The sequence below is a fragment of the Hymenobacter negativus genome (assembly GCF_017571495.1).
Classification (GTDB): domain Bacteria; phylum Bacteroidota; class Bacteroidia; order Cytophagales; family Hymenobacteraceae; genus Hymenobacter; species Hymenobacter negativus.
In genome coordinates this window covers 57,047-113,883 of the sequence record NZ_JAGETZ010000019.1, presented here as the reverse complement: position 1 = coordinate 113,883, position 56,837 = coordinate 57,047, and the positions used below count along the sequence as shown (strand labels likewise).

The following is a 56,837-nucleotide window of genomic DNA, read 5'->3' as shown; positions in this document are numbered from 1 at the left end:
GTAGGCGAAGGTGACCGGCTTGCGGATGTGCCAACGGCGGCAGCGGCCGTCGATGGAATCCAGCTCGGCGCCGAACTCAGCGGCTGAAAGCTTGTTGACGTGCCGGTGCGTGAGCGTGTGGCTGGCCACTTCAAACCCCAGCCGGTGCAGCTTCCGGATTTGCGCCCAGCTCATGTACCTGGTTTTATCCGAGAAAGGCGGCTCGCGGAATTCGCACACGAAAAACGAGCCCCCGAATCCATATTTTTTCAGCAAGGGCGCCACGTAAGTGGCGTGGCTCAGCACTGCGTCGTCGAAGGTGAGGACGACCAGCTTGTCGGGCACCGGGCGGCGCAGTACTCCCTGGGCACAGGCTGGCTGCGGGCCGCGCAAGGCTAGTAGCACCAAGAGGAAAAGCCCGCGAAGGGCCGGCAGCAGCTTCATGCGCAAAAATTCGGAACAGCAGCGGTGAAAGAGACCGGCAAGAAGCCAGCGCAGCCGCCACCAACCGTCCTGTACTGTGCGGCTGCTAGCGGTGCAGCTGCATGCTGGCGGCCTCGCCCATATGCAAGGGCGCGCGCGAGGGAATCCGAACTTCGAGGCTGATGCCGCCGGTGGTGTCGCGGGCGGGCGCGGCCACGCCGGTCACCACGCGGGTGGGCCGGGCCGTGGCCCACACCTGCACCGAATCTCCGGCCTGCACATGGGCCATTTTGGTAGCCCGGGCCCCGATGGGCACTAGCAAGTAGCCACACTTCGAAATGGTGCTGACGATGGTGGTAGGTGCCACGTACTGGCCTACTTCTACCTGCCGCTCGCCCAGAAAGCCGTCGTGCGGAGCTACTACAAAGTTGTAGTCGGCCAGCTTGGCCACGATGGCTCCCCGCCGCACATACTCGCCGGGGCCGAAATAAATGTTCCGGATGCGCCCGCGCTTTTTAGCTAGCACTGGTTCGCTGCCTCCGGCGCTAACGGTGCTGGTGACGACCACAGTGCTCGAATCGGGCCGGACGGCGGCGGGCGCAGGGCCAGCGGCCAGAACGGCCACTTCGTCCGTCGATTTTATCCACCACCGACGGCCCAATACGGCTCCGGCAATCAATAAAAGGGCAAAGCCAATGAGGAGAGGTTTTTTCATAATGTTAAGAACCAGGCAGGTAATGCAAACGGCAGCCCGGCGGCCCGCCAAAGCTACCAGTTCCCCAAGCGCTGACGTTAGCCGGCGCAGAATATTTGACCGGCTAGCCAATGCTGTACTCTTTTAACGGGAGCCTAGCGCCGACTAACGAGGCTGGCAATATTAGCTCCCGCAGCCGCCACAGCCGCCGCACCCTCCCCCACCGCAGCCGCTGCTCCCGCAGCCAGAGCCGCCAGAGTCCCCGCCACTGCCGCCGTCGCTCTGGGGCGGAGGTTGCATATAGGTGACCAAGGTGCGCATGCCAAAAGCCGCCAGCTCGGTAATACCGAACACCGCAACGCAGAGGGCCACCAGCTGGCCCGAGTAGGCGCGGTCCACTTGCGCCTGGCGTAGCGCCGGCACCAGCTTCAGCAACAACTGGCGGCCGCGCCCGGTAGCCCAGGTGCCGTAGTTCCGGTAAACGCTCCAAGTGCCAAATCCCAGTCCCAGCAATAGCAACAGCAGCAAGCCCACGGGCCGGTGCCGGTAGAGTCCCACCAGCACCTTCACCAAGCCAAACAGCGCCAGCCCCAGCGCTGTGAACCCTAGAATTCCATCGAGGCGGGCCCGCTCACGCGCCGGAAACAAAACGCCTTTGGCTTTCAGGCCGTCGTCCAGGTCTTGTAGGACCTTGCTGTTGGGGTCGAGGCCTTTTTTGCGCAGGAGGTCAAGGTTGGTAGCGCCAGCTTCGGGAATGAGGTTCCAGACGGCCCGCTCGTAGGGGTCGGTGGGCGGTGGCATGGCGGTGCGGCGGATGCGGCGCTCCGGCACCAGCTCGGCCTGCCCTGTGTGCACAAGGGCGGCAATGGCGCAGTCGGCCACGCGGCGGCCGTGGTCGGCCAAGCGGGCCAGTTCGTAGGTACCGAGGGGCGGGCCCGCGTAGTCGGCCAACGGACCGGCGGCCCAGTGCCGGAGCCACAGCGCCGCCGGCAGCAGCGTGGCGCACAGCACGCCAAACAGCATCAGGAAGTCGGAACCGTACCAGTTGAACGGGTTCAACGGCAGGCGGCTGGTGCAGCCCACCAGCGCCAGGGCCACCAGCAACCCCAGGCCCTCGCGGCGGCCCAACCGGAACGGCCAGCGCAGGCGGGGCAGCAGCCAGTGCCGCCGCAGGTTAACGCGCCGATAATAGGGCGCCTCGCCGAAGCGCACGGTCGCTTCGGGCCAGATATCGGCCGGGGGCAGGGTGCCGAAAGCCGCCGTGTACGACTGCAGGGTGCGGGCGTACCAGTCCTGAAACTTGTGGCCCTCGGCTGCGCCGCCCTTTGTGGGGCCGTGGTGCAACGGGAACCCCAGCACCTGCCCGCACAGCTCGTCCCAATACGAACGGGTGTACACGAGGTGCAGGTGCCAGGCCTGGTCCACTTCATCGGAGGGCGTGACGGGGTGGCCACAGGTAGCAGCCAGGTACACAAACCGCTTGTATTCAAGCACCACGCGTTGGGCAAAAGCGGCGGTCCAGCCGTTGTCGCGCGCCAGGCGCTTCGAAAACGAGAGCGCCGCCCCGCCGTCCAGGTCCAGGGCTTCGAGCTTGGCCCACAATACGGGCGGGGCCGTTTGGGGTGGGGCGAAAGGCATGCTAGCGGAGGCTATTAGTGCATTGACGCCGGCAAGGTAGCGAAAAGGCGACATTGCGCCACTGCTGCCACTTTTTTATTCCACTTGCAGCCGGCTGGCCCACCGACGGCCATCGGGCGCGGTGGCCAGCACGTGGTAGAGACCGGGGGCCAGGACCAGCAGCGAAAGCACGGGGGCAGCAGTAACGTTAGGGCGCACCACTCGTCCCAGCGCATCGGTCAGGGTGAGTTGGGTACCTATTGGCAACAAGGGCAACAGCGTTTCGCCGTGCGCCGGATTAGGGCTAAGCCCGAGCGGCTGGGCGGCTTGCGGTACGCGAGCCGCCAGTGGCAAAGCAGCCAACTGGGCTACCAGTACGTTCACGTTGGTGGTGCTTTGGCCGGTGAGCGCCGTCGAGCCAAGTTGTGCCGTGCCGATGAACGAGCCCACTACGCGCAGGCGCTGGGCATTGTCGAGGCGAATGGAAAATGCCATTTCGTCGGCGGAGCCAGTCGACTGCTGCTGCCACCGGAACGCACCCTGCGGCGAGTAGCTCACCACCACGGCGTCGGTGCCACCGGCACTGGTAAGCGCCCCCGCGCCGGCCGCACCGGTACCATCGAAGGTGCCCACCAAGTAGAAGTTGCCGGCGGCATCGGTCACGGCGTCGCCGTAGAAGGCGGTCGTGGTGCCCGTGAGCGCCCGGCCCCACAGTTCGGCCCCGCTCAAGGCATCAAACACGAGCAGAGCCCCCGAGCGCGTGCCGGTGCCCGTCAGGACTTGCCCGCCAAAGCTTGCCGCACCGCTAAAGGAACTGGCTACAGCCAAACGGCCGCTACCGTCGAGGGTGGCATAGCGGGCCTGGTCGGCACCCGCACCGCCGCTCCGGCGCACCCACTGCTCGGTGCCCTGGGCGTTATATTTTACCACGCCCACGTCGAAGCTACCCTGTTCGGTAGGCAGAGGCAGCGCTCCGAAAGCGCCCGTTCCGGTCGGGAAAGTGGCTATCAGATAGGCCTCACCGGCCGGCGACACAACCAGGGCGGGTGTGTAGAAGGTTTGCCCCGCAACGCTGGGCACCCGGCCGCCCTGCCGGGCCCACAGCGCCGTAGCCGTGCCAGCGTTGTATTTCACCACAAAATATTCGAGTCGGGTGGCCGCGGCGGTGCTGCCCGTGAGGCTGGTACCGCCTATAGCCACTGGGCCGCCCGATAAGTAGCCGGTCACGTATTCGTTGCCGGCGGCATCGAGGGCAATGCCTGAAGCACTGGCATCGGTGCCAGTATTGGTAGCCACAATGGGTTGGCCGTCTTGCCGCAGCGTGCTCACCTGCCCCTGGGGCGTAATGGTGGCCACGTAGAAATGCGGCGAGGTGCCCGCGAAGGAAACCGTTTGGGTGCCCACCTGCACGCTATTGGCGAAGTTGCCCACCAAGTGCAGCGTACCCGTCGCGTCAATGGCCAGCCCGGCCGGGCGGTCGTAGCTGGGGCCGCCGGCCTGGACGACCCACACCAAGGTCCCGGCCGCCGAGTATTTGGCCACGAAGCCATCGGAGGTACCACGGCTGGTGAGCACTGTGCCAGCCGCCAAGGTTACCGTGGTTTGAAATGCGCCTGCGATATACATATTGCCCTGCGCATCAATTACCTGCCCCACCACCCCGAGGTTATCGACACTGGTGATGGCCTGAGCGGGGCCCCAAGTGGGCGGAGCAAGCTGGGCAACCGCCGGATGGAACGCAACCAGCAACAAGAAAAAGAGAGCACGGAGGAAGAGTGTCATCATATGAAAATTGAAAAGAATAGCGAAAGGTAAAACCGGTTGGCCGGGCGCACCCACTATGCTTTTCGTTATGATGTCCCTGAGCAACAGACAAACTTATGCGTCGGCAATAAAGTGGTCGTCAGCATCCGGCGCGAAGGGCAGGTAGAGCCGCTCCCACACGTCGCCCTCAATCAGGTCCCAGGTGTGGCCGGGGCCGCGCACGTCCTTTGCAATAAGGATGACGCCCGGCTCAACGATGAACGTATCGCCGCTGCTCACGGTGAAGCGCAGCTTGCCCCGCAACGTGACGACATATTGCGTGCGCGGCGCAGCGTGCGGCCGATGCTCATTGCCAATGGTGGTTTCGGCGAAGCAGTAGCCCACGGCCAAGTGCGTTTTCGTGGGCAGGCGGCCGGTTTCGAACGTGCAGCCGTCATCGGGCGTGTTGAGCAGGCGAATAGCCGGCAGGTAGGCCGGGGCGGCGGGCGGAGTGGCGGGTTGGGTCATAAGCTGGATTGAGGGAGCTGGATTGAGCAGCGAGAGTATTTGTAATGCCGGGCACCATGAGGCTGCAAATTAGCCGGGCCGCCTCACGCTACTGCAGAAGCGCCTCCAAAGCCGCCGCTTCTTCTTCCAGCAGGCGCAGGCGTAGCGTCAGCAGCGCCTGCTGCGTGGGCGTGAGCGGAACGGGAGCCGCCGCCGCATCGGCCTGTAGCGTGGCGAGCCAGCGGCCCACGGCTTCGGCATCAAATACGGGACTGCTCACCACTGGCGCTGGCGTGGGTGCCTTGCCGACGGCCGGTGCCAGCAGGGCGCGCAGCACTGCCACGCCCCACTGGCGCCGGGCATGGGCACGAACCAGCTTATGGCGCTTTCCCAGCTCGTAGCGGGCTTTTATTGCCTGAAAGTGCACTTCCCGCAAACGCTGCTGCAAGACCATGGCATCGAGACCACCAGGCAGTTCAGGCAACGCAACCGGGACAGCCGTCGCCCACGCGGGTGGCTCCGGGCCGAGGCCCCCATCAGCCGGCGGCATCAGCCACTCCAGGAGCCGCAACCTACGCAACGCGACGACTGACCACGCATTACGCCCAGCTTCGACGTGGCCTACCTGCGCCGCCGTCACGCCCAGAAAGCGCCCCAGTTCGGCCTGCGTCAGACCAAAATGGGCCCGCAAATCCACATCGGGAGCATTGGAATAAAGAGACCGACGAGGCATGGCTACAAGCAGTAAGGCCTGTTGACTAGGATTCGAGTCGACCGGTGCAACGAATCCTAGCCATCAACTAGGATTCGTTCTTTTTATTTTATCGAATCCTAGTGGTCGGCTAGGATATGTCTTTTTGATTTCATCAAATCCTAGTGGCTGGCTAGGATAGCCAACTTGCGGTCTGTTGAATCCTAGCACCAGTAGAGCGGCATAGTAGTAAAAGCGTCCCGACTGGCGCGGATTTAGCACAGCGTAACTTGTGCCGGCCATACGGGGGAGGCTGCGCTTACCACAGAACGAATCCGTTCGGCGCAGAATCAAACGGCCGCTGGCGTAGCGGTGGAAGGACAGCCTCCACGTCATAGCTGGCCCCGAGTTATGCTCCACTAAACACGCGCCAGTCGAGCATCGGAGGACTCTCTCGCTGCTGCAGAAACGGGATTTCCTACCGGCGCGCGTTTGGTTCAGCATAATGCGCACCTTCAGCTGCGCACATGTACAAGTCGTTTAACTGTCGTTCAACTAATTGCTGATTTTTTGGTCCAAAGCTCTTGATGTTTTTAAGTAGAAACTTAAATAATTCCGCAGAGCGCTTCGGCTGATAGGAATTGTCGCTAACCTGCTTGCAGGCATCAAATACCTTAACTCTGAATGTGCCATAGTCCATATCCTCTAATTTAGGAAAATCACTTTGCATAGAAGAATCAAAGGTGTTGAGCAGGTACGCTACTCTCGTAAACTCGTCTTGACTCACCACTGCTGGCACAAATGCCATGTTCTCAGTATCTACCAGCCGAAGCGTACTACTGGTTGTTACTATCAAGCCCGTGATAGACTTGTCCTGTATTCCTATGTGGGTAATAGAAATTTGCTTTACACAGGCCGTTTGCTCCGCAGGTTCGGCTTTTTGCTCAACAGGCGTGCAAGAAGCGGCGCACAAGGCGACCAGAAGCAGATATTTCAGCATAGCGCGGGTAGTTTTTAAAAAGGGGAACAGCAGCAACGGCCTATTTTGAGCGAATACTACTCGATGAGCACCACACGGGCAGCGTGCAACGCTGCAGCAGGCCGCCTTTCGGAGTATAACTCCGAAAGAGCATTCTCCTACTCTACCCGCTTCACGCGCACATAGTCCAGCATGGCTTGGTTGACCTCGCCGTTCATGTTCTGGTTGGCGGGCTCGTAGGCGAGCGTGAGGGGGTGAGTTCCTTTTTCGAGGCGCACGAGGATGGGGTTCGAGAAGCCCCAGTTGCTCCATTCTTCCACGCCGCGCTGGGGCAGCACCACAGTGCCCAGCCGCTCGGAACCCCGTCGCAGGGTGCGGATGGCGCACTTGTTATTGGTGTTGATGGGGCCATTTCCGTTGGCATAGCGGAAATCGACGGCGTAGAGGCCAGCTTCGGGCACCGTGACGGGGATGGTGAGGGATTTATTGGTGGTGGGCGTGATTTCGATGAAGCCCTTGCCGGAGTAGCCTTTGTAGGGCAGTGCGGCTTTGGGAGCTACGGTTTCGAGCTGCACCTGGTGCGTGGCATCCACGGCGGTACCGGTTTCGATGGGCTCGCTGGCGAAAGACTCGCGGCCGGCATCGTCCACAGCCACCACCTGGTAGGTGGCAAAGGAACCGGCCGGCACGGCGTATTCCGTGGTTTTGATGGTGGTGACGAGGGCCCCGTTTTTCAGTACCAGAAACTCGTCGGCGTTTTCGTCCTTGCCCCAGGTCAGTTGGCCTTTGGCAAACGCGACGGTGGGCGTTTCGGGGGCCACGCGGTCGGCCACGCGGTTCACCGGCTGGGTGGCCGGAGCCTCGCTGCTGAGCTTGATTTTTACGGCGTGGCGGCCGGTGAGGCCCGCCGAAATGGTGGCATCGGGCAGCGGCTCGCCGTCGAGGGTGATGGTTTCGATGGTATTGCCAAAGCCTTCCATCGTCACATCGAGCACCGCCTTGCGGTACCGGAAGCCATCGAGGCGGCGCTGCCCTGCAAACGCCTGCGGCACGAAGGGCCGGAACACCAGCTTATCGCCCTGGTATTGCAGGCCAAACAGCACCTTGTACACTAAACTCAGGCTGCCCGACAGGCTCCAGAGCATGTTCGAGGAGTTGATTTGGGTGCCGGCAAAGTCGCCGTTGCGGGCCACAAAGTTCTCCTTATTGGTCAGAAACAGCGCCGCCGGCCGGTAGATGGCGGCCATGCTCTCCGTGAGCGAGGCCTCGTTGCCGGCCCGGGCGGCGGCCAGGGCCCAGAAGCTCTGCACGAAGGGCCACACGGCATCGTTGTGGTAAGCCGGGATGCCCGGAATCTGCGGGTAGATGCAGCTAATGCCGAAGGGCACGGTGGGCGTCTTGCTTACCACCTGCTGGGCCCGGTCGCCCTCCGCAATGCCGAAGAGCACGCACAGGGCCTCGCCCAACGCCTCGGCTTTGGGCGAGAGCACCAGCGCGGTGCGGCCGTAGAGGTACTGGCCATAATAGCCCTTGTCGGCCTGCCACAGGTGCTGGTTGATGGCGAATTTAATGGCTTCGGCCTGGCGCTTGTACTGGGAAACCAGACCGGGCTGGCCGAGCTTGGCGGCCATCTGGGCCAGCACAATGTTGGCTTGGTAATGCACGGCGTTGGTGCCCAGGTTTTCGGACTGGTAGATGTCCACCGGCTGCATCCAGCGCGGGTAGGTCTGCTCGCGCCAGTCCAGGAAGGAAGACTCGCCGCGCACCAGGCCCGTGGCCGGGTCGTAGGCATTCTGCACGTCGTCGACAATGCTGAGCTTGATGATGGGAAACACCTTGCGCAGCCAGGCTTCGTCGCCGGTGGCCTGGTAGATTTCCCACGCCGCCGTGGCCCAGATAATGCGGTCCGTCGAGCACGGGTAGGCCCCGCCCGTGCCCGTGTCCTGAACGATGCGGCCCTCGGGGCTCACCTTGCGCAGCAGGCTCTTCATGGCCACTTTGGGCTGCAGGCTGGCCTGGGCCAGGATGATGCTGTAGCTCACGTCGCGCGTCCACACGCCGGCCCACTCCTTACCCGTGCGGAAGGTGCTGTCCGGCTCCACGGCCCGGCGCGCTTCCTCCAGGGCCAGGTTATACAGCGCGTCAGCCAGCGGGTAGTCGGAATTATACTGCGGAAAATCGGTGGTTCGGATGCTCTTTTTCCAGCTCTGGGCGGTGGTTTTGGCAGCGGCGGGCTGGTTCAGCGTCAGGGTCACTTCGTAGATGCCATCGCCGTTGGCATCCTTCAGCTCCAGTTCGGGCTTGTTGGTCAGGTTGTCGAAATCCCAGCTCAGCGGGGCCGTGCCGCCGGCCACGTATACGTGCTTGAAATCCTGCTGATACAGCTTATCGCCCTTGAAAGTGGTGTAGAAACCATCCTTCTTAAACGCCGCCAGCACCGGCCGCAAATCCAGCCGGATTTTTACGGGCGTGTTCGGGGCCAGGTAGGTGGTGGCGGTGGCTGGCGTGCTGTCTTCGTAGCGCTTGCCAAACACAATGGGCGGCGTTTCGATGGCCCCGCCGCCGGAACGGGGCACGGCCAGCAGCAGGTGGTTGAGGCCCGGGGCCATCTCGTTGTCCTTGCCGTTGATGCTGAACTTGAACTCCACGCGGGGGCTCTGCTGGTCGTTGGCAGGACTGACGTAGTTGGAAACCAGTTCGGTGCTGGAGAGGGCGCGGGCCTCGTATTTGCCCTGCACCACTTTGTCATGGTAAAGCGTATAGGCGTCGGATTGCCAGATGGGGGTTTGCACGATGGGAGCAACAGTGGTGTCGGTGGCCAAAGCAGGCTTCTGCGTTTGGCAGGCACTGAAAAGGCCGAGGGAAAGCAGAAAGCCAGTGGCGAGAACAGAAGATTTCATCAAAGGGAGAGGAGTACCGAAAATGGCACGGATATGCAAATTACGGGGTTTTTAGCCCTCCACGTTAGCGGTAGAGCTGCATCGTTGCGTCTCTTTTTGAACGACAGCGCCGGAATAATGCCGACAGCACATTTTTCCCTTGCTAAACACCAAGCCACTATGCTGCGTCTCTACCCCGAACGCCATCCCTTGCCATGAAATTTCTCCTCGCCCCGCTCCTGCTGAGCATCCTCTGCCTCACCGCCCAAGTCCCCAAACCCATGCCGCTGGAAAAAACCCTGCGCGAAAGCCGCTGGAAGAAGCGTGTGCTGCTCATCGCCGCACCCAACGCCGAACAGGCCGATTTCAAAACGCAAAAAGCGCTGTTAGCAGCAACCAAGGAGGAATTAGCCGAACGGGATTTCCTGGTACTGGAACTGCTGTACGACCATCTTTCCGCCGATGACCGAGAATTTCTAACGCGGAAAATGGAGATACAGTCGCCCGCATTTTCCGTAGTGCTGATTGGCAAAGACGGCGGCGTGAAAGAAAAAAGCAGCCGCCCGATTTCACCCGCTGCCCTGTTCGAAACCGTGGACAAAATGCCCATGCGGCGCGAGGAAATGCGGAAGAAGTAGCACGGGTACCGCGAAATTTCATTTCGCCTCACGTATGCTTCGTTGCTCGTTCAACAAATTCAATGCGAGGCGAAATGAAATTTCGCGGTACCCGTGCTGCTACCCCAACGACTTCGTGAAGCCCACTTTAATCTTGAGCTGGAAGTCTGAAATCACTTTAAAAATCTCCTTTAGGGTCACCTGCTCCACTTTGGTCAGCGTTTTGGGGTCGAGGAAATTGTCTGGCACCACGTTGTCGCTGATGATTTGAACGGCTTGCTTTTTCAGGCGCACGCCCATCAGGTAGTAGTAGGCTTGTAGCAGCTCCTGGGTTTCGCGTTCCGTGAAGATGCCCAAGGCTTTGAGGGCGTCGAGGCGCTCGCCGGTGTTGGTGGCAAAAATGCGGTGCTTGAGGGCGTACATGCGCACCAAATCGACGATGGGCGACATGGTGCGCTTGAGGTTGAACACCTGCTGCGAGCCGTGGGCAAAGGTGCGAATGTTGTTGAAAAACGTGAGCGGCGGCTCGTATTGCAACGCGTTCACGGCCATGTAGTGGAAAAAGCGGTCGACCGGCTTTTGCAGCTCCACGGCCAGGAACTCGTGTAGCTCGTCCATGATGGTGGCGTCGCCGTAGAGGTAGCGGCAGTCGAACGAGGCGGCGAACTGCATGCCCGTTTCGGGGTTCGAGTCGGTCATCCACTTCACGTAGTTGCGCTTCCAGTGCGAGAGCGAATGCGTCCACTGCGGGTTTTTGGCCATGAAGCCGCCCTCGCAGTAGCTGAACCCAATGGCGTTGAGTTGGTCGCTCACCATTTCGGCGAATTTCAGGAAGTAGTCGCGCACCAGCTCGCGCTGCTCGTTGGCCTTGTCTTCGTAAATAATGGCGTTGTCCTGGTCGGTAAGCAGGGTTTGCTCCTTGCGGCCCTCGCTGCCCAGCACCATGTACACGAACTTGGCCGGCGGCGGCCCCAGCTCGGCGATGGCGCCCTCAATCACTTTCAGCGCGATGGTGTCGGACACCGTGGTGATGACCTGGTTCACGATTTCGGGCTTCACGCCGCGGTTCAGCAGCTGGTACACCATTTCCGGCACCTGCTCCCAGCGGCGCTTCAGCTCGGGCACGGCCTGGGCCTGCTTCACCGATTGAATGAAGATGAACGGCGACTCGGCCTGGTCATCGGTCAGCAGCTTGTTGCGGCTGATGAAGCCCACGTATTCGCCGTCGGTTTCGACCAGCAGGTAGCGCGTTTTGGTCCGGAACATCAGCAGGATGGCCTCATACACAAATGCCCGCGAGCTGATGCTGACCACCGGCGCATCCATAATGGTTTCGACCGGCTGGCTGGCATCGGCCTGCGTGGCCACCACTTTATCGCGCAGGGTAATGTCGGTAACGTAGCCAACGATGTGGCCGTCCACATCGGCATTGGTGATGAAGTAGCAGCTGGTGCGGGCCTCAGCCATGCGCCGCGCCACCTCGCTGATGGGCGTGTAAGCCGCACACAGCACCGCCGGACGCAATTCCAGCGTCTCGATGCGGCGCGAAAACAGCTGGTCCGACGCCAGGTAGCTTTGGTTGGAGCTGGTGGCGGGGCGCACAAAATGGGCGTAGTCCTCGTTGAGCATTCGCTGACCGTAGCGCGCCGTGAAGAAGTGGAAAAACGCCTCGTAGCCCTGGCACAGCGCCAGAAACTCGCGCCGGTGCAGGAAGTACACGCGGGTGTTTTTACGGGCCAGCACCGTGCGGAGCGACTTTTTCCGGTTTAGCAGCAGCGACACGCCGCCGTAGCACTCGCCCCGGCGGCTGTGCTCCACCACGCGCCGGTTCTGCTGGCTATCGTAGAAAAACGTCTCGTACTCGCCCTCCACAATGATGTCGAGCCCGCGCAGTTTCGTGGCGTCCTGGTAGTAGATGATGGCCTCACGGGGGTGGCGCACTTCTTCCAGGCCCTCGGCCACTTCAGCCAGCACGTCTTCCGGCAAGCGGTTGAAGGGCGTGACGGTGCGGAGAAAATCGAGCTTATCGGACATGGAATAAAGGCAGGTGGTGGGCCGGTAAAGTTAGGCTGCTGAGCAGAACGTTAGTGAAAGAACGTTTTGCCCTACCACTTTGCCCTCCCCATCACGCAATCAGCAGAAATGCCAGCAGCACTAGCACCGCCGTGCCCACCAGCAGCCACGGGGCCACGCCGATTTGCAGCTTGCGGGCGGCGTCCATCGGTTGCTGCAGCCCCACGGGCGGCCCCTGGCTGCTCATGGTTTCGTCGGTGATGATGCCCTGGCGGCGCATTTCGAAGAAGCAACGGGCAGCAGCGCGGGAATCGACCAAGGCATCGTGGGCGTTTTCCAGCGTTTCGTGAAACAGGCGCTGGTACAAGTCGCCCAGCCGCAGGAAGCCCTGCGTGGAATGCCGCAGCAGTGGGCCCGTGGCGCGCATGGTGCAGAACATGGGCAGCCCCAGCATGGGATTGGTGAGGCCGGCGCGGTGAAAGCCCACCCCCACCATGTGGAAATCGAGCTGCATGAAGTGGGCCACCACCAGCGGCTTGTAGTGCAGCAGGTCGCGTTGCAGGAGCTGCATCACGGCGTGGCGCGACTCGCCTTTCTCGCGCAAAAAATCCAGCGTGAGGCCATGTACGCTGCCCGCCATGGGGTCCATGTCGTAGTCGCTGGGCTGGATGTAGTGGTTTTCGGCCTTCACCTCCTGCCCGTCGGGGGTGTACACCACCCAGGCCAGCTGCGCAATGTGCGGCCAGTTGTTGCGGCTGGAATACGGCTTGTTCCAGTCGCGCGGTATACCCGAAGTCTCGGTATCAACAAACAGCAGATAGTCTTTCACAGCGCAGGCAGCAGGGCGGAATTCAGACAACAAAATTCGGCAGGAATTGGCTGCATTCTGGTGCTTCGGCGAGGAAAAATTGTACGTCTGCTATCCGGAGCGTAGCTTAGGCTGACAGGCGGGGGCCAAACGAAGATTCCCGCGTCATTAACTTGGGCTGAATGACGATTTTGCGCGGGGCGGTATCATGGCCGCGCTCCTGCACCATTTCCAGCAGCAGCTGCATAGCCGCTTTGCCGATGGCTTCGCAGCACTGGTCCACGGAAGTGAGCCGGGGCTCGGTAAGGGAGCAGAAGCTCTCGTTGCTGAAGCCGGCCAAGGCGACGTCCTCCGGAATGCGCAGGCCGCGCTCCTTCAGCACCAGCATAGCCCCTACAATGGTGAAGTCGCTGGCCGAGAACACGGCATCGGGCGGGTTGGGCAGGGCCAGCAGCTGTTTCATGCCGGCGTCGCCGTCCTCCTGCCACATATCACTGAAAATCACCAGCTCGTCTTCCACCGGCAGGCCGTATTCTTCCAAAGCCTTGCGGTAGCCGCCGAAGCGGTTGATGTAAATCTGGAGGTGCTGGGGGCCACCGAAGTGGGCAATGCGGCGGCGGCCCTGCTCCAGCAGGTGCTTCGTGGACTGGTAGCCGCCCTGAAAGTCATCCAGCTCCACAGCATTGAATTCGGTGCTATTCAGAATTCGGTCGAAAAACACCAGCGGAATATCACGCTTCTTAATCTTGTCGAAGTGCCTGAAATCGTGCGTGGGCCGCGCTATCGACACCATGATGCCATCGACCTGCGCGTTTATCATCGTGTCTACGTTCTTCTGCTCCTGCTCGTAGTCCTCATTCGACTGGCAGAGCAGCACGTTGAAGCCGGCCTTATTGGCCACGGCTTCGGCGCCTTTCATCACCTGCGAAAAGAAGTGCCCATCAATGTGCGGCACAATCACACCCAGCGTGTTGCTGCGACCCTTGCGCAGGGCGGCGGCCAGGTGGTTGGGCTGGTAATTGAGCTCTTCGGCCAGCTTCCACACCCGCTCACGCGTGGCGGCGCTGATGCGAACGTGGCCGCTCAACGCCCGAGAAACCGTAGAAACAGCCAGATTCAGTTCCTTGGCAATGTCCGAAATAGATGCACGCTTGTGAGTCAAGGTAATAAACAGTTTGGTGGGATAGGTCAAATGTAAATCAGAAGCTCGTTATGCCGAACAGTTGTTCATAGCACGATGACAAAAGCTGAAGCACAGCGCCAAACATTACGTAGATAAGCATAGTGTTATGCTTCCTACTGCTCTCGCTACTCCTGCCATACGGCCACGCCGCCGGGGGCCACCTCGCGGGTGCCTACCAGCAGCTTGGCACCGGCCGGGGCGGGCACTGTCTGCTTTTCCGAAGAGAAGTTGGTGGCCACCCAGAAGCCGTCGCGCCAGTTCACCACAAACTGGTCGGCCAGAGCTTCCACCGGTACATTAGCAGTGGTGTACACGCTGCGCAAAACATCGCGCTCCAGGTCGCCCGCCAGGGATTCTACGCCCACATAGGTGACGGTGCCTTTGCCCAGCTTGCGGGTGGTAGCGGCCGGGGCACCGGCGTAGAACTGGTCGGCGTAGTTGGCCAGCGCGGTGGTGCCGGCGTTGGGCATCAGCAGCTCGCCCCAGGAGCCCCAATCGTAGCTTCTGCCGCCAAAAGTTACCTGCCCTTTCACTTGGCCGGGCAGCATATCAAAAGCCCGGTCGTTGAATTTCGCGCCGATGAGGTCGAGGATGGGCGTGGCCCAGGGACCTTCCCAGAGCATGCCGCGCCGGTCTTTCTGGCCAGTGCGGGCCGTGAGAATGAGGTGACCGCCAGCCTGCACGTAGCTGGTCCAGCGGTTTACCAGGGCTTTGTCGAGTAGCTGGTAGGCCGGGGCTACGAGGAAGGGATATTTACTAAAATCCTGGTCTTCGGTAACGACGTCGACCGGGCAGTTCATGGTTTTGAGGGCTCCGTAGTAGCGGAAGAGGTGCCCCATCGTATTCCAACGGGTGGTAGAGGGGTGGTTGTCGAGGTCGAAGCGGTTGTCGTAGTTGTAGAGCAGGGCCGTGCGGCGGGCAGCGTAGCGGGCCGGCATAGCAGCGTTGGGCTTGCGCAGCTTTCGCAGCTCGTTGATTTCCTGCATAGTCTGGGCGTATTCGAGGCCGCCGGGTAAGGGCGTCACGCCATCGGGCCCTACGAAGCCGTAGTGGTATAGCTCGCTGCCGGCGCGCGGCTGGCGGTAGCGGTACGAGCAAATCAACTTCGCCCCCGAGCCAAAGGAGTGCATCAGCCACATGTGCACGGCGCCGGGCAGCGGCTGCGGGTTGATGTCGCCCCAGTTCACCTGCCCCGGCTGCAGCTCCATAATGCCCTCGTTGCCGTTGAGCGGGCGCATAAAATCGTGCATGAAGCCCAGCATCGAGCCATTACCCAGCCGGTAGGCCAGCGGCCCGTTCTGGGGAAATACCTCGCCATGCACCGGGTACACGGTCCAGGTCATGAGGTCCAGGTCCTGGCGCGAGAGGGCGGGGTTGAGGTCGCGGTGGGTGGCCATGTGGTTGGTCGTCACCCACTGGTTTTTGGCGTACTGGCGCAGCGTAGTGGCCTGGGCGCGGATGTAGTCGGCCGCCTCATCGGCGAAGAAGCGCTCGAAATCCAGCAGGGCGTGCGGGTTCGGGTCGGCCACCAGTTCGGCCTGGTTGGGGATGCGGACCTGCTCGAAATTCTGGTAGAGCTGCGACCAGAAGGTATTGCCCCAGTCGCGGTTCAGGTTGTCGATGGTGCCGTATTTCTGCTTCAGCCAAACCTGAAACTTGGCTTTGCTGAAGTCATCGTAGGAAAACTGGCGGCCGTAGTGGCTCAGCTCGTTATCAATCTGCCAGCCCACCACGGCCGGGTTCTGGCCGAAGCGCTGGGCCAGTTGGGCGTTGATTTTGGCCACGTACTGCCGGAACACCGGTGAGCTCCAGTTGCCCTGCTGGCGGGTGCCGTGCTGCTGACGGCGGCCCTGCGCGTCTACCATCAGAACTTCGGGGTGGTTTTCGGCCAGCCACACCGGCGGAGTGGCGCTGGGCGTACACAGCACTACTTTCAGACCGGCTTTGTTGGCCAGACTCACGGCCCGCTCCAGCCAGTCGAGGGTGTATTTGCCTTCCTCCGGCTCGTAGAGGCCCCAGGCAAACTCGCCCATGTGCACGAACTCCAGGCCCAGCTTGCGCATGTTGGCAAAGTCGCGCGCCCACTGGCTTTCCGGCCACGCCTCCGGGTAATAATAGACCCCAATGGTCATCATATCCGCTGCCGGAAAGTAGTCGGGTACGGCTTTGGTAGCGGTGGCTGCTTTCGCGTCTTTAGGCGCTTTTTGGGCTGTGGCAGCGGGGGCGTTCAGCAGAAAAAGGCCCGCCAGCAGACTACCAATTGTGCGGTAGGAATGGGGCATTGGGATTCTGGTTGTGGGGTAATTTCAAAAACAGAACGTCATGCTGAGCGCAGCCGAGGCCTCTCGCTCGGGGCAGTAATCCAATCGTGAAAAAGAATTATTTGTGGCACGCGAGATGCCTCGACTGCGCTCGGCATGACGTTCTTTTGTTCAGCCAGTTTCTTGTGCTACTCAGCCGGCACGCCCTTATAATGCACTTCCGACTGTTCGCGCAGGCGGCCGGCACTGAATTCCGGGGTTACGTCGCGTTGCGGGTCGCCCAGCATTTCGTAGCCCACCATGAACTTGCGCACCGTGGCCGAGCGCAGCAGCGGCGGGTAGAAGTGCATGTGCAGGTGCCACTCGGGGTGCTCCTGGCCATCGGTAGGGCGCTGGTGCAGGCCGGCCGAGTACGGGAAGCTGATGTGGAACAGGTTGTCGTAACGAATGGTGAGGCGGCGGATGATGTCGGCCAGCGCGTCGCGCTCATCATCGGTAAGCTGAGTCACGTCCTGAACCGGGCGGCGAGCGATGATGATGGTTTCGAACGGCCACACGGCCCAGAACGGCACCAGAACCACGAAGTGCTCGTTTTCGATGACCACCCGCTCTTTTTTCTCCAGTTCCAGTTGCAGGTAGTCGGCTAGCAGGGTGCGGCCATGCTCTTGGAAGTAGGCCAGTTGCTGCACCGTTTCCTTGGCGGGCTCGCCGGGCACGGTGCGCTGGGCCCAAATCTGGCCGTGCGGGTGCGGGTTCGAGCAGCCCATCATCGGGCCCTTGTTCTCGAAAATCTGCACGTAGTTGATATCGGGCCGGGCGCCGAGGGTCTGGAACTCCGACACCCACAAATCCACCACCTTTCGGATGGCCGGCGTAGTCATTTGTGGCAGCGTCAGGTCGTGGCGTGGCGAGAAGCAGATGACGCGGCAGATGCCCGACTCGGCCTCGGCCCGCAGCAGGCCGCCTTCGTTGATGCCACCGGTGGGTACATCGGCGGTCAGAGCCCCAAAGTCGTTGTTGAACACGAAAGTGTCGGTGTACTTGGGGTTAACCTCGCCGCCCACGCGGGTGTTGCCGGGGCAGAGGTAGCAGGTGGGGTCGTAGGCCGGGCGGTTTTCTTCCTCGGTTTCCTCCTGTTGGCCCTGCCAGGGGCGCTTGGAGCGGTGCGGCGAAACAAGGACCCATTCCCCGGCCAGTGCGTTGAAACGGCGGTGCGGATGTTCGGTGGAATCGAAAGAAGCCATGGCTTTTGGTTGTTTTTAAGTAGCTAAAAAGTTTGCCATCCAGCGCGTAGCGGAGGATGACAAACGGCGCAGGATGAGAAACAGTAAACAGCTACTCGGCCATCACCCCTACCCCATCCACAATCGTGGTCTGGTAGGTTTCCAGCTTCAGGCCGAATTTCTCCTCGTAGACCTTGCTCACGCTGGCGATAAAGTCGTCCACCTTATCCGGCGCTACCAGGTTGATGGTGCAGCCGCCAAAGCCGCCGCCCATCATGCGCGAGCCGAATACACCGGGCGCGGCTTTAGCAGCTTCCACCAGCACGTCGAGTTCGGCGCAGCTCACTTCGTAGTCGTCGCGCAGGCCGGCGTGCGAGCCGTACATCTCTTTACCGAAGCCGGCCAGGTCGCCGGCAATCAGGCAGTTGCAGGCCGTTATCACGCGGGCGTTTTCCTGCACCACGTAGGCGCAGCGGCGGTACACGGTGCCGCCCAGTTCCGAGCGTACGGCTTCGAGCTGCTCCATGGTGGCATCGCGCAGGCTGCCAATGCCCTCGTAGTGCTGCTGGAGCACCGATACGCCGCGCTCGCACTCTTGGCGGCGGGTGTTGTACTCGGAGCTGGCCAGGCTGTGCTTCACGCCCGAGTTGCAGAGCACGATGCGGGCAGCCTGGGTGTCGAAGGGGAAATACTCGTAGTCGAGCGAGCGGCAGTCGAGGCGCACCACTTGGCCGTCGCGGCCGAAAAGGCTGGCAAACTGGTCCATGATGCCGCACTGCACGCCGGCGTAGGTGTGCTCGGCAAATTGGGCAATGCGCGCCAGCTCCATTTTCTCCAGGCTGGTTTTCAGGAAATGGTTCAGGGCAAAGGCCAGGCCGCACTCCACGGCGGCCGACGACGACATGCCCGCGCCCATGGGCACGGTGCCGGCAAACACGCAGTCGAAGCCCGGCACGGCGTGGCCGCGCAGCTGGAACTGGGCGGCTACGCCCAGCAGGTAGTTAGCCCAGTGCGTGTCGCTGGGGCTGATTTCGGCGGCATTGGCCAGCTCAAAATATTCGCCCAGGTCGTGAGCCGCCAGACGGATTTTCTCGGTGCCGTTCAGCCCCACGGCAAAGGTCATCTCCTTGTCCACCGCCGCTGGCAGCACAAAGCCGCCGTTGTAGTCGGTGTGCTCGCCAATAAGATTGACGCGGCCAGGAGCCCGCACCAGCAGCGGCTCATAGCCGAAACGTTGTTGAAAATCAGCCTGAATGGCTTGAGCCAGGGACGAGGACATAGGGCGGAGGGATGAGGAGGACGAAAATCTGGGATGAGCAAGTGTTGTAAACTGCTTACGCATGGCCAAAACGAAAAGACAAGCCAGAGCGGTTGCGGGCCGAAAATTAGCACATTTTTTTCAATTCATGCAAACGTTTGCGTGAATCATTGCATATCGTACCTTCGCAGGCTCAATCTGCTTTATAAATGATGCTTATTAATTTCTCCAAGCCCTTGCGCCCATTGCTGCTGACGTTTTTCAGCACTGCTCTTTGCCTAGGCGACCCGGCGGGAGCGCTGGCTCAAAAAGCCAGTAAGGAACATACCGGCGACGTTTTTGTGGATGGCAAAGGCGTGCTGCGATGGCAGCAGGGCAAGCAGGAAGTTGCCCTGTTTGGGGTGAATTATACCACGCCTTTCGCCTACTCTTACCGGGCGCACCAGAAGCTAGGCGTGAATCATGAGCAGGCCATCCGGCAGGACGTGTACCACCTGGCCCGGCTGGGTGTTGATGCGTTTCGGGTGCACGTCTGGGACGTAGAAATCACCGACACGGCGGGCAATTTGCAGGAAAACGAGCACCTGCGCCTACTCGATTTTCTGGTGCAGGAACTGAAGCAGCGCGGCATCAAAATCATTCTCACGCCCATTGCCTACTGGAACAACGGCTACCCCGAGCAGGACTCGGGCACCGGCTTTTCGAGCATCTATTCCAAGGGCGAGGCCTATACCAACCCACAGGCTATTGCAGCCCAGGAGCGCTACCTCACGCAGTTTCTCAACCACCGCAACCCTTATACCAAGCTGCTCAACCGCGAAGACCCCGGTATTCTGGCCTTTGAAGTGTGTAACGAACCCAAGTATCACCAGCCCGAGGCCCAAATCACCAGCTTTGCCGACCGCATGGCCGCCGCTATCCGGGCCACGGGCTGTCGCAAGCCGGTGTTCTACAACGTGTCGGAAAACCCTGATGTGTATGCCGCCGTGCTCAATGCCAAGGTGGATGGGCTCACGTTTCAGTGGTACCCACAGGGCCTGGTGAGCAACCACACGCTGCGCGGCAACTTTCTGCCTTACGTGGACCAATACCCCATCCCATTCCGCCAGGACCCGCGCTTTGCGAGCAAAGCCAAGATGATTTACGAGTTCGAATCGGCTGATATTATTCAACCGGTGATGTACCCGTTTATGGCCCGCAGCTTCCGGGAGGCCGGTTTTCAGTGGGCCACGCAGTTTGCCTACGACCCGCTGGCGCTGGCTCATGCCAACACCGAATACCAAACCCACTACCTGAACCTGGCCTACACGCCGGCCAAGGCCATCAGTATGCTCATTGCGGGCAAAGTATTCCGCAGCGTGGGGTGCGGGCAGCAATTCCCACGCTACCCGCAGGACTCCGTATTCGGGGCCTTCCACATCAGCTACCGGCAGCAACTGAGCGAAATGAACACGCCGGAGGAATTCTACTACACCGCCAACACCGGCACCGTGCCCAGGCAGCCGGCCAAGCTGCAGCACTTGGCGGGCGTGGGCTCGTCGCCGGTGGTGAGCTACGGCGGCACCGGCGCGTATTTTCTGGATAAGCTGGCGCCCGGCGTGTGGCGCCTGGAGGTGATGCCCGATGCCGTGCCCATCCGCGACCCGTTTGAGAAAGCCTCGCTGAGCAAGCCCGTCACGCAGATTTTATGGAACGAGCAGCCGCTGCAACTTTCGCTGAATGACCTGGGGCCGGGCTTCGCCGTCAAAGGACTGAACGAAGGCAACAGCGAGCAAAGCCACGCCGCCCAGGGTCGCCTCACGCTCAAGCCCGGGGCCTATTTGCTCACCGCCCCTGGCAAGGCCACCACGGCCTACACCGAGCGCACGACATTCAACGGCCACTTGCAGCTGGGTGAGTTTGTGATGCCCAAAAACCTGGAGCTGGGCCGCCAGCTGCGCCACACGCCGCCCACCCAGGCCGCGGCCGGCCAGCCCCTGCGCCTCAGCGCCACCCTCACCGAGTTGGCCGCTACCGACAGCGTCTTTCTGGTGGCGCAGCACTACTACGGCCAGACGCGCACCCTGCCCATGACCACCACGGCCTACGCTACGGTCGCCGCCACCGTGCCAGCCGAGCTGCTGTACCCCGGGCAGCTGCGCTACTGGATTGTGGTGAAAAAAGGCGCCCAGCGGGGCGGAACGCAAACTTTCACCTACCCCGGCAACTTCACCGGCCAGCCGCGCGACTGGGATTACGCCCACGCCGAGCATTTCCAAGTGCCCATTGTGGCCGCTGGCACCCTGCTCCCCCTCTTCCGGGCCAGCCACGACCAGGAATCGGTGGAAGCCCGCGGCCTCGCCCCCACCGCCTGGACCGACTACGTAACCCTGCCCGATGGCAATCTGGCCCTGCGCCTGGTACAAAGCCCACCTCAGTCCGGCCAACCCGCCACTACGGGACCGGCTGCCAGCCTACGGGCCTTTTTCAGTGACAAGCTGGCGGGCCGCAGCAGCGACTTGGCCGGCTTCACTGAGGTGGTGGTACGGGCGCGCAGCAGTCAGCCCGGCGCCAGCGCACGAGTCACACTCATAACTAAGGATGCCGTGGCCTACTCGGCCGCGCTGCCGCTAGGCGCGGAGGTGCAGGAATTGCGCCTGCCGCTCAGTGCATTCCGGCCAGCGGCGGCGCTGTTGGTGCCTCGCCCCTACCCCGGCTTTGGTCCCCTGGAGTACCAGCCGGCCAACCCGCCCGCCTTGAAACTGACCGATGCCGAAGTGCTGCAAGTGACCTGGGAGACAGCCAATGCCACCAGCAGCCCACTCAGCCTGGATATCGAGTCCGTATCGTTGCACTGATACCAAGCAGGTTCAATAAAAAAGCGGCCATTCCGAAAGGAGTGGCCGCTTTTTTATTGAACCAATGTAGCTTATGAAGCCAGTGCCTGAATCTCGAAGCCGGCGGCTTCTACTGCTTTTACCACTTGAGCCGGAGTAGCCTGGGTGGAGTTTACAGTCAGGATTTTGTCGGGGTTGGCGGTGTCGACTTGCCAATTGTTGGCGCCTACTTCCTGGTTGAGAGCAGGCGTTACGGCTTTGATGCAGCCGCCGCAGTTGATGGTGGTTTTGAAGCGAAGGGTGGACATGGCAATGGAGTAGTTAGCGAAAAACACCAGCCTTTAGGGGATTAAAAACGATATTCGAGCCCTGGCTGGCAGTCACGTAAAAGTACGTTTTCACTCGCTGGAAGCTCACACAGAATTCCCGTTTAAACCTGCATAATTATGCCGCTGGCAAGGGGCGTCGGCGTTTTCAGCTACGACTTTTTCTCCAGCTCCATCTCGCAGGTGGGGCACTTGCCGGGCTTGTTGCTTTGGCTACCGGCGCAGCCCATGGGGCACTCGTAGCGGGCCTCCACCACAGGAGCCTTCGTAGCGGCCGGGGCAACAGTGGCGGCCGGCTTCTGGCTTTCGCCGCAGCTGTTCAGGCACAAAATGGCGGCACCAAAGGCCGAAAACAGAAACGGGCGAAACGCTGAAAGCATGGCGAAAAACAAAGTAAAAGAAGCCGGGCGTGGCAGTTCCGGGCCCGTCGAACCACAAATTTAGCAGATATGGTTCCGGCTGCACAGCCGATGCCTAATCGGGCCGCTCCGGCCAGGTGGCCCAGCCAAGCCAGGGGAGTCCTCCGCCGGGGCTATGCTCTACTTTCGACCAGTGATGCCGGTATACTCCGCGCAAAACGCGATGGCAACCACTGTTTCTATTCCTCTAGCTTCCCCCACTCATCTAACTCACACAGAATCAGCTTTATCGACTGACCCAGTGCCGTCAGTTCGTATTCAACATGCGGGGGCACGACGGGGTAAACCGTTCGGGTCAGTAGGTGGTCCTGCTCTAGCTCCCGCACGGTCTGGGTGAACATCTTATTGGATATACCGGGCATCGTCTGTTGCAATACGCCCGAGCGCTGCGGTCCTTCGAGAAGATGAAACAGAACCTGCGGCTTCCATTTCGTACCAATCAGGTCCATCGTTCGCTGGAGCGGGCAGGCATATTTCTTCATTTGAGGCATATTTTTAGCAGCTGCACCTAAGCATTTTACCCCTGCTGGTCACTTAGTTACCGTTTGGTAAGTACTTGCGCTTCCAGGTAGGCCAAGGTAAATTTACTATTGCTTTCTATTGGCAATGACCCTTTTACCCCACACTACACATGCAAGTACCGCCTGTTTACCCCAAAGCTTTCTCTCATATTGGCCTCACGGTACCCGACATCAACGCCGCCGTTACCTTCTACACCGAAGTCATGGGCTGGTATCTGATTATGGCCCCCAGCGTTGTCACCGAAGAAACCGAAACAGCCATCGGCCAGATGTGCCTGGATGTGTTCGGAACCGGCTGGCAACAGTTTGAAATTGCCCACTTGTCTACCGGAGATGGCATCGGCATCGAGCTATTTTCCTTTTTACATGGCCGAAAAGAAGCACCTGCCTTCGAGCCCTTCAATACAGGCCTTTTTCACTTCAGCATCCAAGACCCGGATATTGAAGGCCTGGTGCAGAAAATAGTAGCCCACGGCGGCAAGCAGCGTATGCCCATCCGCGCATATTATCCCAACGAAAAGCCTTATCGGATGTGCTACGTGGAAGACCCTTTCGGCATCGTATTCGAGATTTACACCCATAGCTACGAGCTAACCTACTCCTCCGGAGCATATAATAAATAATCCTCCAGCCTACCGGCTTCGGGAACTGCGCTACAACCCGGATTTAGCGCGGTTCCTAGTTGGAGCGTTCCCGCCCCGGTTGGGCGGTTACTTTCGCATGACCATTCTAGAGCGGTTTCGGCATCGGTGCCGAAACTGCCCTAAGCTTAAAGCTGAGGCGGTTTGGAAAAGCGCGGGTCCCGAATAAAGGTGCTATCCGTCAGGGTTTGCAGGAAGGCCACAATCTTGGCCTTTTCGGTGGGTGTCAGTTCCAGCGTCGGGTGGCCGGGGGTATTGGTACCATTTAGAATCAATGGGTCGATGTTGGGGCTGTTCAACACTACGTGCTCGTTGTAATGGTCCAGCACGGCGGCCAGAGTAGGAAAACGGCCGTCGTGCATGTAGGGCGCGGTGAGAGCGATGTTGCGCAGCGAGGGCACCCGGAACTTGCCATTGTCGGTGGGCAGGCCCGTGACCAGGCCCTGGCCCAAGTCGCTGAAGGTGGCGTCGAGTCCATTATTGGTAAAGCGCCGGTTGGTTTGCAGGGAGCCGGCGTGGCAGTCGCTGCAGTTGCCGCCGCGCCCGGCCGCGGTGCCATCCGGATGCGTGACGAAGAGCAGCAAGCCCTGCTGCTCGTAGCTGCTGAGGGCCGTGCGGTTGCCGCGCTGGAACTGGTCGTAGCGCGAGTTGCCCGAAATCAGGGTCCGCTCAAACTGGGCCAGGGCCTTGAGCACCTTGTCTTCGGTGATGACGCTGCTGCCGAAAGCACTGCGAAAGAGTTTCGGGTAGGCGCTCGTGGCTTGCAGCCGGGCCACGCCAGCGCTCAGGGTCTGGTGCATTTCCACCGGGTTTTCGATGGGAATGCGCGCCTGCGCTTCGAGGTTTGCAGCCGCCCCGTCCCAATTCAGAAAGAACTCCCAGCCCACATTGGCCAGCGACATAGCACTGCGCGTTCCCATGCTGCCATTCACGCCCTGGGCGCGGGCCTGGCCATCGGTGAAGGCCAGTTCCTGCTTGTGGCACGAAGCGCAGGCAATGGTGTTGTTCACCGATAAGGCCGTTTCATAAAACAGGTGGCGGCCCAGGGCCACGCCCTCCACCGTTAGGGGGTTGTCGGGCGGAGTGGACCGGGCCGGCGGGAAGTTGCTGGGGATGCTGAGCACATACGGCGTAGGCGGTGCTACTGGTCCCTCGGGGTCCGTAGGGTCAGGCGTTTCGCCCTCGCTTCGGCAACTCACCACGGCCAGCAGCGCGGCCCCGATTAGTAGAAGTTTTGCTCTCATGCACTCTTGAGTAGATTCACTTATTAAAAAGTAAATATATCAAGAATAAATATACCACCTGCAAGCTTTCGTGAATTAGACAGGTGCAGTAGGGCTGCTGGCACCGGCCTGGTGCATGCGCCAGTTGCTAAAATCAGCTTGAAAATGATTCCGCGAGGTTAGAAATCTGTTCTGCTTACCTGTCATCCGGAGCAAAGCGAAGGACCTTATCACGACTCGAAGACTAACAGCAATGTTAATCATTTAGCCGTGATAAGGTCCTTCGCTTTGCTCCGGATGACGGATGACTGCCGCTAAGGCAGAGGCGGCTTGGAGAAGCGCGGGTCGTTGGTGAAGGAAGTATCGGTCAGGGTTTGCAGAAAGGCCACTATTTTGGCTTTCTCGTCAACGGTCAGGTCGAGGGTGAAGCTGCGCTGGTTGGGGTCGTTGGTGGTATTGAGCAGCAGTGGGTCGATATTGGGGCTGTTCAAGATGACATGCTCGTTGTAGTGGTCCACCACGGCGGCCAGAGTGGGAAAGCGGCCGTCGTGCATGTAAGGCGCGGTGAGGGCAATGTTGCGCAGCGAAGGCACCCGGAACTTGCCGTTGTCGGTGGGGCGGCCGGTTTGCAGGCCCAAGCCCAGGTCCGTGAAGGTGGCGTCGAGGCCGTTGTTGCTGAAAGTGCGGTTGGTTTGCAGGTCGCCGGAATGGCAGTCGCCGCAATTGCCGCCGCGCAGCGAGCCATTGGGGTGGGTGGTGAACAGCACCAGCCCCTGCTGCTCGTAGCTGCTGAGGGCCGTGCGGTTGCCGCGCCGGAACTGGTCGTAGCGCGAGTTGCCCGAAATCAGGGTCCGCTCAAATTGGGCCAGGGCCTTGAGCACCTTGTCTTCGGTGATGACGCTGCTGCCGAAAGCACTGCGAAAGAGCTTTGGGTACGTGCTCGTGGCTTGCAGCCGGGCCATGCCGGCGCTCAGGGTCTGGTGCATTTCCACCGGGTTTTCGATGGGAATGCGCGCTTGCGCTTCGAGGTTTGCAGCCGCCCCGTCCCAGGTCAGCTTGGGCTCCCAGGCCAGGTTGGCCAGCGACATGGCGCTACGTGGCGAAACGGTCCCATTCACGCCCTGCGCCCGGGCCAAGCCGTCGCTAAAGGCCAGCTCCTGCTTGTGGCACGAGGCGCAGGCAATGGTGTTGTTCACCGACAGCCCCTTCTCGTAGAATAGGTGGCGGCCCAGGGCCACGCCCTCCACTGTCAGGGGGTTGTCGGTGGGGCTGGCGATGGGGGCCGGGAAGTTGCTGGGCACCACCAGCGCGTAGGGCGTGGGGGCCACTACGGGACCTTCCGGGTCGGTAGGGTCCACGGTGTCGGAGTCGTGCTGGCAGCCGGCCAGAGCCAGCAGGCCCGCAAACATCAGGATGAAAGGTGATTTCATACGGCCTTAGTTGGAATGAATATGCTCGACTTCAAACATGCCGGCTGCGTAGTTGTCAGCCACCACGGGCGCCCAGGGGCTGCCACTTTCCACCGAATAGGTGGTCACGAAGTTAACGCTCTGCGCGGCGGTAGCTCCATCAAATAAGCCCAGAACATCCACAGACATGTGGATTTCGGGCGTGTGGCCAGCTTTCACGGGCAGCACGTTGCTGCCGAAGGTAGGTGCCACGGTGCGGGCCACGTTGGTACCGCCAATGTCGAAGGTGAGGGCACGGCCGGTTCCGCCGCCGGCCTGGGGCGACGTGCCGGCCATTTTCAGGAACACGTACTCGTTGCTCCACTCCCAGTACAGGTCATTGCTGTGGTTGAGGCCACCGCTGGTGAAGGTAGCGTTGTTGTGGGCCGCATCCACGCCCACCACGAAGCGGAGGCCGGTGTAGTCGCCCAGCGGCACCTTGTCGATGACGAGGTGCAGCGATGTTGGGGTGGCCGCGTCGATAAGGTAATAGCCGTCGGGCACGGCGTAGGCAGTGCCGTCGGCCCGGGTCAGCGTCAGGTTTGAAATCAGAAACTTAAACTTCGACACCGTGAAGGCCTGGCCATCGGCTTTGTTATAGGTCTGGGTGTTCAGCTGCAGGTCAGTGGTGCCCACCACGGGCTCCATCTCAATGGCGAAGCTGCCGGTGCTGGGCGCCGGCTCTTCGGTTTTCTTGCCGCAGCCGGCCAGCAGTACGGCCAGGGCCGCCGGCTTCAGCTGGTGAAGTAAAGGGTGGTGCATAGGTGATTGGCGGGGGTGATGACACAAGCGCAAACGCGCGGCGCAAGTTCACTGCCGCAGCAGCAAATTGGGAGCCGCGCTGGTGCCTCAACCGCGCAACAATCAGGCCGAAACCGGCCTACACGTCCAGCTCGAAGCTCACAATGGTGCCCTGGCCCAGGCGCGAGTTCACCGAGAGCTGCCCGCCGAGCAGGGCCACGCGGTTGCGCACCCCCGCCAGCCCAATGCCAGTGAGCGGCTGCGTAGCCAGCGTAGCGGCGTCGAAACCGTGCCCGTTGTCTTCCACGCTCACGTAGAGGTGCCCATCCTCGCGGGCTACGTGCACCTCTACCTCAGTGGCTTCGGCGTGCTTCATCACGTTGTTGAGCAGCTCCTGCACCGTGCGGTATACCGTGATTTCGACGGCCGTTGAGAGCCGCTCCCCATCCAGGCCGGCCAGGTGCAGGCGTACGGGCAGATTGGCTGGGGCCAGGCGCTCGGCCAGGGTTTCGAGGGCCGTGCGCAGGCCAAAGTCCTCCAGCACGCCGGGTGTGAGTTCGAAGGAGAGGGTGCGGGTAGTCCGGATGGCTTCGTCCAGCAGCTTGAGGGGGCCGTGGGTACGGGTGGTTTGGCCAGTGCGCTCCAGGCTGAGTTTGGCGGCATAAAGCAGTTGGCCCAGGCCGTTGTGCAGGGCCTCGGCAATGCGCTTGCGCTCCGACTCCTGGGTGGTGAGGATGGCCGAGAGCACGGCCTGCTGCCGGCGCAGGCGCTGCCGCGTGGCCTCCTCAGCCAGGCGATTACGCTCGGTCACGTCGCGCACAATGGCCAGCACGCCGTTGGGCTCCGCCCTATCGTCGGGGCGCAGGGGCACCAGGTGCACATCGTAGTTGCCGGGCCGGTCCTGGAACGGCTGGTTCAGGCGGTCGACCCGCTCGCCGGCCAGGGCCCGGTTTATCAACTCGTGCGCCTCTTTATCTTCTAGGTACGGCAATACCTCAAACAGAGTACGTCCCAGCGCATTGGCCGCCGCCACGCCAAAGCAGCGGGCAGCTTCAGTGTTCCAGGTGTTGATGCGCAGAGTGCGGTCGTAGGCAATAATGCCGTCCACGCTATTATCGAGCAGGCTTTCGATAAACTCTTTGCCTTGCTGAAGCTCCTGCCGGGCGTCGCGCTCGGCCGTGATGTCGCGCCACATGATGTGCACTACCGGCGTGTCGCCGCCCAGCTCGATGGGCGTGAGCGAGGCCTCCAGCCAGATTTCTTCGCCCGATGCCTGGCGCATCAGGGCCTGGCAGCGCTTGGAGCCGTAGCGGAGGGCTTCGGTAATGCTGTCCCGAAACAGGTCGATGGTGCGGCGGCCGTCGGGCTGCCGTTCGGGGGCACAAGACCAGGCCGATTTACCCACCAGCTGCTCGCGGTGGCGAGCGCCCAGCAGGCGCAGGGCGGCGTCGTTGCAGTCCACAAACAGGTGGCCTTGCAGCAGGGCCACGGCGTCGTTGCTCTCGTTGAAGAGCTTACGAAAGCGGGTTTCGCTGGCGGCCAGCGCCGTCACGGCTTCCCGGCGGGTGGTGGCGTCGAGCACGGCCAGGCGGCACTGCGGGCCGGCGGATGTATCCGTCCGCAGGCCTTCCAGCTGGCCGTAGAAGTAGGTGCCGTCGTCGCGCATCATTTGCAGCTCCATGCTCTGGGTGCTTTCGCTGCTGAGCACCCGGGCCAGAAACTGCCCGAACTCCAGGCGCTGGGCCGGGGCCACAAACAGGGCAAAGCGCCGCCCCACCAGCCGCTGCCGCACGGTGCCCAGCTGCTTGCTGGCGCAAAAGTTGAGCTGCTCAATCTGGCCCGTGGCCGACAGCGAGAAGTAGCCCACCGGCGCAAAATCGTAGAGGTCCACGTACTGGGCGCGGGCGGCCTGGGTCTCGCCCTGGGCCAGCAACAGCTCCTCGTACTGCATTTCGAGCTCTATCTGGTGCACTTGCAACTCCTGCACCAGGCGTCGCACTTCCTCGGGGGTGTAGGACTCGGTGGCCTGCGTGACGAGGTGGCGGCGCTTTTCGGCGCGGGCCCGCAGCTCCAGCAGGGCGGCGTGCACGCCGCTGGCGGCGGGCTGCTGGTCGGGTGTGGGAGCGCCGGGGGCGAGATGGTCGGAAGCAGGCATAGCAGGAAGGAGATGGAGCAGCCTTGGCACGGCGCAACGCAAGCCGCCCCGAATATAGGACGTGGTCGATGGAAAAGCCCTTGGCGAAAACCGCTGCCCGCCAGGCTTGGGCTTTCATACGTCACAGCACCCGGCCGGTACTTGGGTTTATTTCAAACGGCCTTTCAGACAACTACACTGGCCCACGGCAATGCGTACGCAGGCGCAGCCATTGAATTTCCGTATTTGCCAAGACGGCAAAATCAGTATTTGTCGCTAGGGCGGCAGACGGCTGTTGAGGAAATTTGTAAGGCAATATTTTCCTGACTTTCTACCATCCACGGCCATGACGTACGACCCCCGCTTCGGCCCAGCGGCCCAGACGCCCCAGCAGCGCGCCTATGTGTTGCGCCAGCTTCAACAGACGTTTCCGCAGCTGGCCGCCCGCGTGCCCGCTCTCACCCAGCAGCTTTTCGACCGCTACGTGGCCGGCGAGCTGACCTGGAGCGACGTACGTCATGCCCTGGATGCCGCTACTTCGCCCGCGCCGAAAGCACCCGTGCGACGGGGCGCGTAGCCCACCCTCCTTTGCTTACATGCGAATAAAACCATTTCATTCCCCTTTGCGCGGCATTGGGCTGGCCACGGTGTGGCACGACCATGCCCGCTGCCCCATTGCCCAAAGCATTGCCCCCGCCGACCAGCTACCCGGCAAAGGCCTTAACCTTCCCCGCTGCCCCTACTGCGCGATGCTGGACCGCTGGCCCACGCCGCCCCCACCCGTTGAGGAGGGGCCGTAGGGCCGGACCGGGGGTGAGACCCAACGTCTGCGCCGCCGTGGCCCCACCAGAACGGCCCCGCCTTACCCCGCCGTTACGTGGGCCACGCCCAGCAGCAGGTGGCCGGTGCGGGCGCCGTGGCTGGTGATGGTGCGGCCGTAGAGCAGCAGCTCGCACGGGCCGGCCGTGGGAAAATCGGCCGTGATGCGGAAATCCTCAAACGGCGGGCTGCCCTGCACCAGGGCTTCTTCCAGGCGCTGGCGCAGGGCGGGCTGCCGCCAGGCGCCACCGTCCAGCTCGCTCAGCAGCTGCCCCCGAATGCTGGTGGCATCCAGCCCAAACAGCTTGGCAAAGGCGCCGCTGCTGGCCAACACGCGCTGCTGGCCGTCGAGCACCAGCAGGGGCTCGCGCATGGTTTCCACAATGCTCTCGGCAAAGCGGGCGCTTTCCTGGAGCTGGACTTCGAGGAGCTTGAGGTCGGTGATGTCGGTGAAGGTGATGACGGCCCCGCTGATGTAGTTGTCGAGGGTGCGGTAGGGCAGAATGCGCATGGCGTACCACTCACCCTGGGTGGTCTGAATGTTGGCCGCCACGGTCACCAGGCGGTCGAGCACCAGCTTCACGTCCTGGGCCAGGTTTTCGTGGCGCAGGGTGTTGGCAAAGTGGGTGATGGGGCGGCCCACGTCGCTCGGCAACAGGCTCACAATGCGGTGCACGGGGGGCGTGAAGCGCTTTATCACCATGTCGTTGTCGAGGAAGATGGTGGCAATTTCCGTGGCATCGAGCAGGTTCTTCATGTCATTGGCAGCCTGGCTCAGCTCCTCGGTTTTGCTCAGGTACTGCATGTTGAGGGTCATCAGCTCCTCGTTCAGGCTCTGCATCTCCTCCTTGTTGGTCATGGCCTCCTCGTTGGTGCTTTGCAGCTCCTCGTTGGCGCTTTGCAGCTCCTCGTTGGTGCTTTTCAGCTCCTCCACGCTGCTTTCCATTTCCTCAATGGTGGTTTGGAGGCGGTGTTTGGTGTACTGCAGCTCCTTTTCCAGGGCCTGCACCGTGGCATCGGGCGCCGGCTCCTTGGTTTTGCCCAGCCGCAGCTTGCGCGAGGTGGGCTGCTCCTCAAACACCACCAGCAGCAGGCCGGCCAACTGCTCGCTCTCCTCCAGCACCCTCACGGTGAGGCGAATGAGCTGCACGCCGTTTTCGAGGCGCAGCTTCACGTTTTCGGCCGTCACGTCCTGCCGTCCCGCAATGGCCTTGTGCACGCTCTCGCTCAGCTCGTAGTTCAGCTCCTCGCGGGCCATGTCGAAAATGTTCATGGCACCCAGGCCGGGGGCCGGCTCCAGGAAGCGGCCGGTGCGGCCGTTCACGTACAGGATTTCGCCCTTGGGGTTGATGACGACAGCGGGCGGGGTGTACTGACGCAGCAGCACGCGCTGCACCAGGGTGGCAAACGCGCCTTCTTTGCGGGAGGAATTGGAAGTCATAGGGCCGGAGGCGGAGGCGGGCGACGGCTGGGTGTGCTGCCGGTTCAGGGAAAAAGGGAAATTGGCGAGCCGGCTCAGCGACGACGGCGTATCGGTGCGGCGCGAAAGCTTCCACTTCACGTCCAGGGGCTGAAACAGGTCCTGAAAGCCGGTAAGGTTTTCGCTCGGGCCCAAAAACAGCAGCCCGCCGGGGTTGATGGCGTAGTGAAACACCGGAATGAGGTTTTTTTGCAGCTCCGCGCTCAGGTAAATGAGCAGGTTGCGGCACACCAGCAGGTCGAGCTTGGTGAAAGGTGCGTCCTTGTTGAGGTCGTGCACGGCAAACACCACTACGTCGCGCACCTCTTTCTTGATGCGGTAGCCCTCCTCGCTTTTCGTGAAGAAGCGGCGCAGGCGCTCGGGGCTCACGTCGGGCACCACATTGTCGGTATACAGGCCGGCGCGGGCAAAGTCGATGCCGTCGGGGTTAATGTCGGTTGCAAAAATCTGGACCTTGAGGTACTTCGTGCGCTCCACGCCATCCAGGCATTCGAGCAGGGTCATGGCCAGGCTGTAGGCTTCCTCGCCCGTCGAGCAGCCCGGGGCCCACACCCGCACGGTGCTGTCGGCGGGTTTCTGGCGCAGCAGGGGCAGCAGGCGCTGCTTGAGGTGGTCGAAGGCCTCGCGGTCCCGGAAAAACTTGGTCACCCCAATCAGCAGTTCTTTAAACAAAGCCTCCACCTCGGGCGGGTTTTCCTGCAGGTAGCGCACGTAGTGCGTGAACTCCCGAATCTGGTGCGAGTTCATGCGCCGCTCAATGCGCCGGAACACCGTGTTGCGTTTGTAAAACGAGAAGTCGTGCCCCGTTTGGGCCCGAATCAGGTGGAAGATTTTTTGGAGGGCGTGCGCGGGCCGGGCGCTGCTCTCGGCCTCTTCGCGGCGCGGGCGTGTACTGGGCTGGCGCACGTACTCAATCAGCTTGTTGGGTAGGTCCGCGGCGGGCAGCACGTAGTCCACAAACTCGGTGGCCATGGCCGAGCGGGGCATCGCGTCGAACTCGGCGCTATCGGGGTCCTGCACCATTACCATCCCAAAGTTCTCCATCACCATTTTCAGGCCCAGCGTGCCATCCGAGCCCAGCCCCGAGCACACCACGCACACGGCGCGGTCGCGCGCATCCTTGGCCAGGCTCTGGAAAAAGAAGTCGATGGGTAGGCGGCGGCCCGGCGGCTGGGTGGGCGCAAAGAGCAGCAGCATGCCGTGCAGAATGCTCATGTCGCGGTTTGGCGGAATCACGTACACCTGGTTGGGGCGCACGCGCAGGCCGTCGGTGGCTTCCCGCACCGGCATGGTTGTGAAGTGCTGCAGCACCTGGGCCAGCTCCGACTCCTGGTCCGGTGCCAGGTGCGACACCACAATGAAGGCCATGCCGCTGTCAGATGGCATGTTCAGAAAGAACTGCTCAAATGCCGCCAACGAGCCCGCCGAGCCCCCCAGCGCCACCACCGGAAACTTATCGTTTTGATGGGCCGTTCGGGCGGCCTCGCGCAGCATGGTTTCGGTAGTGGGTTCGTCGGCATCGCGCGGCATCTCATCGGGGGGAGTGATGGTAAGCCCCGACTCGTCGGTGGCGAGCGGTAAGTCGTTTGGGGTCATTGAGCGGAGATAAAGTCGGGCAGGCGGCCCACCAGCGCGGTGGGGTGGCAAAGCGCAGAATGAGCACAGCGGGTGGCAAAAACCTTGCGTGCAGCCCAAAACAAATTTACCGGAAAACCCTCGGCCCGTTATCTTTCCTTCCCTCTTTACCGTAGAAAAAAGCCTTTCCTTTCCTGTTTCTGATGGCTGCGCCCTCTCACCTCATTGTAGTAGGCACCTCGGCCGGTGGCATGCCGGCACTGGTGCAATTCGTTGCCCTGCTCCCTCCCACGCTGCACGCTGCCGTCCTGGTGGTGCAGCACTTCGCCCCCGACTCCGATGGCCAGCACCTCGTCGACCGCCTGGCCCGCCACACGTCCCTGCCCTGCCGCCTGCCTACCCATGGCGAACCCATCGAAAACGGGACCATCTACCTGGCCCCGCCCGACCGCCACCTGCTGGCCAAAGACGGGTCCACGCCCCACCTGCTGGTGACCAAAGGGCCCCGCGAAAACCACTACCGCCCGTCGGCCGATGCCCTCTTCCGGTCAGCCGCCGTGGCCTTTGGCCCAAACGTGGTCGGCATTGTGCTTACGGGCATGCTGCACGATGGCACCGCCGGCCTGGAGTTTATCAAGCGCTGCGGCGGCATTGCCGTGGTGCAAGACCCCCACGAGGCCGAGTTTCCCAGCATGCCCGAGACGGCCCTCCGCAACGTAGACGTCGACTACGTGGTGCCCCTGAATATGATGGGGCCGCTGCTGGACGAAATCACCCGGGGCACCTCATCCCGGCACCAAAGCTCCATACCCGAAGACCTTAAACAGGAGGCCGCTATTGCGGAAAGAGTCGTGGGAACAACCGAAGAAGTATCCAAGCTAGGCACCCCGGTGGCCCTCACCTGCCCCGACTGCGGCGGCAACCTCTGGGAAGTGAAAGAAGGCCGGGTACTGCGCTTTCGCTGCCACACCGGCCACGCCTTCACCGCCGATTCGTTGCTGCTCAGTTCCGAGCAGAGCCTGGAGGAAACCCTCTGGGTGGCCCTGCGCATGATGGAGGAGCGCAAAAACCTACTCACCAGCATGGCCGTGCGCGGCGAAGGGCTTTACTCGGTGCAGCAGGAAGAGCGGCTGGAAGAAATCAAAAAGCACATCAACCGCCTGCGTGAGTTCCTGCTCAACGGCAGCAATGGCAGCGCCAGTCCCAAACTATAGAGCTAACTGATTTCCGACTGCAACCGAGCCCTCCCGGGCCAACACTGGGTTGGGCGGGCCCTGAACTATTAATTCCGCTGTGGTGGATTAAAGTTGGCTAGGCTATCTCGCGCCAGTTCGTTTGCCGGGCTGCATCAAGCAAGGTGGGCACAATGCAGGGGGCCGGGCCCAGTTCCTGCTCCAGCAGCTCTTTGCGCACCCGCTCGGGCACGTGCACCAGCACCAGCTGGGCATGCTTTTCCTGCAGCTGGTAATGAGAATTCCACAGCAGCCGAATGGCCTCGCTGGACAAGGACTTTAACATGCCACAATCAACCCACACGGCGGGCTTGCCACTGCGTTGCGCGCATTTCAGCCAGTGCGCCAGCCCGGTTTCCGGGCCGCCTTCACGGCCGGGGGCCAGAATAAGCAGGTAGCTCTCAGGCAGCAATTCGTGGTACACAACTGTCATACGCGTTGATATTTTAGGTAGAACCGAGGCCACAATGGCGTTAGGAAGTCAGAGAGCAAGGCCTAAAAAAGGCGTTGTGGACGGCGGCTATACAAAGGTCGAAAGCATATTTTGTAGAGCAATAGTGAAAAATACTGGTTGTTTAAGTGGAAAATACTTAAAAATTTAATACTATTAATTCCAATTATTCAAAATCATCTCCCAATTAGCTGCCAAACACATTCTTCCTCGTCCTATAGTATATTCAGTTACCTATCAATCAACCTAATACATTCATATCATTGATATAATATTGGTAAAAAAATACACACTTTTCAAAATACGAGGCATTCAGTATTTTCTAAGGTTCAAAACAGCTCTCTCCATCGGCTAGCCTGCGCCTGCGAAGCCTTCATCCCCGTTGCGCCCGTTGAAGCGCAGCCTTTCCTAGTTGGGATAGCCGGAGTGCCAACCGCCGCTTGTGCAAAAGACTCACTCGGGCCGCGGCCCGGCAATCCGAGCGGGCCTTGGTTTTCACATCCGCACTAGCCCGGATAGAGCGACTTCAATCATCGCTCCGACTTATACGTCTGGCTATACTGACTTGTGAAATATTGCTACTTTGCGGTCAGTCATCTCATTTCTAACCCTTTTCCCGTTTTCAATATGAGTCCTTCCGTACGCAACATCATTGCCTGGATTTTACAGGCGCTTCTGGCCGCAGCCTTCATCATGTCGGGCTTTATGAAGCTCAAGGACATCGGCAAAACCGTGGAGATGTTTGGCAGCATGGGCCTGCCGGCCGTGGTGACCTACTTGGTGGCTGGCGGCGAGTTGCTGGGCGGTATCGGGCTGCTGATTCCGCGCACGGTGCGCCCGGCGGCGCTGGGCCTCATCATCATTATGATTGGGGCGGTAGTGATACACGCCACCAAAATCCCGGAATTCATTCCGAAGGGCTTGCCGGCACTGGTGCTGCTGGCGTTGCTGGTGGTGGTGTACCTGCTGCGCCGGCCCGGCACGCGGCTAGCCTAGCGGCGTGGCCATCTTGTTTCCCTGCGCCCCGGGCCCGGCACTGCATTGGTGCCGGGCCCGAACCATTAGGGCCTAAGCGGGTTGCTAGAACCCCGGCCTGTGGCCCTGTCTTTCTGATTTATGAAAATTCTCTATAGCTACCTGCGCAACTATTGGCCGCTGCTGGTGCTGGCCTTGGTGCTGGCCGCCGTCAACCAAATATTCTCGCTGCTCGACCCCTACCTTTTCCGCCGGCTGGTGGACCATTTTGTGCCCCGCAACAGTAATGTGATGGGTTTGCAGCTGGTACCATTCTGGCCGTTTTTCCGGGAAGCCATTCCCTACATCGGCATGATGCTGGGCGTGGCCATGGTGTCGCGCATTGCCAAAAATTTCCAGGACTACTACGTCAACGTCATCACCCAGCGGCTGGGCGCCAAGATGTATTCCGATGGCCTGCGCCATTCGCTGGAGCTGCCTTACCAGGTGTTTGAGGACCAGCGCTCGGGCGAGACGCTGGGCAAGCTCCAAAAGGTGCGCATCGACGTGGAAAAGCTCATTCAGAGCTTCGTGAACGTGGTGTTTACGGCGCTGGTGGGCATCACCTTCGTGATGTGGTACGCCATCACAGTGTATTGGCCCATTGCGGTGGGCTACTTCCTCACCATTCCGCTGCTAGGTATTCTGAGCTTTTTGCTGAGCAAGCGCATCAAGGTCATCCAGAAGACCATTGTGGCCGAAACCACGGCCCTGGCCGGCTCCACCACCGAAAGCCTGCGCAACATCGAGCTGATTAAGAGCCTGGGCCTGGCCCAGCAGGAAACCGAGCGTCTGAACGGCATCACCAGCAAAATCCTGAAGCTGGAACTGCGCAAGGTGCGCTACCTGCGCTCGCTGAGTTTTGTGCAGGGCACGTTCGTGAACTTGCTGCGCAATGTCATCATCCTGCTCCTGCTGTATCTGCGGGTGCAGAACCACATCAGCCTGGGCGAATTCTTCTCGTTCTTCATCTACTCCTTCTCCATCTTCGGACCGTTGCAGGAATTGGGAGCCATCATCGGGATTTACCGCGAAACGGAGATTTCACTGGGCAACTTCCAGACCATTCTCGACACGCCGAAGGACGTGAAACCGGCGCAGCCCAAGTCGGTGGCGCACATCGAAAACCTGGCCTTCGACCACGTCAGCTTCAAGCACCTCACGGCGAACAACAACGCCCTGACCAACATCAGCTTCACCACCAAGTTGGGTGAAACCATTGCCTTTGTGGGTCCGTCCGGCTCGGGCAAAACCACGCTGGTGAAGCTGCTGGTGGGCCTCTACCCACCCCTGGCGGGCCAGATTCGCTACAACGGCATTCCCGGCAATGAAATCGACCTGGATGAGCTGCGCGAGCAAATCGGCTTCGTGACGCAGGATACTCAGCTGTTTGCCGGTACCATCCGCGAAAACCTGCAGTTCGTAGCGCCCCAGGCCACCGATGAGGAATGCCTGCTGGCCCTGCGCCAAGCCGCGGCCGACACCCTGCTGGCCCGCGCCCCGCTGGGCCTCGACACGGTGATTGGCGAGGGCGGCGTGAAGGTGAGCGGCGGTGAAAAGCAGCGCCTCAGCATTGCCCGCGCCCTGCTACGCAAGCCCACCCTCATGGTGTTCGACGAGGCTACGTCGGCCCTGGATTCGCTCACTGAGGAGGAAATTGGCAAGACGGTGCGGCAGCTTTCGGGCTCGCGCCAGCACATGACCATCCTCATTGCTCACCGCCTGAGCACCATCCTGCACGCCGACCGCATTTTCGTGCTCGAGCGTGGCCATATTGCCGAACAGGGCGGCCACGCCGAGCTGCTGGCCCAAAAAGGCCTGTACTACGCCATGTGGCGCCAGCAAATTGGCGAGCGCAAGGAGGACGCGGTGACCAGTGCCGTGGCCGTTTAGACTTGGGCTGGCAAAACTCATCTATTTTGTAGCCCATGCTCGACCGCCGCCTTTGGCACAGCGCTGTCTTTCGCTCTGGTCTAGCCCGAACCTGTTAAAACAGCTCTGCCGAGTACTCCAGTCTGTTGAGGAGTGCTTGGCAGAGTTCTTTTTTGGTATCCGGCCGTTGCCGCAGGGCTCGGTAGCGTTCTGTTAGAGTATCCGGTAACGGCCGCACCACGTAGAAGAACTCTTTTGAGGGTATGATGGCGATTGAGGCCATCTGCCTCACTGTATTGCAATAAAACCATCGGAGTAAGATGCTCCGCTATGCCTCCATTCAGCCGCCAAAGCACCACCAACCCATGGGCCTATTCGATTTTCTGAAGCCAACAGCGCCCCCCACTCCTGCCCCCGCTGCCCCGGCAGAAGCCGCCGAGCCTTATCTGGGTGATTTGGCGAAGACCAATGAATTGTATCACTTGGTTGCGGTGCCGAAGCCGGAACGGGACGAGGCTTGGGATGCCGCTTTTCTGGCCAACGTATCGGCGGCCAGCTTCCGGTGCGGCAGCCCGCAAATCATCCAGGGGCCGGACGGGTTTCCGTATTTCCAGCTCTTTCTGCCAGAGCCGGGCGTCGGCTTTCAGTGCTATGTCATCGAGCGGATGAAGGATGATTTTCTACTGGAAAGAGGTCTGGGCGTGGTTATCAACCCCACCCCGGCGGGGCCCGACTGGGTACTCTCGTACGGCGATATCGTCAACTTCGCGCTGAATCAGGAATTTTACACCACCGAAGAGACACCGTTTTCCAAAGAGCTCAGCGACGAGCTGATTGAAGGCGAAGAGCAGGTGATGGTGGGGCAGCCCAACGAAACGCTGCTCCCGCAGGCGACGCGCAACGTCCTGCGCGAATACCTGCAGAACAACGGCATTGCCACCCCCAAAATAGTCCTGCTGATGCGCCACCGGACCAATGGAGCCGGCATTTCGCAGGACCTGGTGTTCAACATCACCCCGCACGACTTTGGCAACGAAACGCTCTACCGAAGCGTGATGCAGCAAATCGGCTGGTTTTTGCCCCGGCATTATTCCTTCGTGGGCATGCATGAGGAAGCCCTGCCCGACAGCTTCCTGCCATTGTAACAAATGGTGTGGCAGATGAGGCGGGCGGCTACCGCTTCTCTAGCCGGGCCCAGCGCACGGTGGTGCCATCGGTCCATTTGGCTTGGTAGAGGCCAGCAGGCAGGCTGCTCACGTCCACCTCGCTGTTGCCGGCGGGCAGTCCAAATTGGCCGGCTTCACGCCCCACAGCATCATACAGCACCAGGCGACCTACTCCGGCAAGGCCCTGCACCTGCAGGCGATTTTCGGCGGGGTTGGGATACAGGGACAAGCCGGTTTGCGGGCCCGAAACGGCCACTACGGGCGAATAGACCACGGTTCCATCCTGGTCGACCTGGCGCAGGCGGTAGTAGCGCGTACCCATGAGTGAGCGCGCATCGGTAGTGGTATACTGGCGGGCGCTGCTGCTACTTCCAGCTGCAGGCAGGCGCACTACTTCCGGCCAGGTAACTACCGCAGCGTCGTGGGTTTCGACGGCGAAGTAGGCGCTGTTCTTTTCCTGGGCCGTGGCCCAGGTAAGCACCGTGCCGCGCCCAGCCTCGTAATGTGCCTCAAAGGTTAGTAGCTCGACGGGCAGGGCGGTGCAGCGGGTGGGCACGGCGGTAGCCACTGGTGCGGGGTCGCCGCAGGGGTTGCTGAGGCTGTAGGTGAATACATCCTGCGCCCCGGCCGCATCGGAAGCCGTGCTCAGGGTACGCTTCGCCTGGCCATTGGTGAGGGCAAAATGCATCACAGCCGTGACGTCGATGATGTGCGTGAGCTGCGTACCATGCCCCTGCTCATGCAAGGCCACGCTCTCAAAGTCATATTGCGCGCTGCTGGGCGCGGCCGGGCCAAACTGCCAAGTGGTGCCGGCCGTGGGAATGGGCCGAAACGTATAGTCGGTTTCGTCCAGCGAGAACTGCGCCGCACCGCCCACAAAACAGCCCGAATAATACGAGTTGGTGACGCCCAGCACGCCCGCGCTCAGCGTGCCAAACCGCACGGCGTTGGTACCGTCATTGGTGGTGGCTTCGGGCGCGGCCGTGCTGGTGTTCACCACGCGGCGCAGGCGGGTGGCGCACTCCCATGTGGCCAGAGCCCGCTCGAAGGCGGCCGGCGCACCGGCCACCGCCGTGAAGCTGGGGCTGTATTGCAGGGTGTAGCCGCCTGCCCCGTCCTGGTTGATGAGCCTGGGCCGGTTGATGACCGCGCCATTGGCCAGGTTGCTCAGGGCATACACCACGGTGAGGCGGGTGGGGCTGGTTCCGGTTTCGCTGGTGTTGTTCACCACCCGGAAATTACCCGTGCCGGCCACGCCGCCAGTCGTGCTGTTAAGCGAAGGCACCCGCACCTGAATCTGAGTGTCGCTCCAGGTCAGGTAGTCGGTCGAATTGGCGCTGACGAAGCTGCTGCCGCCGTTGTCGCCGTTGGGAAAATCGACGTGGCCGTTGCCCTGCGTAACTCCAAAATTGGAGCCGTTGATGGTAAGCACATCGCCCCTACCCGCCGAAAGCTGGCTGGGCGAAAAGCCGCTAACAACCGGCTGCGCCTGGGGCCGCGCCGCCACCACGGGCGCGGCCAAGGCGGTATTGGCCAGCACCACGCGTCGGGGCTGCCCAACGGCTCCTTCCACCGCCGGATACAAGTTGCCCGCAATGGACGCGTAGCGGCCAAAGGGCTCCGACGCCGAGCGGTCCGTCAAGTCGTATTGCACCCAGCCCTGCGGACCGGTCACCAGCCGGTAGGCACCGGGCAACGCGGGGTCGGGCTCTAGTAAAAACAAGCCCTGCTGCTTGGGTTTGAGGGCTACGCTGGTGCTCACCACCTCACGGCGCAAGCCCAGCGTACCACCAGCATCGGCCAGCCGCAGCCGCGCCGGCACCGTACCCCGAAATACTTTGTAAACGGTCAATTCGCTGAGCGTATAGAGGTGGCCACCCGTTGCCAGTACTTCCTGCGCGCCCACGCCAGCCTCCACAATCAGCGAAGCACCTGCTACCCGCTCGGTCAGTGACACGGGCACCAGCATGCAGGTTTCCTGCGCCCGTAGCGGCTGCATTGCGGCAAGCAGCAGGGCCACCAAACTCCACCGAAGCACCGTGCTCCGACCATTCGTGTACAAGTCACGCATTATTTATTTGCAGAAAAAGTTTTACTGCAAAGGTAGTCCGGTCATCCTGCGCCGCGCTCAGAATGACCGGAGTTCAAACGACCGCTCCGCCATCATTCAATCACCTGCGCCTTGGGGTCGAAATCCGGCTTGGGTGGCTGCGGGTCCATGTCTTCCAGTGCCGCCACCACTATTTCGCTGATGGCCAGGTCGCGGGCCCATTTTTCATTGGCAGGTATCACAAACCAGGGCGCATCGCCGGACGAGCAGTGGCGCATGGCCGCTTCGTAGGCATCCTGGTAGTCGTCCCAGTAAGCGCGCTCCTTGAGGTCGTTGGGGTCAAATTTCCAGTTTTTGGCGGGGTCATCGAGGCGGGCCTGCAGGCGCTTGGCTTGCTCGTCCTTCGAAATGTGCAGGAAGAATTTGAGGATGCGCGTGCCGCTGTTCATCAGCAGCTGCTCAAAGTTGTTGATGTCCTCGTAGTGCTGCTTGCAGGTTTTCTCATCTATCAGGCCGTGCACGCGGGTGATGAGTACATCCTCGTAGTGCGAGCGGTTGAACACCGTGATGTGGCCGTGCTTGGGCGCCTGGGCATGAATGCGCCACAGAAAGTCATGGTCCAATTCCTCTTTCGAAGGTGCCTTGAACGAAGCCACCAGCACCCCGGCCGGGTTCACGCCCGTGAGCAGGTTCTCGATGGCGCCGTCCTTGCCCCCCGTATCCATGGCCTGCAGCACGATGAGCAAGCTGCGCTTGTGCTCGGCGTACAGCAGCTCCTGCAGCTCGCTCAGGCGCTGGCGCAGCGCCAGCAGGCGCGGCGTGGCTTCGTCGCGGTCGTCGGGGTGGTGGGCGAAGGGTTTGGTATCGTCGGGGTCCACATCGGCCAGGCGAAAAGACTTGCCCTTGACATACACAGCGGGCGTTTTGGGGAGCTTGAATTTCATGAAATAAAGGCGAGAAAACGGTGATGCGGAGTGTACGAAAAGGAAGGCTTATCAGCTAAGGCCTCGTGTCACGCGGCTCATTACCGCCCGCCCCCCACCGCCCGCGCAATGCCAAAGGCCGCCGCCGCCGCCAGCGCCCCTACCACGGCCATTTTGAGCGCACCCGCCACCGGTGGCTGCCCGGTCATGCGGCTTTTGAAATACCCAAACACCAGCAAACACACCAGCGTAATGGCCGCCGACCACACCAACCCTTGCGCCGGCGTACTGGTCACGAAATAGGCACTGAGCGGAATCAGCCCGCCTACCGCGTAGGCCGAGCTGATGGTAACCGCACTTTTGGGGGCCTGCCTCGGGTCGGGCTCTTCCAGGCCCAGCTCATACTTCATCATGAATTTCACCCACTGCTCGGGGTCGGCGGTGAGCTCGGCCACGGCCAGGCGGCGGGTTTCGGCCGAGAGGCCCATGTCAGCCAGCAGCTCGTCTACCTCGGCCCGCTCAATGTCGGGCACTTCGCGTACTTCGCGGCGCTCACGGGTCTGCTCGGCTTCGTAGTGCTCCACTTCGGTGCGGCCGGCCAGGTAGCCGCCCAGGCCCATGGCAATGCTGCCCGCCACTATTTCGGCCAGCCCCGCCGTTATCACCAGCCCAGACGATGCCACGGCTCCGCTTAGCCCCGCCGCCAGAGCAAACGGCACGGTTAAGCCATCGGACAGGCCAATTACGATGTCCTGCAACATGGCCGAGCTGGTCATGTGGTGCTCCGGATGCAGGTCGCGGGGCAGTTCAGTAGTGGTGGTAGGTTCGGTCATTGGCGAAATTTACGGCAGGGGGCTTAACCCCGCAGGGTGCTTTACGTACGCAGAAATAGATTTTTTGCCGTTGATTTGCTTCGGTTGTTTCTCCTCACCTCACTCGTTTTCATCGTTATGGCATCTTCCGCCAAAGCCGCCGCGCCCAAAGCCGCAGCACCCAAAAAAGCCGCTGCTCCTGCCGCTAAAAAAGCCAGCGCCGCCGACACCGGCAAAGGCGCCGGCACCAACGCCGCCGTTGATATTCAGCCCGTTCTCAACCAACAAAACAATGCCCCCGCGCCCACGCAGCGCTACGGCACCGTGAGCCAGCGCCTGCCCATCGGCCTCGATGAAAGCACCCGCCAGGAAAGTGTAACCGGCCTCAACCAACTGCTGGCCGACACCATCACGCTGCGCGACATGTACAAAAAACACCATTGGCAGGTAGTTGGCCCCACTTTTTACCAACTGCACCTGCTCTACGACAAGCACTACGAAGAGCAGTCGACCCTGGTTGATGCCATTGCCGAGCGCATCCAGATTCTGGGTGGCGTAGCCGTAGCCATGGCCCATGACGTAGCCGAACTCAGCAGCATCCCTCGCGTCCCCCGCGACCGTGAGGAAGCCCCCGTGCAAGTGTCGCGCCTGCTCGACGGTCATCAGCGCCTGCTGAAAAACTGCCACGACTACGCCGACAAAGCCGACGAAAGCGGCGACGATGGCACCAACGACCTCATCGTGAGCCAGCTCATCCGCACCAATGAGATGCAGGTGTGGTTTGTATCGGAGCACGTAGTAGATTCGCCCCTCATCAAGGCTGAGTAAAAGGTACCTGTCATCCTGAACGCAGTGAAGGACCTTCGCACGCAAAAACCAATGGTTCTTGCGTGCGAAGGTCCTTCACTGCGTTCAGGATGACAGAATGCTCATTTATTCTGCGTGAGCCGCCAGCTTCTCACTGTGGTTGTCCTCGGCCTCTTCCACGGTGTGGGTTTTGCCGAGGTCATTGTCTTTTTTAGCTAATTCGGCCAGCACGCAGTAGAAATCGTGCAGGGTTTTTATTTCTTCTTCGGAGAAATCCTGGGCGTTGATGAGGCGGTTGCTGGCGCCTTGCGTAGCTGCCAGCAACTCATTTAGCTTCAGGTGTAGCACCAGCGAATCCTTGTTCTGAGCCCGCTGAATTAGAAAAACCATCAAAAATGTGATGATGGTAGTACCCGTGTTGATGACCAGCTGCCAGGTCTCAGAGTAGTGAAACAGCGGACCCGTAATGGCCCACACCACAACCAGCGCCGTTGCCGACACGAAGGCCGCCGTAGAGCCCGAAAACTTGGTAATGCTCTCGGCCATGCGGCCAAAAAGAGAGCTGGAATCGGGTTTCGGGGAGGAATTCATGGGGCAAAATCAAAGTAAAAACAAGAAAAGCTCGTCGCTTATTCTACGGTGACGCAAGTTAAACGGTTGAATGATGGTCAATTGATGAAAATGTGCGAAACAGGGTTGTAAAGCCGAAAACCTCCGGCTATCTTTGCACCCGCTTCGCCACCTCAGCGACGCCGGCTTCGGCCGAATACCCGGTTTAGTTGCCTTTTGCGCACGTGGTGAAACTGGTAGACACGCCATCTTGAGGGGGTGGTGCCTTCGGGTGTGGGAGTTCGAATCTCCCCGCGCGCACGCAAAACAGAAGCCCGTTCCAAGCAATTGGAACGGGCTTTTTCATTGTAGCGCTAACTTGTAGTTCACACCCCTACCCCGATTCAACGGTTATCGTTCTGAGACACTAACTGCAAGTTCGTGCTGCTTAATTCCGCTCAAATGGGTTGCCGGGCTTTACCAACACCACTCGTTCGCGCTCCACTACCACCTGGCCGGGGCGGGCCCCCTTGGGCTTACGCACAAATTTCTTGGGTGTGACGGTGACCGGGCACAGCGTGTCGTGCTGACGCTTGGAGTACCAGCCAGCCAGCATGGCGGCGTGCTCCACCACCGGCTCGGGTATGGTTTGGCCGGCCCGGTGCCGGATGACGACGTGAGAGCCGGATACATCCTTGGCATGCAGCCAGAGGTCGTCCTTATGGGCAAATTTCTGGGTGAGCAGGTCATTGTTCTCGGCGCTGCGGCCGACGAGGATGGTGAAGCCCCGGTCCTCAAACACTTTAAAGGGCAGTTCACCGGGGACTTTGATAGCCGCGTTAGCTGTTGGGTCGAGGCCGTGCTGCTTGCGCCAGGTGCGGAGGCCACGCAGCTCGGCCAAGGCGGGCACAGTGTCCATTTCCTCCAGCCGCTCCAAGGCCGTCAGGGCTTCCGCCTCGCGACGGGCAATGCGCTCGGCAAGCTGGCGCTCCTCAATTTGCTGGTTTTTGCCCTTGCGGTAGAGGTTTTCGGCGGTGCGCTGCGGCTTTTCTTTGGCCTTGAGCTTGATGCGCCTGGGCTGGTTAGTATAGAAATCCAGCACTTCTATCTCGGTGGCTCCGACTGGAATCTCATGCAGATGCGCCATGATGAGGTCGGCCGTGTGGCGGTAGCCAGCCTCGTGGGCCAGGGCGTGCAGGCGCTGGCGGGCATGTGCCGCGGCGGTGCTGGCCTCGTCGGCGCGGCGCTCCAGCAGCTGACGTAGCTGCTTGGTTTCCATCTCCAGGGCGCGGCGGCCCAGGGCCATGGGAACAAAGCGCCGGATGGCCGCTACGGGGTCGTCGCCGGGCAATGTTTCCAGGATGTCGCCCAGCGGCAGCAGGCTCAGGCGTGTGCGGCCATCGAGCTGAATGATGTAGTAGTGCGCCGGTTTTTCCAGCTGGGCCAGTACTTGGTTTACTAGGCGAGCCTTGGCTTCAGCTGTCCCGGCATCGTATCCCTGGGTACGCAGGAAGCGTAACGGCAGGTCGGCCAGTGGGGGCGGGAGCTTGGTCTGAACCGCAGGCTTAGTGGGTTCTTCTGCTTCAGCTGATTTTGCGGGCGGCGTAGTGGGCTGCGGCTTCAAGTCAGCATCAGCCAGTAGCTTTTGCTGGAACAACTGGGCTGAAGCTTCGGGCGTGGTGCGAAAAATGGCATTCGGGCGCGGACCGTACAGCTTGAAAACGAGGCGGGCACCACTCCGGAAATTCACTTGCAGTACCCGGTCCTGCGGCCAGGCCACCACGGTTTCAACCTGCTGCCCCAGTATATCCGGGAATAAATCGACCGAGTTGGAGCGGGCACGCTGGAAGGTTTCGGGGAGCGCTAAAGCCGGAAAATTGGCACCTAATTGTCCTTTCAGCCAGAACTCCTTGGCCCCATCGGTAAGACCGACCACCAACTCGTCCTTTTCCTGCGTGAAGCATACGGCCACGCGGTAGCCGCGCATCCGCTCGGTGAGGGCAGGTGCTAGTTGGCGCAGGAAATAATAATTGGTGTGCATGATAGTAGCCCGAACTTTCCAGTTTGCGTCCCAAAAACGATTCAGCAGCATGGAGACGCGAGTTGTAAAGTTCGCGCTACGGGGGCATTATACTGCTACTTGTAGCCCATCGTACGCCAGCCGAATCCACGGAGGCAACTCGGCTTCAACTTCGCGGTGCAGGCCCAACTGGTGGCTGATGTGCGTGAGGTAGGCCCGTTTGGGTGCGGCCTCTTCCAGCACCTCAATTGCCTGGGCCAGCGTGAAGTGTGAGATATGCTCCTCGCGGCGCAATGCGTTGAGCACAATGACATCAGCATCGCGCAACTGAGCCCGGGTTTCGGGGCCGAGGTAGTTGGCATCTGTCAGGTAGCAGAACCCGCCGACGCGGAAGCCCAGCACGGGCAGCTTGTGGTGCAGGGCCCGCAGCGGCTGCACGGACACGCCCAGCACGTCAAACGGGGTGTCATCCCGCTCAATGGGGTGCAGCACCACACGGGGTACGCCGGGGTACTTGTGCTCGGCAAAAATGTAGGCAAACTCCTGCTTGAGCTGGTCGAGTACACGGGGCTCAGCGAAGACCGGCATATCGGTCTGCTGCCGGAAATTATAGGCCCGGATATCGTCCAGCCCGGCGGTGTGGTCCTTGTGTTCGTGGGTGAAGAGCAGCGCATCGAGGTGCATAACCTGCGCACGCAGCATCTGCTGCCGGAAATCGGGCCCGGAGTCAATCACAAAGCTGTGGCCGTCTACGTCGAGGTGCACCGACACGCGCAGGCGCTTGTCGCGGTGGTCGAGAGAGCGGCACACCGCACAGGTGCAGCCAATCATCGGCACACCGGAAGAAGTGCCGGTTCCAAGAAATGTTACGGTCATTGTTTAAGCTGTTAGCTAATGGCGGCTAGCCATTAGCTTTTCCGTTAGACGAGAGCTAATAGCTAGCCGCCATTAGCTAACAGCTCTACCCAAAACTACCCTACGTATTGCTTCACCACGCGCACCAGGGCATCAAAGTCAAGCGGCTTGGGCAAGTAGTCGGTCACGCCGGCTTCGCGGAACTGGTCCATCGAGTAGTTGTTGGCGTTGCCGGTAATGGCAATGATGGGCAGCTTATTGATTTTGGGGTCAACGTGGGCCCGAATTTCGCGGGTGCACTGCATGCCGTCTTTCACCGGAATATTGATGTCCATCAGCACACAATCAACGGGGTTGGTTTCTAGGTTGCCTTCTAGCTGCTTAAGTACTTCACCGCCGTTTTTGGCCAGAACAATCTTGTACTTCTGCAATTCCAGAATCTTGCGCGTAAGGTTAAGAATTACCGAGCTGTCTTCGGCAATCAGAATGGTTTTAGAGGCGGTGTCGGCGGACATGTGGGAGGGGATTGAGGTTGGGTTCAAAGGGTAGAGCGGCAGAATAGCATTATCTATCAAGCAGTTGAGGAATTAGTTGCTCGCTCAACGGCACTAGGATATTCGGCCACGAACTGTGCAAAGTAATGTTCTAAAAGTTGAAATCCCGCACTCCCCTCTTCCGTTCGTCCTTCTTTAAACTGACGTTCGAGGTAGCGGGCCTGAGCTGCTAGGGCCACACCGCCCAGCGTGGCCGCCGTGCCCTTAAGCTGGTGCAACATGGGCAGCAGCTCACGGAAACTGCCTTCGGCGGCCACCGGAGCCGCATCACGGAGCAGGTCGCCGGCCTCTTGCTCAAACTCTTGGTAAAGGTCCGAGGTAAACTCGGGGCCGCCCAACTCCACTAGCTGGCGCAGGATGCTCTCTTCGAGGGTGGGCTCGCCAGCGACGGAGGCGTCGGGCGTGGGCAGCGCAGGAAGAGCAGCAGCCTCCACAACTGGCAACAGGCTTTCGGCCGGACTTTCGTCGGTGAGTACGCCCTCGAAGGGCACGGCGGGACGGGCAGTGCGGGGCCGCAGCCAGCGGTGCAGGACTTCGTAAAGGTGGCGGCTTTTTACGGGCTTGCCCACGTAGTCGTCGAGGCCCTGGCGCATGAAGCGGCCGGCATCTTCCTGCATCGAGTAGGCCGTCATGGCCACTACCGGCGGGCAGTAGGGCCCCAGCAAGCGGCGTATTTCGGCCGTGGCCGCAACGCCATCCATTTCCGGCATCTGGATGTCCATGAAAATGATGTTGTAGGCCGCTTCTGGGGCCGTCACCATCCGAATGGCTTCGGGCCCGCCACTGGCTACGTCCACCTCGCAGCCCAGGCGGGTGAGTAGGCGCTGGCCCACCTTCTGGTTGATGGCATTGTCATCAACCAAGAGTACGCGTGGCACTGCATCAAATGGCTGGAACACGGGCTCGCGCACCTGGGCCACCGTGGGCAGGTCTTCCACGCGGGCAGCACGGGCGCTGATGGTGAACCAGAACACTGAGCCTTCGCCTTCGTCAGAAAGCACGCCGATTTCACCGCCCAACAGCTCGGCCAGCTGCCGGCTGATGCTCAAGCCGAGCCCCGTACCGCCATAAGCCTTGCTGGGTGTAGTATCGAGCTGGGTGAAGTTGGTAAACAGCAGGTTGGCATTGTCGCTCGAAATGCCAATGCCGGAATCCTGCACCGCAAAGCGCAGGGTGTGCAGCTCGCCGTCGGTGCTCACGCTGCTCACCACAATGCCCACCGTGCCTTCGTTGGTGAACTTGATGGCGTTGGCTACCAGGTTGGACAGAATCTGGAGCAGGCGCACCTCATCCGTCACCACGTAGCGCGGGGTATGCGGCGTGATGTGGTAGGTAAAGCGGATGTGCTTTTGCTCGGCCCGGTAGATGAACAGGGCCCGAATGCGCTCCATCACAGCTTGCAACTCGATGGGCGTTTCGCGAATCTGGAGCTTACCGGCCTGGATTTTCGACAAATCGAGGATGTCGTTCAGAATGGTGAGCAGGGCGTCGGAGCTCTTGCGCAGCGTATCCACATAATCGAGCTGCTCATCGGTTTCTACCGTCTGGTCGAGCAGGTCAATCATGCCGATGATGCCGTTCATAGGCGTGCGCAGCTCGTGGCTCATGTTGGCCAGAAACTGGGTTTTGGCTTCCAGCGCGGCTTCGGCTTCGTCTTTGGCTTTGCGCAGGTCGTTCTGCATCTGCTGGATTTCGGTCACGTCGCGGGCAATGCCCTCCGTGCCCATTTCGCCCGCTTTCACCACCCGGGCATTCACCAGCACGCTCACCGGATAGCCATCCCGGTGCCACATCTGAGTTTCAAAGTTGCGAAGGCCATTGTTACGCTCCACTTCGGCATTGATACGGGACCGGTCTTCGGCGTTGACGTAGTAGTCCCGCACCGGTTTGCCCACCACTTCTTCGGGCTCGTAGCCCAGCACCTCCCGCACCGAAGGGCTAATGATGGTCAGAATACCCTCGGCATCGGTGCGGTAGTAGATGTCCTGGAACGACTCGAAGATGGAGCGGAACTTCTCCTCCTGAGCTTCCAGAGCCAGCTGCGCCCGCTTTTGCTCGGTGATGTCGTGGGCAATGGCCGAGATTTCCTCAAACGAGCCGTCACCGAGGTAAATCGGGTTTAAGTAGATATCCGTCCACACATCCTGGCCGCGCGCATCGCGCAGGCGCATCTCGAAGCGCTGGGCCTGGCCCTTGCCCGCCGCATTGTAGTGCTGAATAAATACCTCCCGCTCGGACTTGGGCATGCGCTCCAGGTCCGATTTCCAAAGGTTGATTCCCCGCACCGGGTAAGTACCGTTGCGCCGCAGGAACAGAGCCGCATAGTTGCGGTTGAAGTTCATAAGGTGGCCGTGCGTGTCTACGGTCCACATCACATGCGAGCCGCTTTCAAAAATGGCGTTGAGGCGGGCTGTTTGCTTGCCAATTTGCTCTTCGTTGCGCTTGCGCTCGATGGCTAGGGCCACTTGGTTCGAGATGAAGTGCAGCACGTCGAGGTCGCCGGGGGTGTAGGCGTCGGCGCGGTTATAGTCCTGCACGGCCAGTACTCCGATGATGCGGTCGCCGATGCTGAGCGGCGAGGCCAGCATCACCTCCGGCACCTGCCCGTAGGCCACAATGGTGCCGCTGCGCACCAGCTGCTGAAAATCGGTGTGGGTGAGGTAGCGCGGCTGCCCACCAGCAATGATGTACTCGGACACGCCCGACGAAAACGGCCGCGCGCCCTGCGGCCGGGTCTGGGGATGCTGGTCGACGTGGTACACGAACTGCAGCTGCGTGCGGGCGTCGTCGCAGAGGCCAATGAATAGGTTGCTCGTCTCAATAATCTTGCTCAGCTCGCGGTGAATGGCACCGTAGAGGCTGGGCAAGTCCTTGGCCGAGATGGCCAGGTTGGCAATGCTGTAGTAGACCTTTTGCAGGCGCTCGGCCTTGATGCGGTCCGTAATGTCGTGCAGGATGGCGCGGCTGCTCACCGGCTGGCCTTCCTCGCGCACCACACTCATGCTCCCGATAAGGTGCACGGGCTTGCCCATGCTGGTCAGAAACACGGTTTCCACCTTGTTCACCGGCTCGCCGTCGTAGAGGTTGCGGAGCTGATAGAGCAGCTTGGCTTTGTAGTAAGGGTGCACCACGTCGGCCAGCGTGCGGGTGGCCAGCTCGGCATCGGTGTAGCCCAGCTTTTCCTTCCAGGCTTTGTTCACGAACAGGAAGCCGTTGTCAGTACCGAGGTGCTGCACCAAGTCCTGCGCGTTGTCGAGGAAATCCTGCAAGTGGGTGCTGTCGCCGGCCAGCGAGGGCGTGGCCAACGCCGTGCTATCGGGCTCCTGCCCTACTTTCCAGGCGCCGGTGATAACGCCGGCCGGGTTGCGGGTGAAGCCCATGCGCCAGCGCAACAGGCGCGGCTGCCCGGTTTTGGCCAGTAGCATGCGCTCGTAGGGCGGCAGCGGCACTTCGTGGGCAATGCTGTCGAGGTACTCACGCCGCTGCTGGGCCCGCTCGGCTGGCGGCGTGAACATTTCATAATGACGCTGCCCGATAACCTGGCTGCGGGCATAACCCATCAGCGCCAGAAAGCCCTCGTTAACATCAATGATGACTCCCTGAATATCAAGCAGCACGTACACCTGGCCGAGCTGGTCGAGCAGCGCCGGGAGCGGCGGCGGCACGGGGCGGCTAGCAGGAACGCTTGAAAAAGAAGCCATAGGATGAGGCGTGCTGCCGGTTGATATTTGCTGCTAAGATAGGGTGCCGGCCGGCCCTGCTCCGTGTAAATTTGGCCAAAATAAATATAACGTGGGTCTGTTTCGATATGTCCCGCTCAGCCATTGACGTCAATCTCCGCCCCACAGCTGCTTTTCACTGTCACCACCGACCTGTGCTTCGACCAGCGAATGCAACGCATCTGTGGCAGCCTGGCCGCCGCCGGCTACCGCGTGCAGTTGGTGGGCTGGCAGCGGCCGGCCTCGCCCCCGCTCACGCGGCAGCCTTACCAACAACACCGACTGCGCGGCTGGTTTCAGAAGGGCAAGCTTTTTTACGTGGAGTACAACTTGCGGCTGTTTTTCTACCTGCTGGGCCAGCGTGCTGCGGCCTGGTGCGCCGTCGACCTCGACACCGCGCTGCCCGTGTGGCTGCGCGCCCGGCTCAGCAACCAGCCCTTCGTATACGATGCCCACGAGCTGTTTACGGAAGTGCCCGAAGTGATGGCCCGGCCGGCAGTTCAGCGCATCTGGCGTTGGGTGGAGGGCTTCATTGTGCCCCGCGCCCGGCTGGCCTACACGGTGGGTCCGGCCTTGGCGCGGGTATTTGAAGAACGTTACGGCCGGCCTTTTGCCGTGGTGCGCAACGTGAGCCGACTCGATGAAACTGTGGCGCTGCCACCCGCGCCCGCTGCCGCCCCAGCTGGTGGGTACATCCTCTACCAGGGCGCGCTGAACGTGGGACGCGGCCTCGAAAACCTGCTCGAAGCCATGCCCCACGTGGTGGGCCGGCTGGTGATTTGCGGCGAAGGCGACCTCTCGGCTACGCTGCGTGAGCAGGCGGAGCGGCTGGGCCTACTGGCTTCGGGCCAAGTGGAGTTTCGGGGGTTTGTGCTGCCCGATGCGCTACGCGAGGTCACGCGCCATGCGGCCGTGGGTATCATGCTGCTGGAAAATATCGGGCTGAGCTACTACTACTCGCTGGCTAACAAGTTCTTCGACTACGTGCACGCCGGTATCCCGCAGGTGCTCATCGACTTTCCCGAATACCGTGCCCTCAACGACCAGTTCGACGTAGCCGAGTTGGTATCGGACCTCGCCCCCGCCGCCCTGGCCGCCGCCCTCAACCGCCTGCTGCGCGACGAGCCCGCCCGCTACCAGCACCTGGCCGAAAACTGCCGTCGCGCCCGCCCCCAGCTCAGCTGGCAGCACGAGGAACGGGAACTGCTGCGGCTGTACGCGGGGCTGGGCTTAATGAAGTGAGGAATTGAGGAATCGTCTGTCATCCTGAGCATTCCGCGCATCAAACGGAGTGACTTCTCACGTTTTGGCCGTTTGAATTACTGTGAACTTTCCTTCTGAATAAGGTCCTTCCCAAGCCCAAGGCCATAAATGGCTCCCCTTCCTTATTCCTTACTACCTATTAAACCATCCGCTCATGCGCCCCCTGTTTCTCACGTTGTTTGGCTGTATTTGCGCTTTGGTCAGCCATGCCCAGCAACCAGAAGACCACCTCGAACCCGCCAAGGGACTCTATACTGATGGCTTTCCGGACTATTATTTGAAAGTACAGGAAGTGCTGTACGCTGGCCAGAGCGGCAGACCAGTCTTTCGCGTCGTGGCGTTGCCGTCCCTTCAGCTAGAATACGCCGTTATGGCCGAACGCCGGGCGGGCAAATGCTACCTGACATATCAGCTTGCTCAGCACAGCATCTGGCACGCCTTGCAGGCAAAGACCGGCGAAAAAATTGGGGTGACTTCCCAAGTGATTGAAATCAGCGACGAGGCTGCGACGGCCCTGAGCCAGCTGTTCAATGCGGCCGTGGCGCAAACGCACTACCCCAAACCGGCCATGACAATGCAGAGCGACGGCAACACGTACACGTTCATCACCTTTCAAAATGGCATCGGCCCGCAGGCGGGCGAAACGTGGTCACCACTTGCAGGCACGCACATGGGCCGGCTCGTGGCGGTGGCCGAGAGCCTGCGAAAAGCCACCTCTCAGCAACAGCCCCTTCCAGCCTCCCTGCTCCAGGAAGTAGTGCAGCTGACAGCCACGTTTCAGACCAAATAATCAGTAGTCAAGCTGCGGTGAAGTTGCTCGTTTCACCTGCGAAATAGCCGTGTAGCGGCAATAGGGCTACAGTAGAGAGAACAATTTCCGGAAGTAGAAGCTGCGTAGCGATGATATAACTACCAGGAAATCTGTCACTGCTGAAGATGGAGGTGGCTTAACGTTCTTCTGAGCCGCTAAGCCCTTAAGCAAAACGGGCTACCCTTCTCCCAATGCATCTGGCGCTCATTTTAGGTCGAGTGTAGGCTCCGCTGTCCGACTGGTTGAAGGGTGCGCCGACTCCATCATTCAACGGCACTGTTCAACAACAAACAGTCGGACAGCTCTGCCGTTGAACCGGGGAACGTACTTCACCCTGAAAATTGCTTTGAAAAGCATCACAGCTACTTCAATACGAACTTACACAACACGTCCTTTCAGCTGCAGTATCTGGCAGCCGGCGCATATTAAAATGTGCGAACCGAACGCGTCCTGTGGTACTTTGCGTTTAATTGCCCGACAGAATTCCCACGCCGCAACGGCTTATGAAGGTTTTACTAACGCTGGTACTTATGTTCTGGCAGGCGGCGCTGTATGCGCAGCCAGCCGCAACGCCCCCGGCTGTGTACACCGATGCCCACGCCCGCTACCAGCTCAACTACCCGCGCACCTGGCAGATGCGGCAGCGCTCAGCCGATGGCACCGAAGTAACCTTCGCACCCGCCGATGCCCAGGTGCCGGTGCAAGTCACGCTCACCCTGCAGCCGCTGTCCGAAACGCTCACCAACCAGCGCCTGCTCGCGGGCACCCGGCCCGATTCGGTGCTGCGGCGCATCCGGCAGCTGCCCCTGGCGCAGGTGCTCAATTTTGAGCGGCAGGATGCCGGCCGCTACGAGGAACTGCGCTACGACTACATCTACCGCCCGGTGGCCAATGGGCCGTCGCGCCTGCATGTGGCCGGCCGGCAGATATGGCGTGGCGGTTACGAGCTGCGCGTAGAGTACCGGGCCGAATCCAGCCTCGACAACCGCTACTTGGCGGAAGCTCGGGCGTTAATTGCCTCCTTCGGCTTCACGGACGCGCCCTGGCCCAGCCGCCGCTACCTCGACCAGGTGTGCGACAACAAGATGTACGGCATTTCGGCCCTGCGCTTTACCAATGGCCAGTGGGAAGACGACTGCCGCACGATTCACGAATTCTCGGTGGCTGACCCTACCAGCAAACCCATTCAGCACCGCCGGGTGCTGCCCTTCCAGTCCTACGCCCTGGCCAAGGGTTTCGACAACTGCCTCTACGCTGTGAGCAAAGCTCCTACCGATGCTTCCGAGCGGGTGTACCGCTACAACCCCGCTACCCGGCAGGGCCAGTACACCGGCTGGCAGCTTCCGGCCCAGGGCCCCGAAAACGTCTGGATTTCGGGTGCTACCGACGACCACGGCGACTTGTATTTCATGACGTCCGACGCGAACCAACTCGTGAAAGTCAGCCCTTTTGATGGCAAAGTAACGGTGGTGTGGGCCACCGACCCGCTCCGCAAAGCCCCTTACTACCCGTTCATCGGCTTTGCCAGCGCCGGCACGCACGGCAACTTCTGCCTCGACGATGCCGACACCATGTATATGGTGTACAGCACCGATGGCTCACTGCTGAAAGTCAACATCAAAACCCGCCAGCCCGCGCCCGCTACCATGCCCCTTACCGGCCTGCCCGTGCGCGGCGGCTACAGCGACCTGCTGATGCAAAATGACGCTGCCGGCCGTCGGCGCATGTACATGGCGGGGCCGCATGCCTTGTATCAGGTCGATTTGGCAAAGCGCCAGGCCAGCCGCGTACGGGGCGGCACCTACACCGATTTGGCGGGCTGCAACCTCTTCAAGGTGGAGCCCAAGGCCGAAGTTGTGCCCACGCCACCCGCCACCGCTACCTGGCAGGGCCGCGTGCTCGATGCCATCACCGCCAAGCCTTTGCCCGAAGCCCAACTACGTCTCGAAGTGCCTAACACTGAAGGTGGCACGGCCGTGCTGCTTAGCACCCAGGGCACGTTCACCTACTCCTCCGTGCCCGGCCGCACGTATGAGTACCACACCCAGCACCGGGGCTATTTCCCCACCGACAGTACCTGGCTGGTGACGCCCGGCCCGCTGGTACGCGACATTCTCCTGCGCCCCCTGACTGTGGGCGCCACCCTCCAGCTGGCCAACGTGCAGTTCGAGCAAAGCCGCACCACCCTGCTGCCCGGTTCCTCCAACGCCCTCAACCGCCTGGTAGCTTTGATGATTGACAATCCGCGCCTGACCATCGAGCTACGCGGCCACACCGACAACGTGGGCCCGCCCGAGAAAAACGTGGTGCTCAGCCAGCAGCGCGTAGCCGCCGTGAAAGCCTACCTCATCGAACGCGGCGTGGCTTCTACGCGGGTGATGGGCCTGGGCCTGGGTGGTGCCGAGCCCATTGCCAGCAACGAGCAGGAAACCACCCGCCGCCTCAACCGACGCGTCGAGTTCAAGATAGTAAGCTTGTGAGTGACCGAGTGCGCGCGGTTTGTCATCCCGAGCGCAACGAAAGACCTTCTCTCTGCTGAACAGTTGGCAGTAAGCCAAACGATGTGAACGTGATACGGTCTTTCGCAAGCTCAGAACGACAGATGACTACCATTTCTCAGACCACCGACAACTCCCCAAAACGCTCTTTTTCGTGTCCCTCCCCCCTTCTATCCTTGCTCAACTAGCTCCCTCAGTGGCCGACCCGCGCCCGGTGCTGCTTACCATTGCCGGCCCCACGGCCGTGGGCAAAACGGCCCTGTGCGTGCAGCTGGCCCAACAGTTCGGTACTGAAATCGTATCGGCCGACTCCCGCCAGTTTTTCCGTGAGCTGAGCATCGGCACGGCCAAGCCCACGCCGGAGGAAATGCAGGGCATTCCCCACCACTTCATCGACAGCCGCAGCATTGGCCAGGACTACAGCGCCGGCCGCTTCGCCACCGATTGCCAGGCCGTATTAACAGCGCTGTTTCAGAAATACCCACTGGTTATCCTCACCGGCGGCTCGGGCCTCTACGTGCAGGCTGTCACCGATGGGCTGGATGAGTTGCCCAACGTGCCGCCCGAAGTGCGTGCTCAGCTTCATGCCGAGCTGGCGGCCCACGGCCTCTCCCATCTCGTGGCCGAACTGGCCGAAACCGACCCCGTTGCCCACGCCCGCATCGACCAGCAAAACCACCAGCGCGTGGTACGGGCCCTGGAAATTACCCGCGCCACCGGCCGGCCATTTTCCAGCTTCCACAGTGCCGGCCCAACGCCCGAAAACCCGCTTTTCCGCAATGTGAAAGTGGCCCTCACCCGCGAGCGCGAGGAATTGTATCAGCGCATCAACCTACGCGTGGAGCACATGCTGGAAGCTGGCCTGCTCGACGAGGTTAAATCCGTTTTGCCTTACCGCCACCATCACGCTCTGCAAACGGTGGGCTACCAGGAGATTTTCGGCTTTCTGGACGGCGAGTATGACTGGACCGAAGCCGTGCGCCTCCTCCAGCGCAACACCCGTCACTACGCCAAGCGCCAGCTAACCTGGCTACGGCGGGACGCAGCGTACCAGTGGGTAACTGTAGAGTAAGAGGGTAAGCGTCAGGCAAGAAAATGTTATTACCTGGCTCTTGCCCTCCTACCCTAATGCTATACGCTCAGAATTTCCACCATCCGCATGAAGCTCTGGTTGATAAGCTTTTTCTTGTTGATGGTATCCGTGAAGGGGGTATATACCAGTT

At 60.9% G+C, this 56,837-nt stretch carries 46 protein-coding genes and 1 tRNA gene (2 of these 47 running past the window's edge); 15 read left to right on the top strand and 32 right to left on the bottom strand.

The window, feature by feature from the left end:
• The 8 genes from J4E00_RS26870 to J4E00_RS26835 all read right to left on the bottom strand — a co-directional run.
• Positions 1-423 carry the 5' portion of a polysaccharide deacetylase family protein gene (locus tag J4E00_RS26870; RefSeq protein ID WP_208178440.1) on the bottom strand. It extends 387 nt beyond the left edge of the window, so 423 of the gene's 810 nt are visible here — the first part of the coding sequence; it begins with the start codon at positions 421-423; its stop codon lies off the left edge, out of view.
• Positions 424-508: 85 nt separating this feature from the next.
• Complete coding sequence (locus tag J4E00_RS26865; protein WP_208178439.1) at positions 509-1,117, bottom strand: HlyD family efflux transporter periplasmic adaptor subunit; 609 nt, start codon at positions 1,115-1,117, stop codon at positions 509-511.
• Positions 1,118-1,279: 162 nt separating this feature from the next.
• Positions 1,280-2,734 carry a TIGR04222 domain-containing membrane protein gene (locus tag J4E00_RS26860; protein ID WP_208178438.1) on the bottom strand — a complete coding sequence of 485 codons (1,455 nt, stop codon included), beginning with the start codon at positions 2,732-2,734 and terminating at the stop codon, positions 1,280-1,282.
• Positions 2,735-2,809: 75 nt separating this feature from the next.
• A complete protein-coding gene (locus J4E00_RS26855; RefSeq protein ID WP_208178437.1) occupies positions 2,810-4,498 on the bottom strand; it encodes a hypothetical protein in 1,689 nt (562 codons plus the stop codon).
• A 93-nt stretch (positions 4,499-4,591) separates the two neighbouring features.
• Positions 4,592-4,984 carry a hypothetical protein gene (locus tag J4E00_RS26850; RefSeq protein WP_208178436.1) on the bottom strand — a complete coding sequence of 131 codons (393 nt, stop codon included), beginning with the start codon at positions 4,982-4,984 and terminating at the stop codon, positions 4,592-4,594.
• A gap of 88 nt (positions 4,985-5,072) precedes the next feature.
• On the bottom strand, positions 5,073-5,696 hold the full coding sequence (locus tag J4E00_RS26845; RefSeq protein ID WP_208178435.1) for a helix-turn-helix domain-containing protein: 624 nt from the start codon (positions 5,694-5,696) through the stop codon (positions 5,073-5,075).
• Between the two features lie 436 nt (positions 5,697-6,132).
• Positions 6,133-6,654 carry a hypothetical protein gene (locus tag J4E00_RS26840; protein ID WP_208178434.1) on the bottom strand — a complete coding sequence of 174 codons (522 nt, stop codon included), beginning with the start codon at positions 6,652-6,654 and terminating at the stop codon, positions 6,133-6,135.
• A gap of 137 nt (positions 6,655-6,791) precedes the next feature.
• On the bottom strand, positions 6,792-9,533 hold the full coding sequence (locus J4E00_RS26835) for an MGH1-like glycoside hydrolase domain-containing protein (protein ID WP_208178433.1): 2,742 nt from the start codon (positions 9,531-9,533) through the stop codon (positions 6,792-6,794).
• A 194-nt stretch (positions 9,534-9,727) separates the two neighbouring features.
• Here J4E00_RS26835 and J4E00_RS26830 point away from each other — a divergent pair, with 194 nt between their 5' ends.
• Positions 9,728-10,150, top strand: a complete 423-nt coding sequence (locus J4E00_RS26830) for a DUF4174 domain-containing protein (protein ID WP_208178432.1) — start codon at positions 9,728-9,730, stop codon at positions 10,148-10,150.
• A gap of 99 nt (positions 10,151-10,249) precedes the next feature.
• Here J4E00_RS26830 and J4E00_RS26825 read toward each other — a convergent pair whose 3' ends face one another.
• The 6 genes from J4E00_RS26825 to galK all read right to left on the bottom strand — a co-directional run bounded on the left by J4E00_RS26825 (position 10,250) and on the right by galK (position 18,896).
• The gene (locus tag J4E00_RS26825) at positions 10,250-12,163 is read right to left on the bottom strand and encodes a DUF294 nucleotidyltransferase-like domain-containing protein (protein WP_208178431.1); all 1,914 of its coding nucleotides are present in this window, start codon (positions 12,161-12,163) and stop codon (positions 10,250-10,252) included.
• Positions 12,164-12,254: 91 nt separating this feature from the next.
• Positions 12,255-12,971, bottom strand: coding sequence for an exonuclease domain-containing protein (locus J4E00_RS26820; protein ID WP_208178430.1), 717 nt, complete (start codon positions 12,969-12,971; stop codon positions 12,255-12,257).
• 106 nt (positions 12,972-13,077) lie between these two features.
• Positions 13,078-14,112 (bottom strand): LacI family DNA-binding transcriptional regulator, encoded by a 1,035-nt coding sequence (locus tag J4E00_RS26815; protein WP_208178429.1) that lies wholly within the window; start codon positions 14,110-14,112, stop codon positions 13,078-13,080.
• Between the two features lie 146 nt (positions 14,113-14,258).
• On the bottom strand, positions 14,259-16,415 hold the full coding sequence (locus J4E00_RS26810; protein ID WP_208178428.1) for a beta-galactosidase: 2,157 nt from the start codon (positions 16,413-16,415) through the stop codon (positions 14,259-14,261).
• A gap of 167 nt (positions 16,416-16,582) precedes the next feature.
• Positions 16,583-17,638, bottom strand: a complete 1,056-nt coding sequence (locus tag J4E00_RS26805) for a UDP-glucose--hexose-1-phosphate uridylyltransferase (protein ID WP_208178427.1) — start codon at positions 17,636-17,638, stop codon at positions 16,583-16,585.
• Positions 17,639-17,729: 91 nt separating this feature from the next.
• Positions 17,730-18,896: a galactokinase gene (gene galK, locus J4E00_RS26800; protein WP_208178426.1), complete on the bottom strand. Its 1,167-nt coding sequence runs from the start codon at positions 18,894-18,896 to the stop codon at positions 17,730-17,732.
• A gap of 188 nt (positions 18,897-19,084) precedes the next feature.
• Between galK and J4E00_RS26795 the strand changes: the two genes are divergently transcribed.
• Positions 19,085-21,712, top strand: a complete 2,628-nt coding sequence (locus J4E00_RS26795) for a cellulase family glycosylhydrolase (protein ID WP_208178425.1) — start codon at positions 19,085-19,087, stop codon at positions 21,710-21,712.
• A 71-nt stretch (positions 21,713-21,783) separates the two neighbouring features.
• On the opposite strand, the gene J4E00_RS26790 is transcribed toward J4E00_RS26795, so the two are convergent.
• From J4E00_RS26790 to J4E00_RS26780, 3 genes are all read right to left on the bottom strand, one after another.
• Positions 21,784-21,999, bottom strand: a complete 216-nt coding sequence (locus tag J4E00_RS26790; protein ID WP_208178424.1) for a heavy-metal-associated domain-containing protein — start codon at positions 21,997-21,999, stop codon at positions 21,784-21,786.
• Positions 22,000-22,169: 170 nt separating this feature from the next.
• A complete protein-coding gene (locus tag J4E00_RS26785) occupies positions 22,170-22,397 on the bottom strand; it encodes a heavy metal-binding domain-containing protein (RefSeq protein WP_208178423.1) in 228 nt (75 codons plus the stop codon).
• Positions 22,398-22,615: 218 nt separating this feature from the next.
• Positions 22,616-22,918: a winged helix-turn-helix transcriptional regulator gene (locus tag J4E00_RS26780; protein WP_208178422.1), complete on the bottom strand. Its 303-nt coding sequence runs from the start codon at positions 22,916-22,918 to the stop codon at positions 22,616-22,618.
• A 149-nt stretch (positions 22,919-23,067) separates the two neighbouring features.
• Between J4E00_RS26780 and J4E00_RS26775 the strand changes: the two genes are divergently transcribed.
• On the top strand, positions 23,068-23,580 hold the full coding sequence (locus J4E00_RS26775) for a lactoylglutathione lyase family protein (protein ID WP_208178421.1): 513 nt from the start codon (positions 23,068-23,070) through the stop codon (positions 23,578-23,580).
• Positions 23,581-23,726: 146 nt separating this feature from the next.
• Here the strand turns inward: J4E00_RS26775 and J4E00_RS26770 are convergent, their stop codons facing one another.
• The 4 genes from J4E00_RS26770 to J4E00_RS26755 all read right to left on the bottom strand — a co-directional run bounded on the left by J4E00_RS26770 (position 23,727) and on the right by J4E00_RS26755 (position 29,165).
• Positions 23,727-24,842: a cytochrome-c peroxidase gene (locus J4E00_RS26770; protein WP_208178420.1), complete on the bottom strand. Its 1,116-nt coding sequence runs from the start codon at positions 24,840-24,842 to the stop codon at positions 23,727-23,729.
• 293 nt (positions 24,843-25,135) lie between these two features.
• Positions 25,136-26,251: a cytochrome-c peroxidase gene (locus tag J4E00_RS26765; protein WP_208178419.1), complete on the bottom strand. Its 1,116-nt coding sequence runs from the start codon at positions 26,249-26,251 to the stop codon at positions 25,136-25,138.
• A 6-nt stretch (positions 26,252-26,257) separates the two neighbouring features.
• On the bottom strand, positions 26,258-27,031 hold the full coding sequence (locus J4E00_RS26760) for an MbnP family protein (RefSeq protein WP_208178418.1): 774 nt from the start codon (positions 27,029-27,031) through the stop codon (positions 26,258-26,260).
• 118 nt (positions 27,032-27,149) lie between these two features.
• On the bottom strand, positions 27,150-29,165 hold the full coding sequence (locus tag J4E00_RS26755; RefSeq protein ID WP_208178417.1) for a PAS domain S-box protein: 2,016 nt from the start codon (positions 29,163-29,165) through the stop codon (positions 27,150-27,152).
• Between the two features lie 325 nt (positions 29,166-29,490).
• Between J4E00_RS26755 and J4E00_RS26750 the strand changes: the two genes are divergently transcribed.
• Positions 29,491-29,721: a hypothetical protein gene (locus tag J4E00_RS26750; protein ID WP_208178416.1), complete on the top strand. Its 231-nt coding sequence runs from the start codon at positions 29,491-29,493 to the stop codon at positions 29,719-29,721.
• Between the two features lie 19 nt (positions 29,722-29,740).
• The gene (locus J4E00_RS26745; RefSeq protein ID WP_208178415.1) at positions 29,741-29,944 is read left to right on the top strand and encodes a hypothetical protein; all 204 of its coding nucleotides are present in this window, start codon (positions 29,741-29,743) and stop codon (positions 29,942-29,944) included.
• A gap of 62 nt (positions 29,945-30,006) precedes the next feature.
• Here the strand turns inward: J4E00_RS26745 and J4E00_RS26740 are convergent, their stop codons facing one another.
• Positions 30,007-33,039 carry a CheR family methyltransferase gene (locus tag J4E00_RS26740; RefSeq protein ID WP_208178414.1) on the bottom strand — a complete coding sequence of 1,011 codons (3,033 nt, stop codon included), beginning with the start codon at positions 33,037-33,039 and terminating at the stop codon, positions 30,007-30,009.
• Positions 33,040-33,221: 182 nt separating this feature from the next.
• Between J4E00_RS26740 and J4E00_RS26735 the strand changes: the two genes are divergently transcribed.
• Positions 33,222-34,232, top strand: a complete 1,011-nt coding sequence (locus J4E00_RS26735; protein WP_208178413.1) for a chemotaxis protein CheB — start codon at positions 33,222-33,224, stop codon at positions 34,230-34,232.
• A gap of 97 nt (positions 34,233-34,329) precedes the next feature.
• Here the strand turns inward: J4E00_RS26735 and J4E00_RS26730 are convergent, their stop codons facing one another.
• Positions 34,330-34,683 carry a hypothetical protein gene (locus tag J4E00_RS26730; RefSeq protein WP_208178412.1) on the bottom strand — a complete coding sequence of 118 codons (354 nt, stop codon included), beginning with the start codon at positions 34,681-34,683 and terminating at the stop codon, positions 34,330-34,332.
• 645 nt (positions 34,684-35,328) lie between these two features.
• Between J4E00_RS26730 and J4E00_RS26725 the strand changes: the two genes are divergently transcribed.
• From J4E00_RS26725 to J4E00_RS26715, 3 genes are all read left to right on the top strand, one after another.
• Complete coding sequence (locus J4E00_RS26725; RefSeq protein WP_208178411.1) at positions 35,329-35,697, top strand: DoxX family protein; 369 nt, start codon at positions 35,329-35,331, stop codon at positions 35,695-35,697.
• A 120-nt stretch (positions 35,698-35,817) separates the two neighbouring features.
• The gene (locus J4E00_RS26720) at positions 35,818-37,608 is read left to right on the top strand and encodes an ABC transporter ATP-binding protein (RefSeq protein ID WP_208178410.1); all 1,791 of its coding nucleotides are present in this window, start codon (positions 35,818-35,820) and stop codon (positions 37,606-37,608) included.
• 344 nt (positions 37,609-37,952) lie between these two features.
• Positions 37,953-38,732 (top strand): hypothetical protein, encoded by a 780-nt coding sequence (locus tag J4E00_RS26715; RefSeq protein WP_208178409.1) that lies wholly within the window; start codon positions 37,953-37,955, stop codon positions 38,730-38,732.
• Positions 38,733-38,760: 28 nt separating this feature from the next.
• Here J4E00_RS26715 and J4E00_RS26710 read toward each other — a convergent pair whose 3' ends face one another.
• The 3 genes from J4E00_RS26710 to J4E00_RS26700 all read right to left on the bottom strand — a co-directional run bounded on the left by J4E00_RS26710 (position 38,761) and on the right by J4E00_RS26700 (position 42,559).
• Positions 38,761-40,824 carry an IPT/TIG domain-containing protein gene (locus tag J4E00_RS26710; RefSeq protein ID WP_208178408.1) on the bottom strand — a complete coding sequence of 688 codons (2,064 nt, stop codon included), beginning with the start codon at positions 40,822-40,824 and terminating at the stop codon, positions 38,761-38,763.
• A gap of 92 nt (positions 40,825-40,916) precedes the next feature.
• Complete coding sequence (locus tag J4E00_RS26705) at positions 40,917-41,747, bottom strand: polyphosphate kinase 2 family protein (RefSeq protein ID WP_208178407.1); 831 nt, start codon at positions 41,745-41,747, stop codon at positions 40,917-40,919.
• An 80-nt stretch (positions 41,748-41,827) separates the two neighbouring features.
• Entirely contained in the window at positions 41,828-42,559 is a 732-nt protein-coding gene (locus J4E00_RS26700; RefSeq protein WP_208178406.1) for a VIT1/CCC1 transporter family protein, read from the bottom strand.
• 117 nt (positions 42,560-42,676) lie between these two features.
• Between J4E00_RS26700 and J4E00_RS26695 the strand changes: the two genes are divergently transcribed.
• A complete protein-coding gene (locus tag J4E00_RS26695) occupies positions 42,677-43,366 on the top strand; it encodes a Dps family protein (protein WP_208178405.1) in 690 nt (229 codons plus the stop codon).
• Between the two features lie 105 nt (positions 43,367-43,471).
• Here the strand turns inward: J4E00_RS26695 and J4E00_RS26690 are convergent, their stop codons facing one another.
• Positions 43,472-43,936, bottom strand: a complete 465-nt coding sequence (locus J4E00_RS26690) for a low affinity iron permease family protein (protein WP_208178404.1) — start codon at positions 43,934-43,936, stop codon at positions 43,472-43,474.
• Between the two features lie 197 nt (positions 43,937-44,133).
• On the opposite strand from J4E00_RS26690, the gene J4E00_RS26685 reads away from it, so the two are divergent.
• A tRNA-Leu gene (locus J4E00_RS26685) sits at positions 44,134-44,215 on the top strand.
• A gap of 127 nt (positions 44,216-44,342) precedes the next feature.
• On the opposite strand, the gene J4E00_RS26680 is transcribed toward J4E00_RS26685, so the two are convergent.
• The 4 genes from J4E00_RS26680 to J4E00_RS26665 form a co-directional block, all read right to left on the bottom strand.
• A complete protein-coding gene (locus J4E00_RS26680) occupies positions 44,343-45,935 on the bottom strand; it encodes an NFACT RNA binding domain-containing protein (RefSeq protein ID WP_208178403.1) in 1,593 nt (530 codons plus the stop codon).
• 87 nt (positions 45,936-46,022) lie between these two features.
• The gene (locus J4E00_RS26675) at positions 46,023-46,790 is read right to left on the bottom strand and encodes an MBL fold metallo-hydrolase (protein WP_208178402.1); all 768 of its coding nucleotides are present in this window, start codon (positions 46,788-46,790) and stop codon (positions 46,023-46,025) included.
• A 95-nt stretch (positions 46,791-46,885) separates the two neighbouring features.
• On the bottom strand, positions 46,886-47,284 hold the full coding sequence (locus J4E00_RS26670; protein WP_208178401.1) for a response regulator: 399 nt from the start codon (positions 47,282-47,284) through the stop codon (positions 46,886-46,888).
• A gap of 56 nt (positions 47,285-47,340) precedes the next feature.
• On the bottom strand, positions 47,341-51,024 hold the full coding sequence (locus J4E00_RS26665) for a PAS domain S-box protein (protein WP_208178400.1): 3,684 nt from the start codon (positions 51,022-51,024) through the stop codon (positions 47,341-47,343).
• A 123-nt stretch (positions 51,025-51,147) separates the two neighbouring features.
• Here J4E00_RS26665 and J4E00_RS26660 point away from each other — a divergent pair, with 123 nt between their 5' ends.
• From J4E00_RS26660 to miaA, 4 genes are all read left to right on the top strand, one after another.
• Complete coding sequence (locus tag J4E00_RS26660; protein WP_208178399.1) at positions 51,148-52,284, top strand: glycosyltransferase; 1,137 nt, start codon at positions 51,148-51,150, stop codon at positions 52,282-52,284.
• A gap of 175 nt (positions 52,285-52,459) precedes the next feature.
• Complete coding sequence (locus J4E00_RS26655; RefSeq protein ID WP_208178398.1) at positions 52,460-53,095, top strand: hypothetical protein; 636 nt, start codon at positions 52,460-52,462, stop codon at positions 53,093-53,095.
• Between the two features lie 524 nt (positions 53,096-53,619).
• Positions 53,620-55,596, top strand: coding sequence for an OmpA family protein (locus J4E00_RS26650; protein ID WP_208178397.1), 1,977 nt, complete (start codon positions 53,620-53,622; stop codon positions 55,594-55,596).
• 172 nt (positions 55,597-55,768) lie between these two features.
• Entirely contained in the window at positions 55,769-56,686 is a 918-nt protein-coding gene (gene miaA / locus J4E00_RS26645) for a tRNA (adenosine(37)-N6)-dimethylallyltransferase MiaA (protein WP_317196678.1), read from the top strand.
• A gap of 59 nt (positions 56,687-56,745) precedes the next feature.
• Here the strand turns inward: miaA and pfkA are convergent, their stop codons facing one another.
• Positions 56,746-56,837: the 3' portion of a 6-phosphofructokinase gene (gene pfkA / locus J4E00_RS26640; protein ID WP_208178396.1), read on the bottom strand. 880 nt of this gene lie beyond the right edge of the window; only the last 92 of its 972 coding nucleotides appear in the window; its start codon lies beyond the right edge, outside the window — the gene reads right to left on this strand; it ends in the stop codon at positions 56,746-56,748.

What these genes read in the sequence shown, in the direction of transcription:
- J4E00_RS26775 (WP_208178421.1), top strand. Translation starts at nt 23,068, where the DNA reads ATGCAAGTACCGCCTGTTTACCCCAAAGCTTTCTCTCATATTGGCCTC.
- J4E00_RS26750 (WP_208178416.1), top strand. Translation starts at nt 29,491, where the DNA reads ATGACGTACGACCCCCGCTTCGGCCCAGCGGCCCAGACGCCCCAGCAG.
- J4E00_RS26715 (WP_208178409.1), top strand. Translation starts at nt 37,953, where the DNA reads ATGGGCCTATTCGATTTTCTGAAGCCAACAGCGCCCCCCACTCCTGCC.
- J4E00_RS26695 (WP_208178405.1), top strand. Translation starts at nt 42,677, where the DNA reads ATGGCATCTTCCGCCAAAGCCGCCGCGCCCAAAGCCGCAGCACCCAAA.
- J4E00_RS26765 (WP_208178419.1), bottom strand. Translation starts at nt 26,251, where the DNA reads ATGAAATCACCTTTCATCCTGATGTTTGCGGGCCTGCTGGCTCTGGCC.
- J4E00_RS26770 (WP_208178420.1), bottom strand. Translation starts at nt 24,842, where the DNA reads ATGAGAGCAAAACTTCTACTAATCGGGGCCGCGCTGCTGGCCGTGGTG.
- J4E00_RS26670 (WP_208178401.1), bottom strand. Translation starts at nt 47,284, where the DNA reads ATGTCCGCCGACACCGCCTCTAAAACCATTCTGATTGCCGAAGACAGC.
- J4E00_RS26745 (WP_208178415.1), top strand. Translation starts at nt 29,741, where the DNA reads ATGCGAATAAAACCATTTCATTCCCCTTTGCGCGGCATTGGGCTGGCC.
- J4E00_RS26855 (WP_208178437.1), bottom strand. Translation starts at nt 4,498, where the DNA reads ATGATGACACTCTTCCTCCGTGCTCTCTTTTTCTTGTTGCTGGTTGCG.
- J4E00_RS26805 (WP_208178427.1), bottom strand. Translation starts at nt 17,638, where the DNA reads ATGGCTTCTTTCGATTCCACCGAACATCCGCACCGCCGTTTCAACGCA.
- J4E00_RS26795 (WP_208178425.1), top strand. Translation starts at nt 19,085, where the DNA reads ATGATGCTTATTAATTTCTCCAAGCCCTTGCGCCCATTGCTGCTGACG.
- J4E00_RS26790 (WP_208178424.1), bottom strand. Translation starts at nt 21,999, where the DNA reads ATGTCCACCCTTCGCTTCAAAACCACCATCAACTGCGGCGGCTGCATC.
- J4E00_RS26650 (WP_208178397.1), top strand. Translation starts at nt 53,620, where the DNA reads ATGAAGGTTTTACTAACGCTGGTACTTATGTTCTGGCAGGCGGCGCTG.
- J4E00_RS26840 (WP_208178434.1), bottom strand. Translation starts at nt 6,654, where the DNA reads ATGCTGAAATATCTGCTTCTGGTCGCCTTGTGCGCCGCTTCTTGCACG.
- J4E00_RS26730 (WP_208178412.1), bottom strand. Translation starts at nt 34,683, where the DNA reads ATGACAGTTGTGTACCACGAATTGCTGCCTGAGAGCTACCTGCTTATT.
- J4E00_RS26860 (WP_208178438.1), bottom strand. Translation starts at nt 2,734, where the DNA reads ATGCCTTTCGCCCCACCCCAAACGGCCCCGCCCGTATTGTGGGCCAAG.
- J4E00_RS26845 (WP_208178435.1), bottom strand. Translation starts at nt 5,696, where the DNA reads ATGCCTCGTCGGTCTCTTTATTCCAATGCTCCCGATGTGGATTTGCGG.
- J4E00_RS26680 (WP_208178403.1), bottom strand. Translation starts at nt 45,935, where the DNA reads ATGCACACCAATTATTATTTCCTGCGCCAACTAGCACCTGCCCTCACC.
- J4E00_RS26710 (WP_208178408.1), bottom strand. Translation starts at nt 40,824, where the DNA reads ATGCGTGACTTGTACACGAATGGTCGGAGCACGGTGCTTCGGTGGAGT.
- J4E00_RS26785 (WP_208178423.1), bottom strand. Translation starts at nt 22,397, where the DNA reads ATGCTTTCAGCGTTTCGCCCGTTTCTGTTTTCGGCCTTTGGTGCCGCC.
- J4E00_RS26760 (WP_208178418.1), bottom strand. Translation starts at nt 27,031, where the DNA reads ATGCACCACCCTTTACTTCACCAGCTGAAGCCGGCGGCCCTGGCCGTA.
- J4E00_RS26850 (WP_208178436.1), bottom strand. Translation starts at nt 4,984, where the DNA reads ATGACCCAACCCGCCACTCCGCCCGCCGCCCCGGCCTACCTGCCGGCT.
- J4E00_RS26810 (WP_208178428.1), bottom strand. Translation starts at nt 16,415, where the DNA reads ATGCCCCATTCCTACCGCACAATTGGTAGTCTGCTGGCGGGCCTTTTT.
- J4E00_RS26825 (WP_208178431.1), bottom strand. Translation starts at nt 12,163, where the DNA reads ATGTCCGATAAGCTCGATTTTCTCCGCACCGTCACGCCCTTCAACCGC.
- galK (WP_208178426.1), bottom strand. Translation starts at nt 18,896, where the DNA reads ATGTCCTCGTCCCTGGCTCAAGCCATTCAGGCTGATTTTCAACAACGT.
- J4E00_RS26835 (WP_208178433.1), bottom strand. Translation starts at nt 9,533, where the DNA reads ATGAAATCTTCTGTTCTCGCCACTGGCTTTCTGCTTTCCCTCGGCCTT.
- J4E00_RS26830 (WP_208178432.1), top strand. Translation starts at nt 9,728, where the DNA reads ATGAAATTTCTCCTCGCCCCGCTCCTGCTGAGCATCCTCTGCCTCACC.
- J4E00_RS26655 (WP_208178398.1), top strand. Translation starts at nt 52,460, where the DNA reads ATGCGCCCCCTGTTTCTCACGTTGTTTGGCTGTATTTGCGCTTTGGTC.
- J4E00_RS26865 (WP_208178439.1), bottom strand. Translation starts at nt 1,117, where the DNA reads ATGAAAAAACCTCTCCTCATTGGCTTTGCCCTTTTATTGATTGCCGGA.
- J4E00_RS26690 (WP_208178404.1), bottom strand. Translation starts at nt 43,936, where the DNA reads ATGAATTCCTCCCCGAAACCCGATTCCAGCTCTCTTTTTGGCCGCATG.
- J4E00_RS26700 (WP_208178406.1), bottom strand. Translation starts at nt 42,559, where the DNA reads ATGACCGAACCTACCACCACTACTGAACTGCCCCGCGACCTGCATCCG.
- J4E00_RS26780 (WP_208178422.1), bottom strand. Translation starts at nt 22,918, where the DNA reads ATGAAGAAATATGCCTGCCCGCTCCAGCGAACGATGGACCTGATTGGT.
- J4E00_RS26740 (WP_208178414.1), bottom strand. Translation starts at nt 33,039, where the DNA reads ATGACCCCAAACGACTTACCGCTCGCCACCGACGAGTCGGGGCTTACC.
- J4E00_RS26735 (WP_208178413.1), top strand. Translation starts at nt 33,222, where the DNA reads ATGGCTGCGCCCTCTCACCTCATTGTAGTAGGCACCTCGGCCGGTGGC.
- J4E00_RS26755 (WP_208178417.1), bottom strand. Translation starts at nt 29,165, where the DNA reads ATGCCTGCTTCCGACCATCTCGCCCCCGGCGCTCCCACACCCGACCAG.
- J4E00_RS26705 (WP_208178407.1), bottom strand. Translation starts at nt 41,747, where the DNA reads ATGAAATTCAAGCTCCCCAAAACGCCCGCTGTGTATGTCAAGGGCAAG.
- J4E00_RS26665 (WP_208178400.1), bottom strand. Translation starts at nt 51,024, where the DNA reads ATGGCTTCTTTTTCAAGCGTTCCTGCTAGCCGCCCCGTGCCGCCGCCG.
- J4E00_RS26720 (WP_208178410.1), top strand. Translation starts at nt 35,818, where the DNA reads ATGAAAATTCTCTATAGCTACCTGCGCAACTATTGGCCGCTGCTGGTG.
- J4E00_RS26725 (WP_208178411.1), top strand. Translation starts at nt 35,329, where the DNA reads ATGAGTCCTTCCGTACGCAACATCATTGCCTGGATTTTACAGGCGCTT.
- J4E00_RS26675 (WP_208178402.1), bottom strand. Translation starts at nt 46,790, where the DNA reads ATGACCGTAACATTTCTTGGAACCGGCACTTCTTCCGGTGTGCCGATG.